The sequence below is a fragment of the Desulfoconvexum algidum genome (assembly GCF_055382125.1).
Genome location: NZ_AP042394.1, coordinates 6,634,967 through 6,692,637, shown reverse-complemented (window position 1 = coordinate 6,692,637; position 57,671 = coordinate 6,634,967). Strand labels below are relative to the sequence as shown.

The 57,671-nt window shown below is 46.1% G+C and carries 52 protein-coding genes and 1 tRNA gene (2 of these 53 running past the window's edge); 26 read left to right on the top strand and 27 right to left on the bottom strand.

All coding sequences use genetic code 11. The annotated features are described in order from the left end of the window. From ACZ45G_RS30160 to ACZ45G_RS30150, 3 genes are all read left to right on the top strand, one after another. Nucleotides 1-432: the 3' portion of a hypothetical protein gene (locus ACZ45G_RS30160; protein WP_464174337.1), read on the top strand. Its footprint begins 117 nt before the window's first position; 432 of the gene's 549 nt are visible here — the last part of the coding sequence; its start codon lies off the left edge, out of view; it ends in the stop codon at nucleotides 430-432. An 85-nt stretch (nucleotides 433-517) separates the two neighbouring features. After that, a complete protein-coding gene (gene pncB / locus ACZ45G_RS30155) occupies nucleotides 518-1,690 on the top strand; it encodes a nicotinate phosphoribosyltransferase (RefSeq protein ID WP_464174336.1) in 1,173 nt (390 codons plus the stop codon). Nucleotides 1,691-1,883: 193 nt separating this feature from the next. After that, entirely contained in the window at nucleotides 1,884-2,945 is a 1,062-nt protein-coding gene (locus ACZ45G_RS30150) for a sigma-54 interaction domain-containing protein (protein WP_464174334.1), read from the top strand. 460 nt (nucleotides 2,946-3,405) lie between these two features. On the opposite strand, the gene ACZ45G_RS30145 is transcribed toward ACZ45G_RS30150, so the two are convergent. Genes ACZ45G_RS30145 through ACZ45G_RS30135 form a run of 3 tightly spaced genes read right to left on the bottom strand, consistent with a single transcriptional unit; the run spans nucleotide 3,406 to nucleotide 7,615 of the window. Then, entirely contained in the window at nucleotides 3,406-4,515 is a 1,110-nt protein-coding gene (locus tag ACZ45G_RS30145) for a MinD/ParA family protein (RefSeq protein WP_464174333.1), read from the bottom strand. Between the two features lie 2 nt (nucleotides 4,516-4,517). Next, complete coding sequence (locus ACZ45G_RS30140; RefSeq protein ID WP_464174332.1) at nucleotides 4,518-5,486, bottom strand: GspE/PulE/PilB domain-containing protein; 969 nt, start codon at nucleotides 5,484-5,486, stop codon at nucleotides 4,518-4,520. Next, complete coding sequence (locus ACZ45G_RS30135; protein ID WP_464174331.1) at nucleotides 5,483-7,615, bottom strand: HDOD domain-containing protein; 2,133 nt, start codon at nucleotides 7,613-7,615, stop codon at nucleotides 5,483-5,485. Before ACZ45G_RS30135 ends, ACZ45G_RS30140 begins: the two co-directional genes overlap by 4 nt. A 216-nt stretch (nucleotides 7,616-7,831) precedes the next feature. Between ACZ45G_RS30135 and ACZ45G_RS30130 the strand changes: the two genes are divergently transcribed. Both ACZ45G_RS30130 and ACZ45G_RS30125 read left to right on the top strand, forming a co-directional pair. Further along, nucleotides 7,832-8,335, top strand: a complete 504-nt coding sequence (locus tag ACZ45G_RS30130) for a ferritin family protein (RefSeq protein WP_464174330.1) — start codon at nucleotides 7,832-7,834, stop codon at nucleotides 8,333-8,335. Nucleotides 8,336-8,459: 124 nt separating this feature from the next. Continuing rightward, entirely contained in the window at nucleotides 8,460-10,052 is a 1,593-nt protein-coding gene (locus ACZ45G_RS30125) for a protein adenylyltransferase SelO (RefSeq protein ID WP_464174328.1), read from the top strand. A 20-nt stretch (nucleotides 10,053-10,072) separates the two neighbouring features. Here the strand turns inward: ACZ45G_RS30125 and ACZ45G_RS30120 are convergent, their stop codons facing one another. Further along, nucleotides 10,073-11,755, bottom strand: a complete 1,683-nt coding sequence (locus ACZ45G_RS30120; RefSeq protein ID WP_464174327.1) for a hypothetical protein — start codon at nucleotides 11,753-11,755, stop codon at nucleotides 10,073-10,075. A gap of 178 nt (nucleotides 11,756-11,933) precedes the next feature. Here ACZ45G_RS30120 and ACZ45G_RS30115 point away from each other — a divergent pair, with 178 nt between their 5' ends. Next, the gene (locus ACZ45G_RS30115) at nucleotides 11,934-12,158 is read left to right on the top strand and encodes a hypothetical protein (protein WP_464174326.1); all 225 of its coding nucleotides are present in this window, start codon (nucleotides 11,934-11,936) and stop codon (nucleotides 12,156-12,158) included. Nucleotides 12,159-12,170: 12 nt separating this feature from the next. Beyond that, the gene (locus ACZ45G_RS30110; RefSeq protein WP_464174325.1) at nucleotides 12,171-12,653 is read left to right on the top strand and encodes a cupin domain-containing protein; all 483 of its coding nucleotides are present in this window, start codon (nucleotides 12,171-12,173) and stop codon (nucleotides 12,651-12,653) included. Here the strand turns inward: ACZ45G_RS30110 and ACZ45G_RS30105 are convergent, their stop codons facing one another. The 8 genes from ACZ45G_RS30105 to ACZ45G_RS30070 form a co-directional block, all read right to left on the bottom strand. Beyond that, nucleotides 12,654-13,628 carry an NAD(P)H-dependent oxidoreductase gene (locus tag ACZ45G_RS30105; RefSeq protein ID WP_464174324.1) on the bottom strand — a complete coding sequence of 325 codons (975 nt, stop codon included), beginning with the start codon at nucleotides 13,626-13,628 and terminating at the stop codon, nucleotides 12,654-12,656. Nucleotides 13,629-13,721: 93 nt separating this feature from the next. Beyond that, nucleotides 13,722-14,726, bottom strand: a complete 1,005-nt coding sequence (locus tag ACZ45G_RS30100) for a zinc dependent phospholipase C family protein (RefSeq protein WP_464174323.1) — start codon at nucleotides 14,724-14,726, stop codon at nucleotides 13,722-13,724. 4 nt (nucleotides 14,727-14,730) lie between these two features. Continuing rightward, the gene (locus ACZ45G_RS30095) at nucleotides 14,731-15,579 is read right to left on the bottom strand and encodes a metallophosphoesterase family protein (protein ID WP_464174322.1); all 849 of its coding nucleotides are present in this window, start codon (nucleotides 15,577-15,579) and stop codon (nucleotides 14,731-14,733) included. Beyond that, nucleotides 15,572-16,045 (bottom strand): methylated-DNA--[protein]-cysteine S-methyltransferase, encoded by a 474-nt coding sequence (locus ACZ45G_RS30090; RefSeq protein ID WP_464174321.1) that lies wholly within the window; start codon nucleotides 16,043-16,045, stop codon nucleotides 15,572-15,574. The genes ACZ45G_RS30095 and ACZ45G_RS30090 overlap by 8 nt, the downstream gene beginning before the upstream one ends. A 150-nt stretch (nucleotides 16,046-16,195) precedes the next feature. Further along, nucleotides 16,196-17,785 carry an ABC transporter substrate-binding protein gene (locus ACZ45G_RS30085; protein WP_464174320.1) on the bottom strand — a complete coding sequence of 530 codons (1,590 nt, stop codon included), beginning with the start codon at nucleotides 17,783-17,785 and terminating at the stop codon, nucleotides 16,196-16,198. Between the two features lie 72 nt (nucleotides 17,786-17,857). Then, nucleotides 17,858-19,480 carry an ABC transporter ATP-binding protein gene (locus ACZ45G_RS30080; protein ID WP_464174319.1) on the bottom strand — a complete coding sequence of 541 codons (1,623 nt, stop codon included), beginning with the start codon at nucleotides 19,478-19,480 and terminating at the stop codon, nucleotides 17,858-17,860. A 13-nt stretch (nucleotides 19,481-19,493) separates the two neighbouring features. Then, nucleotides 19,494-20,306, bottom strand: coding sequence for an ABC transporter permease (locus tag ACZ45G_RS30075; RefSeq protein ID WP_464174317.1), 813 nt, complete (start codon nucleotides 20,304-20,306; stop codon nucleotides 19,494-19,496). A 13-nt stretch (nucleotides 20,307-20,319) separates the two neighbouring features. After that, complete coding sequence (locus tag ACZ45G_RS30070) at nucleotides 20,320-21,318, bottom strand: ABC transporter permease (RefSeq protein WP_464174316.1); 999 nt, start codon at nucleotides 21,316-21,318, stop codon at nucleotides 20,320-20,322. A gap of 694 nt (nucleotides 21,319-22,012) precedes the next feature. On the opposite strand from ACZ45G_RS30070, the gene ACZ45G_RS30065 reads away from it, so the two are divergent. Continuing rightward, nucleotides 22,013-23,296, top strand: a complete 1,284-nt coding sequence (locus ACZ45G_RS30065) for an L-cysteine desulfidase family protein (protein WP_464174315.1) — start codon at nucleotides 22,013-22,015, stop codon at nucleotides 23,294-23,296. Nucleotides 23,297-23,309: 13 nt separating this feature from the next. On the opposite strand, the gene ACZ45G_RS30060 is transcribed toward ACZ45G_RS30065, so the two are convergent. Beyond that, complete coding sequence (locus ACZ45G_RS30060) at nucleotides 23,310-24,014, bottom strand: anaerobic ribonucleoside-triphosphate reductase activating protein (RefSeq protein ID WP_464174314.1); 705 nt, start codon at nucleotides 24,012-24,014, stop codon at nucleotides 23,310-23,312. A gap of 11 nt (nucleotides 24,015-24,025) precedes the next feature. Then, complete coding sequence (locus ACZ45G_RS30055) at nucleotides 24,026-26,125, bottom strand: ribonucleoside triphosphate reductase (RefSeq protein WP_464174313.1); 2,100 nt, start codon at nucleotides 26,123-26,125, stop codon at nucleotides 24,026-24,028. 173 nt (nucleotides 26,126-26,298) lie between these two features. Here ACZ45G_RS30055 and ACZ45G_RS30050 point away from each other — a divergent pair, with 173 nt between their 5' ends. Next, entirely contained in the window at nucleotides 26,299-26,547 is a 249-nt protein-coding gene (locus ACZ45G_RS30050) for a hypothetical protein (RefSeq protein ID WP_464174312.1), read from the top strand. A 44-nt stretch (nucleotides 26,548-26,591) separates the two neighbouring features. Here ACZ45G_RS30050 and ACZ45G_RS30045 read toward each other — a convergent pair whose 3' ends face one another. Continuing rightward, the gene (locus tag ACZ45G_RS30045) at nucleotides 26,592-27,167 is read right to left on the bottom strand and encodes an NUDIX hydrolase (RefSeq protein WP_464174311.1); all 576 of its coding nucleotides are present in this window, start codon (nucleotides 27,165-27,167) and stop codon (nucleotides 26,592-26,594) included. A 206-nt stretch (nucleotides 27,168-27,373) separates the two neighbouring features. Beyond that, nucleotides 27,374-28,234 carry a hypothetical protein gene (locus tag ACZ45G_RS30040; RefSeq protein WP_464174309.1) on the bottom strand — a complete coding sequence of 287 codons (861 nt, stop codon included), beginning with the start codon at nucleotides 28,232-28,234 and terminating at the stop codon, nucleotides 27,374-27,376. A 208-nt stretch (nucleotides 28,235-28,442) separates the two neighbouring features. Here ACZ45G_RS30040 and htpG point away from each other — a divergent pair, with 208 nt between their 5' ends. The 8 genes from htpG (at nucleotide 28,443) to ACZ45G_RS30000 (ending at nucleotide 35,581) form a co-directional block, all read left to right on the top strand. Beyond that, complete coding sequence (gene htpG / locus ACZ45G_RS30035; RefSeq protein ID WP_464174308.1) at nucleotides 28,443-30,365, top strand: molecular chaperone HtpG; 1,923 nt, start codon at nucleotides 28,443-28,445, stop codon at nucleotides 30,363-30,365. Continuing rightward, nucleotides 30,362-31,747, top strand: coding sequence for a 30S ribosomal protein S12 methylthiotransferase RimO (gene rimO / locus ACZ45G_RS30030; protein ID WP_464174307.1), 1,386 nt, complete (start codon nucleotides 30,362-30,364; stop codon nucleotides 31,745-31,747). Before htpG ends, rimO begins: the two co-directional genes overlap by 4 nt. Then, a complete protein-coding gene (locus ACZ45G_RS30025) occupies nucleotides 31,744-32,724 on the top strand; it encodes a polyprenyl synthetase family protein (RefSeq protein WP_464174306.1) in 981 nt (326 codons plus the stop codon). Before rimO ends, ACZ45G_RS30025 begins: the two co-directional genes overlap by 4 nt. A gap of 2 nt (nucleotides 32,725-32,726) precedes the next feature. Next, nucleotides 32,727-33,968, top strand: a complete 1,242-nt coding sequence (locus tag ACZ45G_RS30020; protein WP_464174305.1) for a hypothetical protein — start codon at nucleotides 32,727-32,729, stop codon at nucleotides 33,966-33,968. 56 nt (nucleotides 33,969-34,024) lie between these two features. Next, nucleotides 34,025-34,100, top strand: a tRNA-Val gene (locus ACZ45G_RS30015). Between the two features lie 338 nt (nucleotides 34,101-34,438). Next, nucleotides 34,439-34,840 (top strand): ACT domain-containing protein, encoded by a 402-nt coding sequence (locus ACZ45G_RS30010; protein WP_464174304.1) that lies wholly within the window; start codon nucleotides 34,439-34,441, stop codon nucleotides 34,838-34,840. Nucleotides 34,841-34,844: 4 nt separating this feature from the next. After that, nucleotides 34,845-35,108: a CBU_0592 family membrane protein gene (locus ACZ45G_RS30005; RefSeq protein WP_464174303.1), complete on the top strand. Its 264-nt coding sequence runs from the start codon at nucleotides 34,845-34,847 to the stop codon at nucleotides 35,106-35,108. A gap of 47 nt (nucleotides 35,109-35,155) precedes the next feature. Then, nucleotides 35,156-35,581: a hypothetical protein gene (locus tag ACZ45G_RS30000; RefSeq protein WP_464180065.1), complete on the top strand. Its 426-nt coding sequence runs from the start codon at nucleotides 35,156-35,158 to the stop codon at nucleotides 35,579-35,581. A 214-nt stretch (nucleotides 35,582-35,795) separates the two neighbouring features. Here ACZ45G_RS30000 and trhA read toward each other — a convergent pair whose 3' ends face one another. Further along, nucleotides 35,796-36,452 (bottom strand): PAQR family membrane homeostasis protein TrhA, encoded by a 657-nt coding sequence (gene trhA, locus ACZ45G_RS29995; protein ID WP_464174302.1) that lies wholly within the window; start codon nucleotides 36,450-36,452, stop codon nucleotides 35,796-35,798. Nucleotides 36,453-37,040: 588 nt separating this feature from the next. Here trhA and ACZ45G_RS29990 point away from each other — a divergent pair. After that, complete coding sequence (locus ACZ45G_RS29990; protein WP_464174301.1) at nucleotides 37,041-38,123, top strand: sigma 54-interacting transcriptional regulator; 1,083 nt, start codon at nucleotides 37,041-37,043, stop codon at nucleotides 38,121-38,123. A gap of 33 nt (nucleotides 38,124-38,156) precedes the next feature. Here ACZ45G_RS29990 and ACZ45G_RS29985 read toward each other — a convergent pair whose 3' ends face one another. The 5 genes from ACZ45G_RS29985 to ACZ45G_RS29965 all read right to left on the bottom strand — a co-directional run bounded on the left by ACZ45G_RS29985 (nucleotide 38,157) and on the right by ACZ45G_RS29965 (nucleotide 44,563). Continuing rightward, a complete protein-coding gene (locus ACZ45G_RS29985) occupies nucleotides 38,157-38,921 on the bottom strand; it encodes an IclR family transcriptional regulator (RefSeq protein ID WP_464174300.1) in 765 nt (254 codons plus the stop codon). Nucleotides 38,922-39,067: 146 nt separating this feature from the next. Then, complete coding sequence (locus ACZ45G_RS29980; protein WP_464174299.1) at nucleotides 39,068-40,321, bottom strand: MFS transporter; 1,254 nt, start codon at nucleotides 40,319-40,321, stop codon at nucleotides 39,068-39,070. A gap of 25 nt (nucleotides 40,322-40,346) precedes the next feature. Then, entirely contained in the window at nucleotides 40,347-42,209 is a 1,863-nt protein-coding gene (locus tag ACZ45G_RS29975) for an ATP-dependent helicase (RefSeq protein WP_464174297.1), read from the bottom strand. A gap of 150 nt (nucleotides 42,210-42,359) precedes the next feature. Next, nucleotides 42,360-43,724 (bottom strand): phosphomannomutase/phosphoglucomutase, encoded by a 1,365-nt coding sequence (locus tag ACZ45G_RS29970; RefSeq protein ID WP_464174296.1) that lies wholly within the window; start codon nucleotides 43,722-43,724, stop codon nucleotides 42,360-42,362. A gap of 11 nt (nucleotides 43,725-43,735) precedes the next feature. Beyond that, the gene (locus tag ACZ45G_RS29965) at nucleotides 43,736-44,563 is read right to left on the bottom strand and encodes an undecaprenyl-diphosphate phosphatase (protein WP_464174295.1); all 828 of its coding nucleotides are present in this window, start codon (nucleotides 44,561-44,563) and stop codon (nucleotides 43,736-43,738) included. A 146-nt stretch (nucleotides 44,564-44,709) separates the two neighbouring features. Here ACZ45G_RS29965 and ACZ45G_RS29960 point away from each other — a divergent pair, with 146 nt between their 5' ends. From ACZ45G_RS29960 to ACZ45G_RS29930, 7 genes are all read left to right on the top strand, one after another. Beyond that, nucleotides 44,710-47,154, top strand: a complete 2,445-nt coding sequence (locus tag ACZ45G_RS29960; RefSeq protein ID WP_464174293.1) for a PAS domain S-box protein — start codon at nucleotides 44,710-44,712, stop codon at nucleotides 47,152-47,154. Between the two features lie 138 nt (nucleotides 47,155-47,292). Then, complete coding sequence (locus ACZ45G_RS29955; protein WP_464174292.1) at nucleotides 47,293-48,462, top strand: OmpA family protein; 1,170 nt, start codon at nucleotides 47,293-47,295, stop codon at nucleotides 48,460-48,462. Between the two features lie 305 nt (nucleotides 48,463-48,767). Beyond that, nucleotides 48,768-50,645: a thiamine pyrophosphate-dependent enzyme gene (locus ACZ45G_RS29950; protein ID WP_464174291.1), complete on the top strand. Its 1,878-nt coding sequence runs from the start codon at nucleotides 48,768-48,770 to the stop codon at nucleotides 50,643-50,645. Continuing rightward, nucleotides 50,632-51,207, top strand: coding sequence for a 2-oxoacid:acceptor oxidoreductase family protein (locus ACZ45G_RS29945; protein WP_464174290.1), 576 nt, complete (start codon nucleotides 50,632-50,634; stop codon nucleotides 51,205-51,207). The genes ACZ45G_RS29950 and ACZ45G_RS29945 overlap by 14 nt, the downstream gene beginning before the upstream one ends. Beyond that, on the top strand, nucleotides 51,182-51,865 hold the full coding sequence (locus tag ACZ45G_RS29940; RefSeq protein WP_464174289.1) for an MBL fold metallo-hydrolase: 684 nt from the start codon (nucleotides 51,182-51,184) through the stop codon (nucleotides 51,863-51,865). Before ACZ45G_RS29945 ends, ACZ45G_RS29940 begins: the two co-directional genes overlap by 26 nt. Nucleotides 51,866-52,107: 242 nt before the next feature. Then, a complete protein-coding gene (locus tag ACZ45G_RS29935; protein ID WP_464174288.1) occupies nucleotides 52,108-53,037 on the top strand; it encodes a sigma 54-interacting transcriptional regulator in 930 nt (309 codons plus the stop codon). A 405-nt stretch (nucleotides 53,038-53,442) separates the two neighbouring features. Then, nucleotides 53,443-53,682, top strand: coding sequence for a KH domain-containing protein (locus tag ACZ45G_RS29930; RefSeq protein WP_464174287.1), 240 nt, complete (start codon nucleotides 53,443-53,445; stop codon nucleotides 53,680-53,682). Nucleotides 53,683-54,284: 602 nt separating this feature from the next. Here the strand turns inward: ACZ45G_RS29930 and ACZ45G_RS29925 are convergent. Both ACZ45G_RS29925 and ACZ45G_RS29920 read right to left on the bottom strand, forming a co-directional pair. Further along, nucleotides 54,285-55,226: an aldo/keto reductase gene (locus ACZ45G_RS29925; RefSeq protein WP_464174286.1), complete on the bottom strand. Its 942-nt coding sequence runs from the start codon at nucleotides 55,224-55,226 to the stop codon at nucleotides 54,285-54,287. A gap of 175 nt (nucleotides 55,227-55,401) precedes the next feature. After that, complete coding sequence (locus ACZ45G_RS29920; protein ID WP_464174285.1) at nucleotides 55,402-55,905, bottom strand: lactoylglutathione lyase family protein; 504 nt, start codon at nucleotides 55,903-55,905, stop codon at nucleotides 55,402-55,404. A gap of 181 nt (nucleotides 55,906-56,086) precedes the next feature. Here ACZ45G_RS29920 and ACZ45G_RS29915 point away from each other — a divergent pair, with 181 nt between their 5' ends. After that, nucleotides 56,087-56,422: a winged helix-turn-helix transcriptional regulator gene (locus tag ACZ45G_RS29915; protein ID WP_464174283.1), complete on the top strand. Its 336-nt coding sequence runs from the start codon at nucleotides 56,087-56,089 to the stop codon at nucleotides 56,420-56,422. An 84-nt stretch (nucleotides 56,423-56,506) separates the two neighbouring features. Here the strand turns inward: ACZ45G_RS29915 and ACZ45G_RS29910 are convergent, their stop codons facing one another. The 3 genes from ACZ45G_RS29910 to ACZ45G_RS29900 form a co-directional block, all read right to left on the bottom strand. Further along, a complete protein-coding gene (locus tag ACZ45G_RS29910) occupies nucleotides 56,507-56,728 on the bottom strand; it encodes a DUF3795 domain-containing protein (RefSeq protein ID WP_464174282.1) in 222 nt (73 codons plus the stop codon). 76 nt (nucleotides 56,729-56,804) lie between these two features. Next, nucleotides 56,805-57,473 carry an orotate phosphoribosyltransferase gene (gene pyrE / locus ACZ45G_RS29905; protein ID WP_464174281.1) on the bottom strand — a complete coding sequence of 223 codons (669 nt, stop codon included), beginning with the start codon at nucleotides 57,471-57,473 and terminating at the stop codon, nucleotides 56,805-56,807. A gap of 89 nt (nucleotides 57,474-57,562) precedes the next feature. After that, a protein-coding gene (locus tag ACZ45G_RS29900; protein ID WP_464174280.1) for a dihydroorotate dehydrogenase electron transfer subunit crosses the window boundary here: on the bottom strand, nucleotides 57,563-57,671 show its end. Its footprint extends 761 nt past the window's final position; 109 of the gene's 870 nt are visible here — the last part of the coding sequence; its start codon lies off the right edge, out of view; its stop codon occupies nucleotides 57,563-57,565.

Sequence of the window (57,671 nt, the reverse complement as noted above, 5' to 3'; positions counted from 1 at the left end):
CACAATCTTGACCGAAACGTCGGGGTCAAAATGCTCAATGATGAAGAGCTGAAAAAAGGGGATATCAGTATGGATATCGTTTCTGCCCGAATGGGCAGATCCTTTTCCCGGGTCAACAAAATCCGGAAGGTGATCCAATCCATTTTTCACATGATCAACAACGGGTATCAGATTTTTGTCATTGGCTGGGTCCTCCCGGATAAAACCGTCAAAGGGGGAACCGGATGGGGAGTAGAACTGGGAAAACTCTTTAACCGGCCGATCTTTGTCTATGAGCAGGATCGAAAGGAATGGTTTTCCTGGATCGACAATTCCTGGCAGCAGGTTACCCCGGTTATTTCCCACAAAACATTTGCCGGTACCGGTACACGAAACCTGACCGACGATGCCAAAAAAGCCATGGAAGATCTGTTTGAAAGATCTTTCAAATAAATAGTATTTATGGGGTACAACTCCGGGCTGCCCGCATCAATTCGGGTAGCCCGGAGTTGTAGCCTTAGGAAATCTGTTTTCATTTATGATCCAAAGCATTCTCGATAATGACCTGTATAAATTCACCATGCAGCAGGCCGTCCATAGACTCTATCCCCGGGCCCAGGCAGAATATAAGTTTACCAACAGGGGGGCCACGGCCTTTCCCCAGGGGTTTGCCCAAAGGGTCAAACAAGAAATTGAAAAGATGGCCGGGCTTTCCTTGTCACAGAGCCAGAAAGCCTATCTTAAAGACACCTGTTCCTTTTTCACACCAACCTATCTGGATTATCTGGAAAGCTATACCTACAATCCGGACGAGGTAATCCTTGGACAAGAAAAAGAAATCTTTTTTTTAACCGTTAAAGGTCCCTGGCACAGAACCATTCTCTGGGAAGTCCCTTTGATGGCCACCATCAGCGAAATTTTTTTTTCCATGACCGCCCCGGCCCCTCCTTTCCTGAAAAATATAAAAAAAAGAAACCAGGATAAGGCCGCTGTTATGGCCGCAAACCAGATCTATTTTGCAGAGTTTGGGACCAGACGGCGATTCTCTTTTGCCACCCACGACAAACTGATCCAAGATATCCTCGGTCAAAAAAACCATACCCTCATTGGCACCAGCAATGTCCATCTTGCCCAAAAATTTAGCATCCCCCCCATTGGCACCCTGGCCCATGAATGGATCATGTTCCACGGGGCTATTGCAGGATATAAAAAGGCCAATGCCACTGCCATGAAAGCCTGGATAAAGGTCTTTAAGGACGAGCTGGGTATTGCCCTGGCAGATACCTATACCACAGAGGTATTTTTATCCTCTTTTGACTCACACCTTGCCGAACATTTTGACGGCGTGCGCCAGGATTCCGGGGACCCCATTGCCTTTATCAAAAAACTGGTCCACCATTATGAAACCCTTCATATTGATCCTGCCACCAAAACCATAATTTTTTCCGACGGCCTTGATATCAAAGGCGCCACAACCATTCACAATGAATGCAGGGGCAAAATCAAAGATGCCTATGGGATCGGCACCCACCTGACAAATGATCTAGGGGTGGCACCTCTGAACATGGTTATCAAGCTGTCCCGATGCCAAATCAATCCGGAAAAGCCCTGGCATCACACCATCAAGCTATCCGATGACAGGGGCAAACATACCGGAAACCAAACAGAGCTGGATTCTTGTATAAAAATATTAAATATTCAAAATAGATAGGGTCGGATAACTTTTAATACCTTCTTCCCATATAATATAGTTTTGTTAGCTGTTTACATTCATTATAAATATTTAGTATAATATGAAAAATTAACGATTACAGAATAGACCTCTTCCCCTCAATGGATGAAACATAAAAACACCGGTTCTATTTTTTTTGGGTTAACCTCGGATAACAAAAAGCAAACAAGCTATGATGACTCCCTTAATCGGTGATAGCAGTTCAACACGAAAAATAACAGAACTCATCAAAAATGTAGCCAATACCTGTTTGAATGTATTGATAACGGGTGAAACCGGTGTTGGCAAAGATGTTGTTGTTCAAAATCTCCATGCCGAATCTAATCGGTGTACAAAAAACTTTGTAAAACTAAATTGTGCTGCATTGCCTGAAACCTTGCTTGAAAGTGAACTTTATGGATATGAAAAAGGGGCTTTCACCGGGGCTGACAAAAAACGAGCCGGTAAATTTCAGACGGCGAATAAGGGTGTTCTCTTCCTTGATGAAATTGGTGATATGCCAATGGCATTACAATCAAAGATACTTCATGTGCTGCAAAACGGTGAATTTTCGCCACTGGGGTCCGATGAGGAGTTCAAAACGGATGTATGGGTAATTGCAGCAACCAATCACAATCTTGAAGAAAGCATTGCCAACAGGACCTTTAGAGAGGACCTTTTCTATCGATTGAATATTATTAATATTCACATTCCCCCTCTCCGAGAGAGAAAAGAAGATATCCCTTCGCTTATTGAATATTATAGCGATCGGTACAAATCAGAATATCCTCAATGCCAATGGCGGCTGCCGGATTCTCAAACTCTTACAAAATTGTGCAATTATCCATGGCCGGGAAATGTCCGCCAGCTTCAAAATTGCATAAAAAAACAAATGATCTTTGACTCATGGGCAACCGTTTTTGAGGACCTTCCCTGTGAGCAGATTGAGACATCCTCGGAAGAGGAAAAAGTCGGTGGAACAAAAGGCCTTGCAAACGACAAGTTCACAGGGGACCACCTCGGTATCATTTCTCAATTTGTCGATATATCAACCAGCTCTGAAAAATTATTTGAGGACATTTCATTAAAAAAGATTAAAAAGCTGGCTTCGGACAAGGTGGAAAAAGAAATTATTACCTTTATTCTGGAAAAAGTGGGTTGGAACAGATCCCATGCGGCAAAAATTCTTAAGATTAGTTACAAGACGCTACTTTATAAAATGAAAGAATTTAAAGTTGACCCTCCTCTTAAATAGTAAGAGACCTTGCCTTGTTTCCCTAGGACCGCAATTTTTATCACGAAAAATATCGCGGGTTAACCCGTTTTTATTGTTAGTCCTTATGGGTTGCATCTATTGTGTAATTACTTTCTTTTTTTTGTGTCTTTTTTGTAGTAATAGTACAATTATTTCCTAGAAAAAAAATACTCTAAATTATTAAAAATACCACCCAGCAACCTTCTTGCGAAGCCGTAAAATAGGTACGTTTTTTGCATTATTATAACCAAGCCAAGAGAAGGGGCCAACCAGGCATGACAGAGGAATTGACAAATAATGGACAATAATGGCAGGCGTTTCGGGGGCGATAGACGGACATTTTCATATACCGAGCATTCTCCGGAAAGAAGATCCGGCAAAGACCGAAGATCTGGCGGTGACAGACGTTGTAAGCCAAGATAGGTGGTGGTCAAAGAGAAGGATCACTCAAGAATCAAAACTAAACCGACTGCTCTTTTATCCAGGATTCAAAGTCAAGGGGAATCAGCTCAGGCGCAGGGGGTGCAGGCTTCCATGATAAGGATGCACTTGCGTTGTTTTTATCTGTTTCTTTTGATTCAAAACGGTTAGCCCGAAGAAGCGCCTTTATTTCGCCCATCCCCTCCAGGAGCAGGGACATTTGATCCTCAAGAGAAGACATTCGCTCCTTTAGATCCACCTGGTTATCCCTGGCCCAAACCTTTGTCTGGTCTTTGTCTGGTATCTGCCCGGCAGGCCTTTTCCTCCCCCTTGTCTTGGAGACTGTCTTATTTTGAGGAGCGAGAAACCCCAGACACCGATCCCAGAACAATTCCATGGGCATAGACTTGCCCAAGGGATCTTTCACCAACTTGAGGGCAATCGATCGAATACACCTTGAGGCATCCGTATCCGGGAAAAGCATGAAAAATGGGATCTGGGAAACCACGGAAATGGGGACATTATGATCCTGGGCCACAATTCCCAGGGGAGAAATTTCTATGGGAAGAAACTTGTGAACGGTTTCCTTGAGCCTGGCATAGGCCTTTTTAGCGGCACTAGCTGTTTTGACATGGTTGATCACCACCTTTATCCGGGGAAGCCCAGGGTGTTTTGACAACACCTTTAACAGGGAATAGGCATCGGTGAGGGAAGTGGGTTCCGGGGTGGCCACCAGGATCATCTCATGGGATGCCCGGCAAAAGGACAAGACCTGGGAGGAGATACCGGCCGAGGTATCCAAAATAAAATAGTCATAAGCAGATAGTTCCAAAAAAGACCGGATGAGTCTTTGGGCCTCTTTGGACGTCATATCCGCTATTTTTTCAACCCCGGAACTGCCGGGAATGATATCAATTCCCTGGAAATCTTTGATCATAATTTCCCCAAGGGAATACTCCCCGCAGATTACATCCTCAAGCCCGTGCTCGGGAAACAGGCCGGTAAGAATGTTGACATTGGCAAGTCCCAGGTCGGCATCAAAGAGACAGACCCGATGACCCGATGCCGCCAGGGCCAGGGACAGATTCAGGCTGATACTGGTTTTACCCACCCCGCCTTTACCGCTTGCAATGGTGATGATTTTTGCCATAATTATTCTTCCTGATCCTTGGGAAATGCCATAATCCGCAATAGGTTTTTTTCTTTTTTCAATGAGAACTCAATGGATCGGCAGTGATATTTTTGCCGAATTTTTCCATGGAACTCCGCCACAAAGGCCTGAAACATTTTTTTTCTTTCCCCTTGGGCCGCAAACCCGACAAGGCTTCTCATCTGCTCATACCGTTTGTACAGGGCCAAAACCGCATCCTTTTCTTTTACAGGATCGGCTATTGTCACACAAAATTTTAACAACAAGGACAGGTCAACCGGTTTTTCCATTGATGTTTCCAGGACCCAGGCCTCTTCATAGAGCATTTTATAAAACCAGGTAAACCCGGAAAAAGAAATAAACACTGTTTTAAACCGATACTGGGGAAATTGGTTGTTCAGCTCCCGGATAAAGGTAAGATTTTGTGGATCTGCAATACCGCACAAAAGCGTATTTCCCTTAAGAATCAAGGGAATCACCTTGTGTTCCCGGGCCTGGATTTTGTCGATGATAAAAGAAAGCTCTGTTCGGGTATGGTTGTTGAAAACAATATCAGAGATGGATCGAAATGGAATATGAAACAGGTCAAAAACAATCTGCTGCAGCAATTTTTTGGGAATAATACCATCTTCCAATAAAAGGCTCATGAACGGGATATTCAGCTCAAGGGACCGGGCCAGGGTTTTTTCAACCAAAGAGGGGGACACGAGCTTTTTTTGGATCAAAAAATCCTGAATCGTGATGAGCTTACCGTGTTTTTCCAGAACACAATAATTGTCCGTGGGCGTGATCAGATTCAAATCACAAAGGATCATGCCAAACAACCTATTTTTACTCCGCGCCAGTGAGGACCGGCCTTTTTCCTGGATAGCAAGGACCTGTTGGATATCAGCCGGGTTCACCAGCCCTTCATCCACCAGCAGCTCTCCTATTTTTTGACGGTGTTCCTTGGAGGTGTTGGATTTCATCATAATTCCACCGCGCTGTTGGGGGGTGTTATGGGCAGGAAGACAGAAAAACAGGTCCCTCTGCTTTGATTGCTGTCACAGGTAACCCTGCCGTTGAGTTCCTTGACAATGGAATGGACGATGGCAAGCCCCAGGCCTGCGTTTTTCCCATTTTTTGAACTATTATAGGGCTCAAACAATTTTTCCATTATCCCAGGGGCAATACCGGGCCCATTATCCTGGATACGGATTTCAATGCTGCCGGAAAGTTGTTTTTTTTCATCAATGAGAATCTTGGCAGATCCCGGTAAAAGCCGTGTTGTAAGTTCAATTTTTCCGCCGTTTTCCATGGCCTCAGCTGCATTTTTAACCAAATTGATAATCACCTGCTTCAATCCGTTTCTATCGGTTTTAATACGGGGAATGGCAGAATCCATACAAAAACTGGCCTGAATCTGCCGGGGGAGAAGAATCGATTTTTTTAAGATCTCAATAATTCCCGTACAAAGTTGGTTGATATCAATGGCTTCAAATCCACCGATCTTTGGTTTTGAAAAGCTTGACAGCCCTTCGAGTAAGACAGATACCCGACTGATCTCTTCTCCCACAACGGATAATTCATCCTGGGCCGGATGTTTATCCGGCAATTTCAGCCGCAAGGTTTCCAGGTAACTTTTAATGATGGCAATGGGATTATTGATTTCATGGATCACTTTATCGGTGAGGGTGGCATAGGCTTCCATTTTTTTTTCATTCATGTCCCGGGCATATTCCTGGTTAAACCCAATATTCTGAAGACACATTCCTGCTTGTTTGGAAAAAAATTTTAACAGCCCCCTGTTACCATCCAGGTTCCTGGCGAGGTCCGGGTCAACCCCCAGGACCATAACCCCCATTCCCCTCCCCCCACAAGCAATGGGAATACAATAGCCCCCCTTTGTTTCCAGCAGACGGATAATCCGGATATCTGAAATCGCTGAATCCGCATCCCTTGCCGACTGAAACTGGGTCTGGATAGTGCCGGTTTTCAGGGATTTAACCAGCATGCTGGATGGGTTGGACATGGGAAGGGCAATACGGCTGACGATCTTATAATTTTTATCCGCCGGGTTGCAGTCTCCGGTCAGCATCGTTTTTTCCCCATCCAAAAGAAAGAAAAAAACCCGGGGCACATTGAACACAATTTTCAACCCATTTTGGACAATATCCAGTACGGAAGGGATATCCTTTGCATTCAACAAATTTTCAAGGGTACCGTAAACAAGAGACAGGTCTTTTATTTCCAGGGCTATTCCCTGTTCAACCTCCCTGTCCCGGCCTGGCGTAAGTTTTATCCCCAGGCTTTTGGCCATACCCAGAACCTCAACCTCGGCCTCTACTGCGATCTGCCCAACCCTATCTTCAGGGATACCCGTAAGGGGCAAAATCTGTGGGATCTCTTCCATGGGATCCGGGCCTGAAAGGATATTGGCCATATAAACGGTTTTTATATAGGCGACCTCTTCGCGAATTTTGTCAACGGGCTCATTGATAAACAAGACCGCATCCGAGGCCAGGGAATTGAGGTTCCAGTGACTGAAAAGCAAGGAAGATATCTGGGGGGCATCCGCGCCAAAAAGATTCATCTCACCATTGAGCAATTCGGTTTCCGAAAAATCTGTCTGCAACAGTGCCTGATACTCCTTTGGAAAGGCCTGCATTAAAACAAGCCGACCGATGTCATGGAGAAGCCCTGCCAGAAAAAAATCGTCCGGGTCGGAAAAATTATTTTCCTGGGCTATTTTCCTGGCAATTACCCCGCATTTATAGGAATGGTACCAGAACTGAGCCATATCAAATTCAGGCAATTTTTTAGACAAGCTGAAAAAATGCATGGCAGCGGAACTGATGGCAATATTGCGGATGGTCTCCAGCCCCAAATAGACCACGGCTGTTTTGATATTGCTGACTTCTTTGGGCAAATTCACATAGGAGGATCCAATAATCTGGAGCAGTTTTGATGTCAGGGAAGGATCTGCGGAAATAATATGGGCCAGCTCGTCGCTGCTTGATGTGTCATTGCCACAGGCCTTAACAAGCTTGAGCATCACCTGGGGAAGCTGGGGAAGATGATTGGACTGCTTTATTTTTTCAAAAACATTATTTAGCGCCATTGCCCAACACTGCCATAAACGGGGTTAAAAAATCAACCGAATTGGTTCTTTCGCTATTTTATAGTGGTGACTCTCTATAGTTATTTTACGCATATAAATCAACTCTTTTGAAAATTTTAAGAAAAGAATTTACATATTATACTCGAGACTTTGGAGAACTATCTTGCTATAAGAGGGAAACTCAGTAAATAATTATCAACCTTAAGGATACCTGCCATGTTTACCAGAAACGACCTTTTGGATATTGCTGCAAAAATGGAAAAAAACGGGGAAACCGTTTATAGCAAGGCACAAACTCAAATAAAAAACAAAGAATTAAAGGCCTTGCTTCAATGGATGGCCCGGGAGGAAGCCTCCCACCAACGCTGGTTTTTAGGACAAAAAGAGGACGGGGATCAGGACTCAACCGCAAAAGATTTTGCACAGATGCTGCCCGATGTTCTCCAGGAAATGATGGGAGAAAAAAGCCTTTCCCTGGATGAGGTTGATTTTTCAAAGATCACCCATACCAGCCAGATGCTGGAAATCTTTATTGAATTTGAGGCGGATACCATCCTTTTTTACGAATTTCTAGAAACCTTTATTCAGGACGACAAGACCTTGGGCGGTCTGGATAAAATCCTCCAGGAAGAAACCGCCCATGTCAATAGACTCACTGAAATGCTCCAGGCGGTTGAAGCGCAATCCATTCCGGAAGAAACGTTTTCATTGCAGCCCTAGGCCTGTTTTCACACGGCCCGGGCCAAGCCTGTTTGTGGCCTGTCTTTTTATATCCCACCTTTTGTTATGCAAATTAATGGTTATATTTGTTAGGCGAACCTAATAAATATCACAAAGGGGGACTATGACACCCAATAGAACGACACTGGAAAGCCTGACCTTTGACAATAAATTTACACGGGAGCTGCCCTGTGACCCGGAAACCGGAAACACCCGGCACCAGGTGAAACGGGCCTGCTATTCCCGGGTGAACCCAACCCCGGCGAAAGCGCCCAAACTGGTTGCCTTTTCCCGAGAAGCTGCCCGTCTGCTGGATTTGGACGAAAAAGCCTGTCAATCGGACCTGTTTACCCGAATTTTTACCGGGAATACGCTTTTGGAGGGCATGGATCCCTTTGCCATGTGCTACGGGGGCCATCAGTTCGGCAACTGGGCAGGACAGCTGGGAGATGGGCGGGCTATCAACCTGGGAGAAATTGTCAACCAGCGAAACGCTCGATGGATGCTCCAGCTGAAAGGAGCCGGTCCCACCCCCTATTCCAGAACCGCCGACGGCCTGGCGGTCCTCCGTTCGTCTGTCCGGGAGTTTTTATGCAGTGAAGCCATGTTTCACCTTGGCGTACCCACCACCCGGGCGTTGAGCCTGACCCTGACAGGGGAAAAAGTTGAACGGGATATGTTCTATGACGGCCACCCCCGAGGGGAACCAGGGGCGGTGGTCTGCCGGATCGCCCCCTCTTTTACCCGGTTCGGCAATTTTCAAATTTTGGCCGCCCGCCGGGAAAATGACCTTTTAAAGTTGCTCATGGACACCACCATTGAAACGGATTTTCCCCAGGGGCCCTTACCCTCCTATACAACATGGTTCAAGGATGTCTGTGAACGAACCATGACCATGATTACCCACTGGATGCGGGTGGGGTTTGTCCATGGGGTGATGAATACGGATAATATGTCCATCCTGGGCCTGACCATTGATTATGGCCCCTATGGCTGGCTGGAAGACTATTCTCCCGGCTGGACCCCCAACACAACAGATGCAGCCGGAAAGCGCTACGCTTTTAAGAACCAGCCCCAGATTGCCCTGTGGAACCTGGGTCAACTGGCCAATGCTATTCTTCCCGTGGTGGGTCGCCCAGAGCCCCTCCAGGAAGCCCTGGACCATGCCATAACATTCTTCCACAAGGGCCAGGATACCATGATGGCTCAAAAACTGGGGTTTAACCGCTTTGAACCCGGGACCGACAGAGCCCTCACCACAGAACTGCTGGGGATCCTTGAATCAGTGGAAACCGATTACACCCTTTTTTTCAGGGGGCTTTCCCTGTTGGAAATTTCGAAAAATCCTCTGGAAAAACAGATTCCGGCATTTCTGGAAAAAGCCTTTTATGACCCGCATCAAATCACCCAGGACTATGTGAACCGACTCAACACCTGGATGGCGGCCTATGGCAAAAGACTGGCCAGGGACAAAATTTCCCCTGAGAAGAAAAAAGAACAAATGGACCGGGTAAATCCCAAATATATCTTGAGAAACTATCTGGCCCAAACCGCCATCGAAAAGGCGGAAAAGAACGATTTTTCAGGGGTTTGGGAATTACTGGATGTGATGCGCACCCCCTATGAGGAACAACCGGACAGGGAAAGCTTTGCAGCAAAAAGACCGGAATGGGCCCGGCACAAACCGGGCTGTTCCATGCTCTCCTGCAGTTCCTGATCCGATATTAGTACCCGTAATCACGATTCCCTGTGAATTGTAAGCTGGGGAAAGGGGATTTCCCAGTTGTTTTGCGTACAGGCATCCACACACCACCGTTGTATCGCCCGTGAAAGCCTCATATACAAGGGTGCCATATCCCCTTTAAAATCTGCAATTACCACCACATCCAGTGAGGAAGCACCTGCCTGGGCAAATTCAACCCTGAGATTTAAAAGGGAGTCCTCATATCCTTCCCGGCGAATCTGTTCTTGAATATGCGTTTCCAGGATATCTGGAACCCCATGGGTGGACTGGGCCTGGAGGGCATAGGAGATACCAAATAAAATTTTCAGCCTAAAATTAACAGACAAATTCAAGGGCGACTGGGCCAGAAAATCTCCTGTCTGGTAAACTTTCTGGGCACCCCCCCGCTGGACAAGTTCCACCATTTCATGGGACAGACTGGTCACACAGCCCCGGGTTCCATCGGCCAGGATAACCCAGTCATTTCTCCGGCAAGGGAACCAGGGTTCTCGTTTATGAAAGGGCCGGGATGATTTGTCCATTAACGCTTCAATGGGCAACCGAAGGCTGACCCCAAGGCTTGGGTTTTCAAGGGTGGAAAATAAATTGATCTTTTTCACCAGCCAGGGAACCCCCTGGTAAAAAATTCTCTCCCCTTCCCGGACAGCGCCGATGTTGAGAATGAGACGGCTCTGATGCCAAAACCTTGGCAGGGCATTCTTGGCACCCCAGCCAACCCCCATGAGAAAAATAATAGCCAGGGAAAGCAATACCCAATCTTCAAACAAATAAAAAACCAAAATGAGAACAAAAAGGGAGAAAAAAAAGGTCAGCCCCCGGTATAACAGCTCAAAGACCCGGATATGAAACGGCCGGTACCGGGCGTTGTACCCCGGAACAAACCGCATCAAAAACAGATAAGAAACCCGTAGCAACAAGACAACGCCGATGCACGCCACCATGGCGATGAAAAGAAACAGCCCCCGGGTCCTGAAAAAGTTTTTAACAGACGCCTGGGAGCTCTCCAGCAAAGAGCTCTCTTGTCTCTCTATTTCCGCAAGCTGCATTTCAACCAGGTCCAGCTTATTTTTGATCTGGTTTTCCACAGAGTTCCATTCCGGCATCAGCCGTTCAATATCTGCTTTCAACCCGGGATCCTCGGTTTTTGATGCAAGGGCAACAAGATGCTCGTTGGCCTTTTGGGCCACGGGAACCAGCCCCTGGTAAAAGGAAAACTCGTCTTTCAATTTTGTCTTGTGCCTGGCATCCACCGTCAACCTTTTTAATTCCAGTATTCCCGGTTCTGCCAGGGAGAGCAGCTCTCTTTTCCAATCAAATTGCTCTGATTTTTTTTCGGCAAACAACCTGATTTCAACGCCGGTGGCAATCTGTTCAAAATCAACGTTGGCACTGGCCATTGCTTTGTCCAGTTTTTTCAACTCCGCCAGAAGATTGGTTTTTTGTGTTTCTGAAGTGCTCTTTGCCAGCAGCGCTTTTTTTTCAGTGATTCGGCTGTTCAAGTTTTTTTTCAACTCAAGAATGGAACTCAGCATTTTTATGGCCGCATCTTGACCCGCTGGCTCAACTATTATGGCCGATGTCTCTATGTTGGCTGTTTTTTCTTGGGCACCGGAAACCCCCAAGGCTCCAAATATAAAAACCATACTCAAAACAATTATCAGGTTTCGGGTCTTCAATGAAATTTTCTCCACTTATAAAATAATTTAACAAGATTTTTAACCATATCATTAAATAAAGGGGGATAACAATCCCATGCAAATATTTTCATTGTGCTTGCCTTGACATGTAACCCGGTTCTCTATATTTACCATACTTTATCGATTAACACGCACAGACACAGACTGGGGCAGACACTTGGAATTATTGGCAAAGGGAAGTCTTGTTCGAAATAAAATAATTTTACAGGCCGGGGATGTTCTGGCCGGCATAACAGCGCTGGTTCCAGTGCTTTCCAGGGCCATTGTGATTGCCCTGACGGAAAGACGGGGAAACCAGACTTGTTTTGGCATCCACTTCGACACCCTTGATCGTTTTTCTAAAACAGTGCTGACCACCCTGGTACCCTCTTTAAAAATATAAGGAACTTTTCCCATGAAACTAAAAGTAAAAAAAACCGCCATAAAAAGAATGTTCGCCCTTATGCTTTGCCTGATGCTGACAATATCCGGCACAAGTGCCCTGGCCAGTGATATAAAAACCGATGCGAAAACCGATCCAACAGCCCAGGAAAAGATTACGGCAAAAATCCTGACAAAATCCACCCATAGCTGGGATGGCAATCTTTTGGCCGCCTACCCCCCGGGCCAACCCCAGGTAACGATCTTGAGAATCCAAATCCCCGCCGGAGCCACACTGCCCCTGCATACCCATCCGGTAATCAATGCCGGTGTATTGATTACCGGTGAACTCACTGTAATGACAAAAACAGGAAAAATATTGCAGTTAAAAGCCGGAGATCCCATCGTTGAAGTGGTTAACACCTGGCATTATGGAAAAAACCAAGGATCAGAACCGGCGGATATCATTGTTTTCTATGCCGGAACCAAGGACGCCCCCATTACCCTGAAAGAATAATCATAGGCTGGGGAATCCTGTTTTCACCTGCCACTCAATCTCATCCCTGAGGGTTCGAAGTTCTTCCAGGGAAGCAGTCGCAGGTTTTACAATATCCCAGGTTTCAATCCCTGCATGGGGCAGGTCCGGTGTAGCTTCTTTGGGCCCTATAAATATTACTCGATGGGGAGGCCTGGCCAGGCCTGCCAATACACCGTCCAGGGATTGGGGGACCCGGTACTTTAGATCCAGGTGTTTTTCTGCCATGGCCCTCACCATGTCCGGGTCCACTGCTGCTGCCGCATCTACTCCCGCCGTCAATACAAGACTTCTGCCCTTTACGGTGTCTTTTAAAAAGGCGGCTGCCATCTGACTTAGGCAGGCATCCTTGTTTGAAATAAACAAGATGCTTTTTTTGGCGATCAAAGGCGCCAGCAGATGTTTTACCGCATCCTGAATCTCCTCTGCCAACTCGGGACGGGGTAAAATATCTCCGGCATCCTCCACATTTCGATAGGTCAAGGAACCGGCATAATCGGCAGATATGGCATCAAAAAAATATTTGGTCGTCAGTTCCACCCCTTCAAAGAGTCGTTTTCCACCCGATGCCGCCACGGACAGCAAAAATCCCTGACGGGAATATCCATCGGGATCCACAAGCCTGAGTTTGTATTTCCGGCCCCAGAACATCTGGCACCGGTCAATGAACACCTTTGCCTGGGCCGTTACATTATAGAAAAAAACCGGGGATGCCAGCACCACCACATCCGCCTTTTTTACCAGGGCATACCCCTTTCCCTCCATTTCATCCCGAATGGGACAGACCCCTTTTTTTTCACAGACAAGCAACTCGCGGCAGGGACCGATATCCAATTTTTCCGGATGAATCACCTGGGTTATGGCCCCATGGGATTCACATGCCTTTAAAAACAAGGTTAACAGATGATCACAATTCCCATTTTTCCGCGGACTTCCCTGTATGCCCAATACAAACATGATTCTCTCCTTTTATGGATTTTTGGTAATCTGCCGCAGGGATCATACATCACCCAAAAATAAATTTCTTATCGGCCCTGCCTGTGTTCGCAATCATTGAGATCTCCTCTCTTTATTAAAGAAACCATGGCAACCAGACCCCCCATATAAATCAGAGGTAAGGTCATATTTTCCCCGCCAGAAAAAAAACCGATCCCGGGCAAAGCCCGGCCGGATATCGGGCAGGTCCGGATTTTCCATCACGCCAATGGCACAGCCCCCCCGGATCAGCTCTGTGGAGATAAGTTCGAGCAGCTTTTTTCCCGCCTCTCCGGTTTTCACCCGCATTTCCTGAATCCTGGCACAAAACGCTTCGCCAGTGCAAGGATCCCTGTATCTTAAGGGGTGGCTGAAAAAACAAAGGTTCACAGGCCTGTTCCTAGGATAAATCAGCCCAACAACCTTGTCCGGTATCCAGGATGTTTTTCTGTTTAAAAAGGCAAAAACGTTGTATGCCAAACCGGACCGGAACAGATACTGAAGTGTCATGAGGGAATAAAGGGCCACCCCCAGGTAGCATCGTTCCGGCCGGGTCCTGGCCTGGAACAATTCGGCCATGAATTGCCGGCACTGACCGGCTGAAACTTCCAGATTTTTGATCACCCGGACAAGGGAAACCTCGGAACGGCCCAAGGACAGATGCAAAAAATACAGATCCATGGCAGTTTCAAATTCACGGTGCCGGGTGGTTGCCCCAGGGTGCACCCCGTCCATGCCGGCAAAATAATAGACCAGGGGATGAAACAGGGTGTCGGCCAGAATATGGCAGATCACACCGGCGGCAAAGGCCAGGACAGCTGGGTTTTGGTCCGGATAGTTATCCAAAAAGGTAAGAACAGGCAAAAGGGCTCTCCCATCGGTCCCGTGAAAAGGTGCACTTAACCCTTGAATCACCTTTGTTTTCGGCCCCACCAAATAATAAAAAGGGATGTCCGGTGTAATCGCCCCCAGCAAAAAAAGATTGGGAAAAGACCGGATGGGCTCAAAAAACAGGGAACCTTCAGGCAAATTGTTTGCCACGGTTGAAGCCAGAGTCCAATGGGTAATTTCCTTGGGCATCACCTTACTCCAAATACTGGGTGGTATATCCTATTTTGCCGTCTTGGTACTCATATATCCGAAAACAGGCCTGACGGCCCCATTTTTTTGCCACCGGCGGGGATACGTACAAGGGCACTTCCCCCAGCCAATGGAATTCATCCCGATGAAAATGTCCGGTAATGACGGCCTTGACATTATACTGGTTGATCAATGCCACCCAGTTTTCTTTCGTTTTTTTGGCCCAGCCGCCATGGAAGCGGTTGTTATAAAAATCGTCCACACTGGGTCCATGGTGAAAAAGGATCACCGGCTTCCCATTGGCGGCCTCCAGCTGAGCTTTGATGGCCCCAAGGGGATCATAGCCCTCCATGGCAATAGATTTGCGCAAGGGATCGGTATAGGCGAATAAAAAAATGACCCCATGGTATTCAACCCGGGATATCAGGCTGCCAAACGAGTGTTCATAATCGGCGCGGCTCGTTTGGGTGGACGCCCCCAGGTTGATATCATTGTTGCCCGGAAGAAAATGAACCGCGGGCTTGAGCCCCTTGAAAATAGAGGCGGCATCGGCAAGCGCTTCTGCCCCCGATTTTCTCCGGTCAATGATGTCCCCGGTATGCACCACGCAGGCAATTTCCATGGGCAGCCGGTTGACAGCGGCCACCACTTGCTCTGTCCGGGCCCTGTTCCCCGAAACGCCCAGATGGGTATCGGTGATCTGTACAAAATAAAACCCATTGTCTTGTCCAAAGGACACCCCGATCAAAACCAGCCAGAACAAAACAACCATCAATACCCGCCGAGATCTTACAGCCATCAATACCCGCCGAGATCTTACAGCCAGCCTTTCCTTTTGCAACGCTTTAACCATTTTTTTGCTCCAGACAAAGCAATTGTTTTTTCACATCAATTCCACCGCCGAACCCGGTGAGACTCCCGTCTTTACCGATGACCCGGTGACAGGGAACAATAATGGAAATGGGATTTTTCCCGTTGGCCATGCCCACTGCCCGAAAAGCATTTGGGTTACCGATTCTGGCTGCCAGTTCGCCATAGGAGATGGTCCGGCCGTAGGGAATATTTTGCAATTCCTGCCAGACCTTTTGTTGAAAAGGGGTTCCTGCCTTTAAGTCAAGGTCCAGATGAAATTGTCTCAGAGATCCGTCAAAATAGGCATCCAGCTGGTTCAGGACTTTTAAAAAAAAAGCCGTCCCCTTTGTCCAATCCGGTTCCGGTTCCCGTCGGGTTTTGCCCAGGGGAAAATTCAAAGTTTCAAGCCGGTCACGGCCAGTTAACAGCAGTTGGCCAACCGGGGATTCGTAATAACAATAGTGCATGGACGCTCCTTTTTTGGGCAGCCGGATCGCCTATCTTCCAGCAAAAAAATACAGACACACAGATAACATCCTTTTCTCATATCAAAAAAAAAGAAAGGCTGCAATCATCACACCAGAGCATGGTGGCTGCAGCCTGTTACAGCGGTTCAACTATTTAAACCACCAGCGTTCAGCCGTTCGCATGCCATCCAAGGCCATGTGACCTGATATGGGGCCATGGGCCAATTTATCCGAGCTGCCTTCAACCATCTGGTTGTACATGGGAACAATGGTGCCGCTGTCATCTTTGCAAATTTCCTGCATATCATGGTACATCTGTCGACGTTTATTTGTATCCAGTTCTGCCCGTGCGTCAACCAATATTTTGTTAAACCGCTCATTTTCCCAGTGGGTATCATTCCAGGGAGCCCCTTTTGCATAGGCAACCGAAAACATCATATCCTCTACAGGACGCCCCCCCCAATAGCACATGCACCATTCTTTTTTCATCCAGACATTGCTCCAGTAACCGTCATCGGGTTCCCGGACAACATTGATGTTGATGCCAGCTTTTTTTGCCTGCTCTTTTATGAGAATGGCTGCATCCACAGCGCCGGCAAAGGCAGCATCTGCGGCGTGCAGGTTAAAGACGTGGTCGAGCATGCCGGCTTTTTTCATGTGAAATTTTGCCTTGTCCGGATCATGTTTTCTCTGCTCCAGATCTCGTGCATAATACTGATTTACAGGCGCAATGGGATGGTCATTGCCAAGGGCGCCATAACCACGCAGGATCTGTCGTAACAATTCTTCACGGTCAACGGCAAGCTTTAATGCCATGCGAACATTATTATCATTATAGGGTTTTTTATCCACGAGCATGGGGATGGTGTAATGGGCAGTTCCGGTTGTGGCAGTGACATTAATTCCGGACATCCGTTTCATCAAATGGACTGTTTTGAGCTCAACCCGATCCATGTAATTTATCTGGCCTGTCTTTAAGGCATTTGTCCGGGCACTGGTATCAACGATGGACAGGGTCTCAACCTCATCAAAATGGGCACGGCCCTCTTTCCAGTAATTGGGATTGCGGGTTGTAAAAGACCGCACACCCGGTTCCCAGTTCTCAAGAACATAACCACCCGTCCCAATCCCTTTTTCCCATTCCTGACCACTGGTTCCTGCAGGACAAATACTCAGGTGATAGTCTCCCAGGAGAAACGGAAAATCTGCACTGCCGCCGGAAAGTTTAAAAACAACCTCATTCTTGCCGTCTGCTTTTATGGTTTCAATGGATTTCAAAATCCCTTTGGCACCGGATTGGGATTTTTCACCTAGATGGTGGTTGATGGAAAAAAGTACATCTTCCGATGTTAGGGTTTTGCCATTGTGGAACTCAACACCTTTGCGTAATTTAAAAGTCCACACCTTTGCATCAGCAGATGACCCCCAGGATTCGGCCAGTTCAGGAATGGGTTTGAAATTGTGGTCAATTTCCACAAGGTTGTTTCGAATCTGCCAGTTAAGGTTCTGATTCATATTGGAGGTAAGGGTTGCCGGGTTCATGGAATCTGTGGTTGATCCTCCGGTAGCCCCCAGAATCAGACGGCCTCCTTTTTTGGGGACAGCCGCCCGGGCTTTGCCCGGGAAAAGAAAAGGAGAGACGGCAACAGAAAGCCCAAGGGCAGAGGCCCCTGTGATGAACTTGCGTCTAGTGATTTTGTTTTGATTCAACATGTTGGTCAGATGAGTTAATGATGTCATGTTTTTCTCCTTATGTGTTATAAAGTTTCCTGCAGATTCTAAAAATCATCCTGTTCATTATTAAAAAATTGATTAAAAATAGGTTTCGGCCCGTTCGTCCAGAAGATTATCCAGCCAGTCCGGGTCCATCTCAGGCACGGAAGCCAGCAGTTTATCCGTGTATTCATGGTGGGGCGGTGTCAGGATTTCTTCTTTTTCTCCCTGCTCAATGATTCTGCCTTCCAGCATGATCACAATCTTATCTGAAATGGCCTTCACGGTTGCCAGGTCATGGGTGATGAACAGATAGGAAAGATTCATCTCATTTTGAAGGTCCTGTAGCAGCGTAAGAATTCCTTCTGCAACGATCTGATCCAGAGCAGATGTGACCTCGTCACAGATAATGAGATCCGGTTTCGCAGCCAGCGCCCTTGCGATGCAGATCCTCTGTTTTTCCCCGCCTGAAAGCTCCGTGGTGAGTCGGTCTATATAATTATCCGGATCCAGTTCAATCCGGGTAAGAAGGTCTCGGACTCTATCTTCAGCCTCCTGACCTTTAATTCCAAAATAGAAGTCCAGGGGTCTGCCGATAACGGTTCTGACGGTCTGTTTGGGATTCAATGCTGTGTCCGGGCTTTGATAAATCATCTGCAACCGTCTTAAACTGTTTTTATCCCTGTTTTTCAGCTCCAGAGGCAAGTCCTGCCCCAAAAAAGAAATACTGCCTTTTGTTGCGGGCAGCAGACCGGTGATGACGCGGGCAAGCGTGCTTTTACCGCTTCCCGATTCCCCAACCAACGCAACCGTCCTGCCCCGCCTTATGGTCAGATTAATATCCTCAAGTACATTCTCCTCACCGGTATAGGTAGCCTCCACATCTTGAACGTTGAGAATAACATCCATTTTGTCCGTAATCTCTTTATCCTCCCTGAGTGTCCGCACAGAGAGCAGTTCACGGGTATAGCGTTCCTTTGGTTTTTTTATCAGTTTTCGTGTCTCACCTTCTTCCACAAGTTTTCCATCTTTAAGCACCATGATGCGATGGGCTACCTGGGCCACCACAGCAAGATCATGGCTAATATATAAAGCGGCTTTATTCATTTTTTCAGTGATCTCTTTTACCGCTGCCAGCACCTCAATCTGGGTGGTGACATCAAGGGCTGTGGTCGGCTCGTCAAACACGATAATATCGGGCTTGCAGGACATGGCCATGGCCACCATGGCCCGTTGCAACTGCCCCCCGGAAAGTTCATGGGGATACCGAAATCCTATCTCTTCAGGATTTGGCAGAAAAAGCCGTTCATAAAGCGCTATGGCCTCTTTTTCGGCTTCATCATACGCCATTATTCCATTCTGAACAGGTGCTTCTGCGTACTGCTTGATCACACGATGAAAAGGGTTGAACGAGGCAGCCGCGCTCTGGGCGACATAGGCAATCTTGGAACCGCGAACCCTCCTTAATTCCTCATCAGAGGCACCCATGAGCTCATTGCCGTCAAGAAGGATAGATCCCGAGGCAAGTCGGCAGCCCTGCCTGGTGAATCCCATGGCAGCAAGGCCTATGGTGGATTTGCCAGCCCCGGATTCTCCGATAAGGCCAAGGACTTCGCCTCGTTTCAAATGAAGGCTGATATCCGAAACAATTGTGTTCCATTCGTTTTCATAAAAGCCTTCAATATAAAGATTTTTTATTTCAAGTAAATTTGGTTCTTCCATGGTGATCCTCCTGCTATTCTAATCCACTTGACAAGTGGAGAAACCAGTCAACAATTAAATTTACACCCACCGTTAAAAACGCGATGGCAGCTGCGGGAATCAACGGAATATAGATTCCAAAGGTAATGGCTCCGGCATTTTCCCTGACCATGCCTCCCCAGTCGGCAAGTGGGGGCTGCAGCCCCAACCCCAGAAAACTTAAGGACGCAATAAAAAGAAATACAAAACAGAACCGAAGTCCGAACTCCGCCACAAGAGGCGGCATTGCATTGGGCAAAATTTCGTGTCGCATCACCCACCAGGATCCTTCTCCTCGCAGTTTGGCCACCTCCACAAACTCCATGACTTCAATATCCATTGCCACAGCTCTGGATAATCGATACACCCGGGTTGAATCCAATATTGCAATGGTAATGATCAGGATGGGGGTGGATGATCCCAACACTGAAAGAATCATCAACGCAAAAATCAGGGTGGGAAATGCCATGATGATATCAATGATTCTGCTTAAAATCTGATCTATCCATCCGCCTTTGGCTGCTGCTAAAAATCCCAGGGTAGTGCCCACCATAAACGAGAGCAGGGTGGTTATAAATGCAATTGCCAGGGTATTTCTGGCGCCATAAACCATACGGGTTAAAAGATCGCGTCCCAGGTGATCCGTCCCTAACCAGAAAGTGTCTGAAAAAGCTTCCCACACATCTCCCACAATAGCGGTTTCAGCATAGGGGGCAATAACAGGTGCAAGGATTGCCGTGCCTATATTAATCAATACGATAACCATACCGATTCTGGCACTTAAGGGAGATTGTTTTAATAAATTCAAGGTGTAACTCCTTTTAGGACAGTTGCGATTGTCTCAGCTTCGGGTTTACCAGCATGGATAAAACATCTGCCATAAGGTTCAGAAAAATATAAGCGGCGGCAAATATAAGGCCTGAAGCCTGAACCACCGGGATATCGCGTTTGGCGACGGAATCCACCAGAAGCTGCCCAAGGCCGGGATAAACAAACACCACCTCGACAATGACGACCCCTACCACAAGATAGGCTAAATTCAAGGCAATAACATTAATCACAGGAGACAAGGAGTTTGGAAATGCGTGCATGGTAATGATGCGCAGTCGTTTTATACCCTTTACCTCTGCCATTTCAATATAGGCACTGGCAAGAACATTGATGATGGCAGCTCTGGTCTGGCGCATCATATGGGCTGTTACAACACAGGTCAGGGTCAGTGCGGGAAGCATGATGGCATAGAACTTCGCCCACAGACTCATGCTGGCGTTGATACTAGCCATACTCGGAAACAGGTTCAACTGAACTGAAAAAAGGGTGATGAGAATATAGGCAATAAAAAATTCGGGAAACGAGATAAACGAAAGGGTGATTGTTGAGATTAATTTATCAAAGAATGTATTGCGATAAAACGCGGCCAGCATACCAAGAAATACGGCAAGGGGTACTGCAATAACAGCGGTTGTCATGGCTAAAAAGAGGGTATTGGCAAATCGCCAGCTGATAAGCCCTGCAACAGCTCTTCCATTGGCCAGGGAAGTTCCGAAATCCCCATGAACAAAATCGGAAAGCCATACCCCATATCGGATATAGGGGGGCAGGTCCAGTTTCAACGCTTTTCTAAACGCTTCAACCGTATCGGGAGTCGCGGATTGCCCAAGTATAGTTTCGGCAACATCCCCCGGCAAGAGTTCAACGCCGATAAAAATAATAAGTGAGATAACAAACAATGTTATTAAACTGGCGCCAATGCGTTTCAAGATCAGCCATAAAACCTGTTTCATATTTAATTTTTCTTCCCTTGTCTGATGGGTTGACACGGCCTGTTCCTGACAGGCAGAGATTTGACAGAAACGATTGAACAAAGCTTCCAGCAGATAAATTCCGGAGGCTCATCTTTCTTTTGAAAACAAAAAGCTACGGCTTAAAGGATCTTAGCCTTGTTTCCATGGCTCTTCTGTCAGCACCATGAATAGATATAATTTATTTAAAACGAAAAAAGGATTTGCAGCAGCTATGTATCTGGAACTGCAACAAGAGGAGGGGGGGATACACTGTTATGAGTTGAAAAACTATGCCCAGTCTTCAAAAATTTAATCGTACTTTTCATTGGTTCTCCCATTTATAATGTTTAGAGAATGCCTGGAATCTGATGTTCTTCCAGGGAAAAAACCGTCACCGGTCAGAAATAAAAAAACGCCCCTCTCTCCTATTTCTCATTAAACGTTGACACTGTGCTTTCCACACGCTTGTTTTCATAAATGTTATGGTAGCCAATCAAGCCCGACTTGTCAAACCCTATACAGATTAAGTAACAACTCCCGATTCCTCCCTCTTCACAGGGAACACCTCCGATAAAAAAGAGGACTTGAAATCAAGCTGGATTTGCACAGCATTCTCCATCAAGGTAGTTGCATCGGATATGTTTTCAAATAGTTATACCCATTAATTGCCTTTTCTTTTATTGATAAACACGCTATAATTTTAACCTTATAATTTTGAGGAGAACACATCATGGACAAGACAGACAAACGATATACCGCCTACCTTGATATCCTGGGAGAAGAGCTTGTTCCAGCAATGGGCTGCACAGAGCCCATTGCCATTGCCTATGCGGCAGCCAAGGCAAGACAAACCCTGGGCCAACTGCCGGACAAGGTGGAGATCCAGGCCAGCGACAATATTATCAAAAATGTAAAAAGCGTTGTGGTTCCCAACACCGGCAACCTCAAAGGAATAAAAGCATCTGCGGTTGCCGGGATCGTGGCCGGGGATGCGGATAAAGTACTTGAGGTAATCTCCTGTGTGGATGATCAGGGACGAAAAGAGATTCATGCCTTTCTTGAAAACAATGAGGTGACCGTCTGCAAATCACCCAGCGATTTGACCTTTGATCTGGTGGTGACTGTTTTTAGCGGCGCATCAAAGGCCTCTGTCCAGATTTCCCACTACCACACCAATATTGTTTTGATCACAAAGAATGATAAAATCCTTTATCAGAATCAGCAATGTGAGGAGATCAAACCCACAAATCTTACCGATCGGTCCATGATGAATGTAAAAGATATTCTTGAGTTTGCCGAATCCGTGGTAATTTCCGACGTAAAAGATCTGCTGGATCAGCAAATTGAATACAATACCCGAATTGCAGCCGAAGGCCTTGACGGCGATTGGGGGGCAAACATCGGTTCTGTTCTCCTTGATATCTGGGGGGATGACATAAAGGTCCGGGCAAAAGCCATGGCCGCAGCAGGGGCAGATGCCAGGATGGGCGGGTGCAGCCTTCCCGTTGTCATCGTTTCAGGCAGCGGAAACCAGGGGCTGACCGCTTCCCTTCCCGTAATTGAGTACGCAAAGGATTTGGGGGTGGAAAAAAAGACCTTGTACAGAGCCCTGGTGGTTTCCAATCTTGTGACCATCCATCAGAAAACAGGAATTGGACGACTGTCAGCCTATTGCGGGGCTGTCAGCGCCGGGGTTGGTGCAGGAGCAGGCATCACCTGGCTCCATGGCGGCCGGTTTAAGGAAATCGCTCACACCATTGTAAATGCCCTTGCAACGGTTTCCGGGATCATCTGTGACGGAGCCAAACCCTCGTGTGCAGCGAAAATTGCGGCGGCAGTTGAGGCGGGGCTGTTAGGGTTTTATATGTACCAAAAAGGGCAACAGTTTTACGGCGGTGATGGGATCGTAACAAAAGGGGTTGAAAACACCATCACCAACATCGGCAGACTCGGCCGTGAGGGAATGCGTGAAACAGATCGAGAAATCATCCGAATCATGGTAGGAGAGGATTAACCGATGTTATAGATCACCGCATGGCCATTGTTTTAACACTTCCTTCCACAATCGTTTTCAGGGCCTGCATCTCCTCGGGAGAAAAAAAATGGTGATCTTCTTTTAAAAAATCAGGATCCAGTACCTGGACATTCCGGGAGCACTTTTGTAAAACATAGCGTTGAGCCCCTTTGATCAGCACAGCAATATCGGCCATGATGTCTCGCGTGATAAAAGGCCGGGCACAGGTGGTCCGAAATTCGTAGGCCGGGACCCGTTCCATGATCAAGTCAATGCTGTCATGAATTTTTTCCACATCAAAATCACCTTTGACCAACAACGGATAATGGGCCAGATTGGTCTTGATATCCATGGCCAGGTAGTCGATCAACTGTTTGTCCAGCAGGGTCTCAAGAACATGGGGCCTGGTGCCGTTGCTGTCCAGCTTGATCTTGTATCCCATCTTGCTAACCTGTTGACAAAATTCAATCAGATCCGGCTGCAGGGTGGGTTCGCCGCCGGTGATGACCACCCCCGAAAGCTGGCCCTTGCGTCGTTCAAGGAATGAAAAAATTGTGTCCGGGTCACAAAGACTGCCGCCCCCCTCTAGGGGGCCAGCAGCAAGATCCGGGTTGTGGCAATAGGGGCAGATAAAATTACAGCCCGAGGTAAAAACCACACATGCAATGGTCCCTGGGAAATCAATCAGGGAATTTTTCTGAAATCCGCCAATACGCATGGATGTCCTTTTTATGCCACGTTGTAAGTGTTATAGGTTTTTCTCATGGCAAACTCAGTCTGTTTTCCGTTGTTCCATTGTCCCACCGGGCGAAGATACCCCACCACCCGTGAATATATCTCTGTTTCTGAATCACAGATGGCGCAGCGTTCATGCTCTCCTGAAATATACCCATGGGAAGGACAGACACTAAAGGTCGGGGTCAGGGTAAAATAGGGCAGCCTGAAGCTTGAGGATACTTTGTTGACCATTTGCTTGACAACTTCTATGTCGGTCACTTCTTCACCCAAGAACAGATGCTGAACCGTACCGCCGGTGTACTTGGTCTGGAGGTTATCCTGAAGTTCCAGGGCCTCAAATAAATCATCGGTATAATTAACCGGCAAATGGGTGGAATTGGTATAAAAGGGATCCTTGCCCTGTTGGTATTCTTCTTCATTTGCGCACAGGATGTTCTTAAATTTTTTCTTATCCATGCTGGCAAACCGATAGGTAGTGCCTTCAGCCGGCGTTGCTTCCAGGTTGAACATTTCGTCGGTTTTTTCCTGTAAGGCTTCTATCCGCATTCGGATATGATCCATAACCTTGATGGCAAACGCCTGTCCCTTTTGAGTGGCAATGCCTTCTCCAAAAAAGTTGACACAGGCCTCGTTCATGCCGAGAATACCGATGGTGGAAAAATGATTGCGCCAGTAAACCCCGGTGCTTTCCTTGATTTTCCTTAGGTAGAATTTGGAATAGGGATAGAGATCGCCGTTGGTGAATTTTTCCAGGATCTTGCGTTTAATGCTCAAGGAATCGGCTGAAATCTGGATGAGCTTATCCAAACGAGCCAGAAAATCTGCTTCATCCGTGGCCTGGTAACCGATTCTGGGAAGATTCAAGGTAACAACCCCAATGGAACCCGTTAAAGGATTGGCACCAAAAAGTCCCCCTCCCCTTTTGCGAAGTTCCCGATTGTCCAGTCTCAGGCGGCAGCACATGGACCTTGCATCTTCAGGGTCCATATCGGAATTAACAAAATTGGAGAAATAGGGGATCCCGTATTTGCCCGTCATCTTCCAGATATTGTCCAGGTTGGGGTTGGCCCAGTCAAAATCTTTTGTGATATTATAGGTGGGGATGGGAAAGGTAAAGACTCTTCCCTTAGCATCCCCTTCCATCATCACATCTGCAAAGGCGGCATTGAGCATGTCCATCTCTTCCTGGTAGTATGCATAGGTCTTTTCTTGGTAAACACCCCCGATCATGACCGGGGAATCTTTGAGGGTAGCGGGAACAATCAGGTCCATGGTGATATTGGTAAAAGGCGTCTGAAATCCTACCCGGGTGGGAATATTGATATTGAATATAAATTCCTGGAGTGCCTGCTTGACCTCTTTATAATTGAGTTGGTCTTCCTGGATAAAGGGTGCCAGCAACGTATCAAAATTGGACATGGCCTGGGCACCGGCAGCTTCTCCCTGGAGGGTGTAGAAAAAATTGACAACCTGGCCCAGGGCGCTTCTGAAATGCTTTGGCGGAGAGGATTCCACCTTGCCGGCCACCCCTTTAAAGCCTTCAGCCAACAGGTCCTGAAGATCCCAGCCCACGCAGTAAACCGACAACAGGCTTAGATCATGGATGTGGAGATCCCCAGCATAATGGGCATCCCTGACTTCCGGGGGATACACCCTGTTAAGCCAGTATTCTGCAGTAATGTCCGAAGAAATATGATTATTAAGTCCCTGGAGGGAATAGCTCATATTGCTGTTCTCTTTGACCTTCCAATCCATCCGGCTGATATAGGCTTCCATGAGGCCCACATTTTCATCAATGGCTATTTTGCGGATCTGATTGTGTTGTTCCCTATAGATGATATATGCCTTAGCCGTCTTGTAAAACGGGGAATCCAACAGGACTCTTTCAACAATGTCCTGGATTTCTTCCACCTCGGGAATGGCCCCCAGCTGTAAATCTCTTGCAAGGGTGAGCACCTTTAATGTCATTTTCTTGGCGTCCCTGCCATTAAATTCACCACTTGCTTCACCTGATTTTATCAAAGCACTTGTAATCTTTGAAGAATCGAATTGGGCTACCCGTCCGTCACGTTTTGTAATCTGCTCAAACATCTATCTACCCCTTGAAATCTGATTGAAATTAGCGTATCTTCTCGACTAATGCTGGGAAGTTATTTTCTATTGGTTTTTATTGCTGATTGGTAGAATTATGCCATATATAGTTGTTTGTCAAGGACAAAAAAACCACATCTTGTGGTCTTAATACAAAACGAATATGGGTGCAAATGCAACTTGACCAAAATCCATTTTTCCGAAAAGCCATAACCTCCTGGTATGATTCAAGCGTTGCCTGCTGGACCCTGATCGTCATGATGATCCTTGTTTTTGTCATTGCCCTGGCAGGGATGATGGTGGCTTCAGGGGAGCCTGATTTTGCAGAACATCTCTGGTTCCCCGGGCTTTTGGCCTTTTTATCCGGATTTTTGGTGCTCAAAATATTTATTCGGCTTAGGATACGCTCAAAAAACGACTGATGCCACACGTTTGATACAATGAGCCCCTCCCCGATAAAACCGCCTTATTTGTTCTTTGGGATGATAACCTCTATCAAGTGATGGAGAATCTTGGCGGTGACCCCCCAGATCAACACATCCTCATAGGGATAGGTTAGCTCCATGATATCGGGCCTGCGCCCAGCATACCCCTTTTCCCTGTGCACACGGGTCAGATAGGCCAAGGAAATTGGAATCACCCGGGAAATTTCTGCTGGGTCAAAGGTAATCTTACCCTTTTGATTCCAGACACCGGTGAAGGCTTCAATATCCTTATTATTAATGGTCTGAAAATGACCCAGGGAACCCATTACCTTTACATCCTGGGAACAAATTCCCATCTCTTCTTCAAGTTCTCTCAGGGCAGTCGCCTGGGTGGAGGTATCTTGTTCATCTACATGACCACCCGGAAAAGCCATTTGATTACGCCAGGGGTATCCTTCCACATCTGCTTTTTGGATAAAAATCAGTTCTACCCCCTCGTTAAATGCAAACAGGGCCATCACGCTGGTGGGTTGAAAAAAATCGGGATCCGGGGGGTCGGGATGGACTGCCCGATGAATTGCGGTGTGAATTTTTTGAATACACTCTTTCTGGTCCATATTTCTCACCTGTCAAATTAAACAAAGGCAAAAGATACAGGGAATAACAGCCCTTGTCAAACCGGGGGGAATCTTCTGTAAAAATCTTTGGTTGAAATATTCTACGTATTCGGCCTTTGATGCAACGAAGTAGATGGGTCAAAAGACAAGCAATTTCGTTCAACCTATAAGCTTTGCGGTCCTAAGGATGTGTTTGGAATGGGTTTTTATAGATTTGTGTAAAATTCACGTTCAATGATTTTGACTCGTTCTCTCCTTTTGGGAGATAGAAAAAGTCGGTAAAGGGGATCCTCCATGTGGATCTCCTGTCGAAGGATATCCCTTTCAAGGATGGACAAAACCTCGATGGATACATCACAGGAGGGGTATCCTTTGTCATCGACAAGGATGGTATCATTGAGTTTAATTTCAACAATATTATTGATGTCCACCAGTTTCAAATCCCCTCCAGGCGTTAAAATCAGGTTGCCGATGCCAGCAAGGTCGGGGATATATCCGGTGAGGGTGATCATTTCCCGAATCTTTTTGACAAAGGATTCAATATTCTTCCTTGCTTTGTCAACCAGGGCGGATTGATCCAAGCCATCTTGGGGGGACCCGAATAAATCCATTAAATAATTATCACCAAACAATCGCCAAGGGTCCAGTATCTGACCGTCCACATATTCCTGGAGACCGCACAGAACGATCTGGCTTTCTCCCGTGCCGGTATAATCGGCCATAAATTCTTCAGAAAGGGCAATGAGGTCCGGTCCCAAAAATTTTAACAGGGTATTATATTTTTTAATTTCCTTAAAAACGGCCTCTTTATTTTTAAATCGGTTTCGTAATATTCGAAACATTTTCAAAGGTCGGGCCCGGGGAAACATCCGGATGCCGTCAATGATTTCCCCATGGGTCTCCCTTTGAACATCCCTGGCCTCAAGGACTTCAAAAATATGGGACCGCAGGCCGGACCTATAATATTTCCGGAACTCCAGGGTTGTTGGCTCTTTAATAAAATTGAGTTTTTTTACCTCACTTCCGGACAGATAGGCCTGGTCTCTTATGTCAATTTGCTGATTCATTGTTGATCTCTTATATTAAATTGCCAGGTGATCATGGGGGATTCTAACAAAGACCTGCTGGTCGGTAAAGGGTACTTTCTTTTATGTTTACCCATTGGGGTTTGAATTTCACCTGGTCTGCCTTGACAATTTTGTTTTTGCCACAATTATTATTGAAAACTAATTTGAAGGTAAATAGGTATTAAACATAATCGAAACAGGAGTAAACATGGCAGCAAAGAAGACACGTAAATTTAAAACAGAAGTGCAGCAGTTGCTGCATTTGATCATTCATTCCTTGTATTCCAACAAGGAAATTTTTCTTCGGGAACTGATATCCAATGCTTCCGATGCCATTGACAAGGCAAGGTTCAAAGAACAGACAGAACCGGCTCTCTTTGCCGATGATACAGATTATCATATCCGGCTGGCCACAGATTCCGAAGCCAAAACTATTACCATTTCCGACAACGGCATCGGCATGACCTTTGACGAGGTCAATGACAATATCGGTACCATTGCCCAGTCTGGAACCGCAGCCTTCATGGAAGCCCTGGAAAAATCAAAAAAAGAAACCACCCTCTCCCCTGAACTGATCGGCCAGTTTGGCGTGGGCTTTTATTCTGCCTTTATTGTGGCGGACAAGGTCCGACTGGATACCAAGGCCCCGGGCGAAGAGAAAGGTGTTCGCTGGGAGTCCGACGGCAAGGGAGATTATACGGTCCAGGAAATTGAACGAGAAAACCGGGGTACCAGCATTACCCTCTATCTGAAAGATCCCGAAGATGGGGACCAGAATTTCACAGAAGATTATACCCTCCAGCACATTGTTAAAAAACATTCCGATTTTGTGACCTATCCGGTTATCATGAACCTGGAAAAAAGTGAACCCATCCCGGAAAATGAGATTGTCAAAGATTCCGAGGGAAAACCCATTGGAGAAACCTATAGAAAGGTCAGAAAAGATGAGACCCTCAACTCCATGAAAGCCATCTGGGCCAAGGCCAAGGATGAGGTTACCCCTGAAGAGCATGAAGAATTTTACAAGCACATCAGCCATAACTGGGACAAACCCATGGAGATCATCCACAAACGGTTTGAAGGGGTGACTGAGTATGATGTGCTCATATATTTGCCGGAAAAAGCCCCCATGGATATGTTCCGGCCGGAAAGAAAAAACGGGATGCAGCTGTATTGCAAACGGGTTTTTATCATGGACGACTGCAAGGAACTTCTGCCTGAATACCTGGGATTTGTCCAGGGGGTTGTGGATGCACCGGATTTAAACCTCAACGTAAGCCGTGAAATCCTCCAGGAAGACCGGCTGGTGAGAAATATCAAAAAGAATCTGGTCAAACAAATTTTCTCTTTGCTGGAAGGCATGGACAAGGAACGCTATGAAGAATTCTACGGGGAGTTCGGTCAGTCCCTGAAAGCCGGTATCCCAACCGATTATGAAAACAAGGAACGCCTGGCCGCACTGCTCCGTTACAAAACGACCAAATCCGGGGATAAGCTGGTGAGCCTGGACGAATACATCGAAAACATGAAGGAAGACCAGAAAGAGATTTATTTTCTCACCGGTGAAAGCCTGACATCTCTGATGAACTCACCCCTGCTCGAATCCCTGAAAGCCAAGGACTTTGAAGTGATCCTCATGGTGGATCCCATTGATGAGTGGGTGACCCAGTCTTTGCCCGAATACAAGGAAAAAAAGTTAAAGAGTGCAGAAAAAGGGGATCTGGATCTGGACAAGGTCGACGATGAGAAGAAAAACGAATACTCCGCTCTTCTTGCCTTTCTCAAGGGAAAACTGGAAGCCCGGGTCAAGGATGTGGTTGTTTCCAACCGCCTCAAGGATTCTGTCTCCTGCCTGTCCGGAGATGATTACGGCATGAGCGCTTATATGGAAAAAATATTGAAAGCCTCGGGCCAGAGTACCCCGGACCAGAAACGGGTAATGGAGGTCAATGTCAATCATGCGGTTTTGGAAAAGATCAAAACCCTTTTTGAGACAGACACGACCAACCCGGTCTTAACCGACTACTCTGATTTGCTCTATGATATTGCCGTCATCAGTGAAGGCGGAAAATTGGACAATCCTGCTCGGTTTTCCGCCCTTTTGGGAGACCTCATGGCCAAGGCCATATGATCGTTTTTCTTGAAACCCTCGGGTGCTCCCGGAACCAGGTGGACAGCGAAATAATGCTGGGAAAGCTTTTGGCTGCGGGACACCTAAGAACCGATGACCCGGCCTTGGCTGAGGTTATCATCGTCAACACCTGTGGTTTTATCTCCACGGCTTCGGATGAGGCCGTGGAGGTGATCCTTGAAATGGCTGGGTTCAAAGAAAATGGGGCCTGCCAACGGCTCATTGCCACGGGCTGTTTGGCACAGCGGTACAAGGATGATGCCGGCCTTCTGGCCAGTTTGCCGGAAGTAGATGCCTTTTTGGGCACGGCGGCCTGTGAACAGATTGTAGATGTGGTGGAAGGAACACAAAGCCCTTTGACCCTTTTTCCCGACCCGAACCAGCGAGGTTTTCAGGATCTGACCGTTGATCGGGAACTGATTTCAACGGGATTTGCCTATATAAAGGTGTCCGAAGGATGCAACCGCCATTGTACCTATTGCATTATTCCCCAATTGCGGGGGACCCAGCGGTCCCGGCCGGTGGAAGATATTTGCACCGAAGCGGCCACTTTTGTGGCAAAGGGGATAAAAGAGATCATCCTTACCGCAGAAAATACCACCGACTACGGCCAGGACCTTGTGGCGGGGTCCATAAACCAGGGCTCTGATGGGATTGACTCAGATTGTATTGACTCTGGCCGGACAGGACTTGATACCGTCCTGTCCTCCCTTTCCAAAACCCTTGCCAAACAAGATGAAACGGTTTGGATCCGCTTTTTATACACCCACCCCAAGACCCTGGGGGCTGACATCATCAAGGTTGTCCAAAGCCATGACAATCTTTGCGCCTACTATGACGTGCCCATCCAGCACGCTGCCACCTCCATGCTCAAACGAATGGGAAGACCTTATACCCAAGAAGAGTTGATCGCTCTGTTCAAACTGATCCGAAAACTGGACCCCGAAGCCAGCCTTCGTACCACCTTGATTGTGGGGTTTCCAGGGGAAACCGAAGAAGAGTTTCAGATTTTGAAAACGTTTATAGAAACGGTTCGGTTTGACCATCTGGGGGTCTTTACCTATTCGGATTCCGATGACCTTAAATCCCACGGTTTCAAAGACCATGTGCCAGAGGATATCGCAGAACAACGCCATGACATACTCATGTCAGCCCAGGCAAAAATTTCAGAACAGGTCAATGAAAAGCATGTGGGGAAAATTTATCCTGTGCTGGTGGAAGAAAACCCGGAACAAGGGGTATATATCGGCCGGACCCAATTCCAGGCACCGGAAGTGGATGGGATGACATTTATTTATTCAAAGGGACTTGAAATCGGGAGCATTGTTCCTGTAAGAATAACAGATGCATATGAATATGATATTGCCGGAGAAATGGCATGACTGATATAAAGACCAAGATTATCGAACAGGTTGCTCCGGATCTTGCTCAGGTGGAAAAAGCCCTGGAAGAGAACCTCGCCCCCAACCTGGATCTGGTACGAAAGATTGCCTCCCATCTGCTGTTCAGCGGGGGCAAACGGTTGCGGCCCCTGCTCATGATTCACTCTGCAAGGATATGCGGGTATGACACCGGGTTTGAAATTTTATTTTCCATTATTTTTGAATACCTCCATGCCGCCACCCTACTCCATGATGATGTGGTGGATGCGGCAGATATGCGCCGGGGGAAACCAGCAGCCCATACCCGTTGGCCTGCCCCCCAGGTGGTGCTCACCGGGGATTTTCTTCTGGCCCGGGCCCTGTCAATTGCCGCGAAAACCCGGGAACCCCGTGTGATTTCTGTGGTTGCCAATATCACCCAGGCCATGTCCCAGGGGGAGATCGACCAATTGGAAAAAAAGGGCCGAGCTGACCTGTCCGAAGGGCAATACCTTGAGATTATTGAGCGAAAAACAGCTGTTTTGATCCAGGGGGCCTGCCAGAGCGGGGCCATTATTTCCAAGGCCTCCCGGGAAAAAGAAGAGGCGTTGGCATCCTATGGGTATCACCTGGGCATGGCTTTTCAAATGGCCGACGATCTTCTGGACTATACAGCCACGGCCCAGGAACTGGGAAAAAACCCCGGTGCAGACATGCGGGAGGGAAAACTCACCCTGCCCCTGATCCACAGTCTTGCCAAAGCCGGTGACACAGACAGGAAATGGATGCAGGAGATTATTGCAAATCCTGTTTTTGACCAGAACCTGTTTGAAGATCTGAAAGAAAAATTATTCACCCTTGGGGGCATTGCCTATACCCAGGAGTGTGCAAAAGACCATGTAACCAAGGCCAAGGCATCACTTGGACTATTCGAAGATTCTAATTCAAAAGACCTTCTACACTTAATTGCAGATTATTCAATTGAAAGAAAGGTATGATCATGGGGACTAAAAGACAAGCAGGTATGTACGTGGCTATCCTTCTCGGGGTGTTGCTCTTTTTTGACACTGCCCTGGCCACAGGATCGACAAGCGTATTAACCGGTGTGACCACGGGCCAGGAAAAAATCAAGGGACAAAATATCCAGAAGGCCAAGCAAAAAGCTGTGGAAAAAGCCCTGGACACAGCCGTTCAGAATGCCGTTGCATCCCTGGTGTCCCGTCAGGTGTTTGCCGGTAACCTGGAGTTTTTATATGGAAGAATCCTTCCCAGGTCTTCGGACTATGTGGCCACCTACCGGGTGATAGGGGGGATGGAACACAAGGGGTATTATCTTGTGGGGGTTGAATCCAAGGTCAACCTGAAATTGATTGAAAAACACCTGACCGATGCCGGAATACTCAATGCCTCTACAGATAAACCTGTGATCCTTTTTTTAATTGCAGAACAGACACCTGATGATCTTCTTCCCAGATATTGGTGGGGAAATAACCCGAAACCCTATACCTCCCTTTCGGAAACCATTATTTTAGAAAAAATGACCCAAAATCGATTCAAGGTAGCCGGTACCGGCCCTGACCGTCCAAACCCTTCCCTTTATAATATTCGTTTCTCCTCCATCTATGATGCCGCTGCTGCCATGGAACTGGGGCGAGTCCTCAAGGCAGATATGGTGGTTCTGGGAAAAGCCAGTGCGGCTGAATCCATCAATCGAATGGGGAATGAAAAAATTTTTGACGGGGTGATTGAATTAAAAATCTATGACCTGGGCTCGGGCAAAGAAGTGATGACTTCTGTCAGCCGGGCAGCGGCCAAAAGTACCATGGACCAAGAGGGTGCCATGGAAGCCATCACCGAAGTGAGCGACCTGGCAGCCCAGGATCTGAACCAAAAAATCGACACCTTTTGGACCCAGAACCTGAGACGGGAAAATTTATTTGATGTGACCATCGCAGGAGAGAACTTTCTGCCCCGGTTCATTGCCTTAAAAAAGCGATTCAAAGAAATCCAGGACATTGCGAATATGCAACCCAAGGAGATTGGTACTGACAAAGCCGTCATGGAGATTGTTTTTAAGGGAACCCCGGAACAATTTGCCGATGCCGTGATGCTCAAAACATTTGTTGGATTTGGGATTGAGGTGGCAGAAGTGACAGACCAGATGATTTTTATCCACTTTATTGAAAAACAAGAGCAATTGCCCCTGAATAATTTAGATATTGAAGAAAAAATAGGGGAATAGGCATTAGTTTTTCTTGACACAAAATGCGGGGTTTGATAGAAACAGCAAGATATTAAAGGCGCGTAACTCAGTTGGTAGAGTGCTACCTCGACACGGTAGAAGTCAGCAGTTCAAGTCTGCTCGTGCCTACCATAAAAGATCAAGGGTTTAGAGAATTTTCTCTAAACCCTTTTTTGATGTTTGTGACCAATTTGTGACCGGTTTTTCTTGACCAAAATTATTCCTTCTGACAGCTTCATTTCCATCAATATTGAATGTTAAGCAGGAATGCCCCTCCCACAAACAAAAAACATAAATAGACATACGTATCGCTTTCAAATTTTGACAATCCTAAAATCTTTTCATGGTATATCCACAACGATTTATTAGCAGATCTAATGTTGTAGAAATATAATTAATTGTATTTAAATCGAATTTCAGTATAACTTCCTAGGGTAATCACACGATAAATTGTTAAATGGAGAACACTCATGACGGGTATTACAGACATTAACGTATTGCTAAAGAAAATGAAGCCAGTGCTGGATAAAATGGATTATGTCTTTTCCACAAAGGAATGTTTTAAAATTAATGAAGATATTATTGCCTTAGATCCAATCGCAACATTTCTTGAATCGGAAGGTATGACAATTGTAGTGAAAAAGATGACCGCTGATAAGCATTGCCTTTCTTATGATGCAATCTTTAACAAGATTACACTTGAAGTGCATTCTAGTTTAGAAGCAGTTGGGTTGACCGCTGCAATATCAACTGCTTTAGCATCAAAAAATATCTCTGCGAATGTAGTCGCTGGTTATTACCACGATCATATTTTTGTTCCAAAAGAGAAAGCGGATTTATCCGTGGAAATTCTGGAAGGTCTTACAAAATAATCACATGAGCTACAATTTTTTTGATTTTATAGGCAATATCGGCGTCTTGCTGATATTAACAACATATTTTGCGTTGCAAATAGGAAAAATAACTCCAAACTCAATACTGTACAGCCTTTTGAATGCAATTGGTGCAGTATTTGTTTTGATCTCACTATATTTCAAATTTAATCTATCCGCTTTTTTTATAGAGTTTTTTTGGCTCCTTATCAGTATATATGGTATTTATAAAAATAGGCTAAAACAGACGAACAAGCAAAGTAAGTAGATACGCAAAAATGCCAAGACCCTTTTAAAGTGATATATTTGATATAAATGGAACTATTTAAAAATCCACCGTCAAGGGGGCAATTTGCATTAAACGGTAAGTGGGAGAACGCTCTGTCGTTTAAACCGCACAATCCACCATCAACAAATGACATCAAAACGTATCTTGCAGATAGAAACGAGTTGGCATTTGAATTGTTTTTTGGTGAGCTGTTTTTTGGAGTGAGGTTTATAGGGACGCCTGCTTTTATTATGGAACTCTCCCAACACTGCTTGGGATGCTTGAACACCTCTTTGGATGCAACTTCTTTCATAAAGGCTGTTGGTCATCATACATTGTGTGGTGAATTATGCCATGAGATTAAACACGTGGAGGTTGGCGCAGTAAACGCTTGGAAATCAATTGGATCATATTTGTTGCCGCCACCAGCCCAAGGGCATAAAGACAACTCAGCTCAAAAGAACAAATGTTGATACGACAGTCCAGGAAAAGGATATTCGGTTCCCAACAGATTCCCGGTTGTATGATCGAGCAGGGGATCGTCTTGTAAAAGCCGCTAAAAAAAGACAAAAACAAGGGTTATGAATGGATAGAAATCGGTTAAACGGGAAAATAGGTGACCGGATAAATTCTATTCAGAGCGCTGCAGGAATGAACTTTAGCAAACTGCTTCGGTGGCTGGGTGATTTATGCTTGGGGCAACACATAAAAATACACTGAGATAAAATGGCAGAAACTACCGTTTAAAACCAACAGATGGAATATGGCATGATTGAATTTTATTTTATCAATGCTGTATAAAATAGCACCCATTGTATAGGAGATACCGCCTGCAAATAGCCAAAGTAACCCTTTCAAAGGTAAATGATTAATTAACGGTTTTATGGCGAAAATAATAATCCAACCCATAAATACATACATGATAGTTGATAGTATATTATATTTGCCAGTAAAGAAAATTTTCAAAATCAATCCGGATATAGCTAATCCCCAAGAAATGCCAAAAAGCACCCAACCGGTTGAACCGTTCAGCGTGACAAGCGTAAACGGTGTATAAGTTCCAGCAATCAGGACATAAATAGATGCATGGTCAATGATGTTCAACCGGGTTCTCAGCGTTGGGCTTTGAGTGCAGTGGTAAAAGGTGGAAGCAGCATATAACAATATCAGGCTGACTCCGAAAACGCTGAAACTGACAAGATGCCATGCATCACCATACTCAATCGCCCGGGCAACCAGAAAAATTAGAGCGACAATACTTAAAACCAAACCGGCACCATGGGAAACAACGTTCATTTTTTCTTCCACCAGGGAATAACGATTCACAATTTTCTGATCCTTCATTTTAACTGCTCCACCATCTCGACCGTATGCTCCCGCTCACCAGCGATTCGTGCCATTATATTCCCCGTTTACATTCGGCTTTCCGACCTATTTGTTGCATCGTCATTATATGATCAATGTTTTCATGAAAACGACCATGCCGGCTCAATGGGTGTCTTGTACGCCGTTTTCCCGCACACTTGAAACATACGCCCTTGTGTAACCCGAATTCAAGATAAATATTTTTAAGGGTGAATTTAAGAAATTCGCTGCAATGGAAAAAACCTGTATTCATAGTTCCGGGGTTATTGGCCCCGAATGGCCACCTGCAAAATTCCCAATTGGAATCAAATTCTAAACAATTCTGCTCTGTAATAGCTGGTGACCGAGAATTGCTGGTCCGAGAGTTAAAAATCTTCCCCTGGTAACAAATAAATGAAAAACTAGGGGTTTCCCTGATTGACAAACCCTGCCAGACTTATTAAAAATCATCATTCGCAAACAAAAACGATCTTGTTACGATCAAAAACAGAAGGCCTCAGCCTAAATGCAATGCGGGTTGCCGTGACGTCTTTTTATTAATCAATAATATTGAAAAGTAATAAAATTATGACAACACCATTAATCGGAATCAGCAAATCCACTATTAAAACAAAAACACTTATCAAGCATGTCGCCCAGACCTGTTTGAATGTATTGGTAACGGGAGAAACAGGTGTCGGCAAAGAAGTCGTTGCTCAAAATCTTTATGTGAATTCCATGAGGGCGTCTAAAAAATTTGTAAAAATTAATTGTGCGGCCCTACCGGAAACCCTTCTTGAAAGCGAACTTTTTGGTTACAAAAAAGGCGCCTTCACCGATGCCTGTAGAACTCGGCCGGGAAAATTTCAAACGGCTGACAAGGGAGTGCTTTTCCTTGATGAAATCGGCGATATGCCAATGCCCTTGCAATCAAAAATACTTCATATCCTTCAAAGTGGAGAATTTTCCCCCCTTGGATCGGACCGGAATCATAAATCCGATGCCTGGGTAATAGCGGCAACAAACCAGAATCTTGAAGAAAAAATAAAAAATAGAACTTTTCGGGAAGACCTTTTTTATCGGTTGAATATTATTAATATTCATATCCCCCCTCTACGCGAGAGGAAGGAAGATATCCCGTCTCTCATTGAATATTTTTACAGATCCAATAAATTAGAGTACCCCCAAAGTCAATGCTCCCGGCCAGATCCACAGACGCTTACCAAACTTTGCGATTACCCATGGCCCGGAAATATCCGCCAGCTTAAAAATAGCATAAAAAAACAAATGGTTTTTAACTCCTGGGAAAAAATTCTTGAAGAATTGCCAAGGGAAGAATGCCCGAAAACCAGTCCTGTTCTCCAGGAAAAAAAACAGATCAACGGCTCAAAACCAGTTGTAAGTAACTCCACAAAATTTGCATCTCAATTTATCGATCTATCTTCAAGTCCCGATCAAATACTTGAAGATTTGTCATTAAAAGAGATCAAAAAGCTTGCTTCGGGAAGAGTGGAAAAAGAAATCATTGCTTTTATTTTAGAGAAAGTCGGTTGGAACCGATCCCTTGCTGCAAAAATTCTGAAAATTAGTTATAAGGCCTTGTTATACAAAATCGACGAATTTAAAGTTGTGCCCCTCCTGGAAGATAAGCAACCACACCGTGCGTGCTAAAAGCCCTGAAAAATAATTTACAATAGCCTTTCTTCAGGGAGTCCCGGCCAGTTTTTTGTTAATTGCCAGGGCAGCTTCCCGGGTCTGGGCCATGATACTAGGAATCTGCTCATCCTCCATGCCGGCAGTAAAGCCGACCACCCAGATGGCCGGTGTATAGGCACCAATGGCTTGGATGGGTGCGGCCACGGCTTTTACGCCTGAAATATATTCTTCATCATCAAAGGCAACCCCTGTTTTCCGAACGGTTTCAAGTTCCTTTAAATAGATATCCGGATCCATAATTGTCTGGGGGGTAAATCGGATGAGACCCTTTTCCAGGATATAAGCCCGGGCATCTGTTTGTGTCATATTTGAAAGGAAAACTTTCCCCACTGCTCCGGCCTGAAGGGGCAGGGAGGTGCCGATGGGGGAGGAGATTTTAAAGTCTTTTCTGGATTCCACAATATCAATGACCGTGACCGAATCCTTGTTCTGGATGCCTAAAAATACCGATTCCCGGCATTGCTCCATGAGATGTTCCATTATCGGCCGGGCGACTTTTTTAAAATCCATTCTTTCATAGGCTGCTTTGCCAAGTTCCATGAGGGTGGTGCCGATGGTGTATCGCTTGGAAGAAGGGTCCCGAATAAGGGCTCCCTGATCTTCCAGGGCTGCCGTAATTCCATGGACTGTACTTTTACTGATATCCAATTTGAAAGAAATTTCGCTGATCCGTAACCCATGGGTGGCCGTTGAAATGGCTTTGAGGATGAGAAATGCCTTTTTTACAATGGGTGCCTGGTATATTTTTTTCATTGTTCTCCATAATGAATTCTAATAATCCCATAACGGATTTTCAAAACCTGTGTGCTTGTAAGTTCTTACACCACATACAATTTAGTATCCTATCTGTGTTCATTATTATGAATTTTAATGAAAATCAATGATTTATAAAAAAATCATTACCCCCTTGAACGGCAATGGTGGTTGTAAAGAAAAAAAAAGGCCAGGGTGCCTGCGGCCATAAAGGCCATGCCGCAGGGAAAGGCAAATTTGAGGCTGAAAAAATCCATGGCAAGCCCTGCGATAAGGGAACCTGTGAGCATTCCCAGGGAGTGGGCAACCGTCATCACGGACATCACAGATCCCATGGCCTTTTTTTCATCCCCCTTGACCACGGCAAGCGCTGTGATCGCCGGCATGGAGATACCGCCGCCAATGCCAAACAGAGTAACGGCAATTAAAAGGTCAGTAAAGGAAGCGGCGAAAAATGGCAACCATATGCCAAGGGTTGAAAATGCCCCCCCCAGGATCACCATGTATTTCTTGTTGAGCCGGTCAGCGGCATATCCCATGGGCAGCTGGAGAACACCTGATACAAAGATACCCAGCATTACCAGCAGGCCGATCCTGGAACCGGAAAGGCCAAAGGCTCTGTCGGCAAAAAGAGGAAGAAAACACCAGATAATCCCGATGCAGGCGGTATAGGCATACCGAAATGATACCAGGGCTCCCAATTCCCAGTCTCGGATCACCTGGACCCAGGGAACGGGTCTCCTGTTTTTTAAACGAATCTTTTCCAGGGAAAGGGGCGGTAAAAAAACAAGGCAGAGCACAAGCCCCAGGGAGGATAAAAGCCCCATGCAGACAAAAGCAGCATCCATGGACCAAAGATCATGGATAACGCCTCCCATCAACGGCCCCAAACTGAGGCTCAAAAACATGGATAGATTAAACAGGCCCATGGAATATCCTTCAGAACCCTCCGGGGTGATTTCTCCCACATAGGCCTGGACCACGGGCATGACCATGGCAGACCCTGCCCCCTGGACAAACCGGATAAGGATCAGCCCTTCCACTGTGTTGGAATAAACAAAGGCAAGAGAGACAAGGACATAGGTGGCAAGCCCGCCCAGAATAAAGGGTTTCCTGCCCTTCTGGTCGGAAAGCCTGCCAAACAGGGGCAATAAAAATGTTCTCGAAAGGGAAAATGAGGCAAAAATCATGGCCACATAGACACCGGTTGCCCCCAGGTCATTGGCATAGATGGGCAATAGGGGCACCACAATTCCCACCCCGGTCACCATGGTAAAAACAATAAAAAACAGGGTCAGAAAAATACCTTTATGGGCCGAAGGGATAAGCCGGTTGCCCTTGCGCAAGATTGTGGCAACCAGATTGGATACCGGCTCTTTTATGGCATAAAACAGATCCATGGGGCTTTAGGATATCACCTTTTTCCTAGGTCAGACATTCTTTTATCTGATCGATGAACCGGCTTTGGGTAGCAAATTCCCCCTTCCTGTAATTGGCATGGGTCAGGTATAAAAAGCGTTCCGCCCGGGTCATGGCCACATACATGAGGCGGCGTTCTTCATAAAGGGCCTGGTTCCCATCGTCAATGGACCGCCAATGGGGGAAAAGGCGCTCTTCACATCCCACAATAAAGACGGTATCAAATTCGAGCCCCTTGGCCGAGTGGATGGTCAAAAGGGCAACCCCCTTTGAATCCTGCTCATCTTCATCCTCTTTATCTTCCCGGATCAGGGCCGCCTCTTCAAGATATTCCAGAAGATCGTCTTTGGACCTTGCCGTGTAGATAAGCTGTTCAATATTCTCTTTTTTGGAGATAAATTCGGTTTTTGTCTTTACCTTTTTTTCCAGATAGTCGTAATATCCGGTCCGGTCGATAACGGTTTCCATGGCCATGGCCGGCGGCATATCGTGGATGGCATCCAAAACTTCCAGGACAAGGGAGAGGTTTTCATGGACTTTTTTTGTCAACACCCGATCCTTGACCATGATTCTTGCCGCATCCTGCAAACTCGTACCTCCTGTGCGCAGAGCAGCCATTTTTTTAACCATGGAGGGGCCGATTCCCCGTTTGGGGGTATTGACCACCCGTTCAAAGGAAAGGTCGTCATTGGGGAAATAAGCCGAGCTCAGGTAGGAGTTGATATCTAAGATTTCCATGCGCTCAAAAAAGCCCTGGGATCCCATGAGGCGATAGGGCACCCGGAAGGCCCTGAAAATTCTTTCAAAGGGCAGGGAACAAAATTTTGTCCGGTAGACCACGGCCATCTTGTCAAAGGGGACGCCAAGCCCCTGGCGATTCATGGCAAGGACCCGTTTGGCAACCCATTCGGCTTCATGGGCATCGGACATAAACTTATAGATTTCGACAACGCCGCCCTTTTTCTTGGAAAAACAGCGTTTTTCCATTTTGTCCGGGTTGTAATCAATCATGTCGTTGGCAGCCTGGACAATCTCATGGGCGGATCGATAATTTTCTTCCAGTTTGAAAATTTTTGCATCCATGTATTTATCAGAGAACCGTAAAAAATGGTTGACATTGCTGCCCCGAAATCCGTAAACCGACTGCCAGTCATCCCCCACGCAAAACAGGTTGCGGTGTTCTCCCAGCAGCAGATTGGTCAGGTCCTCCTGGAGATTGTTGGTGTCCTGGTACTCGTCCACCAAAAGGTAGGTAAAATACTGTTTGTACCAGACACGAACCTGTTCATGATCCCGGAGAAGATCCCGGGTTTTTAACAAAATATTGTCAAAATCCACAGAGTTCATCTCCTTGAGACGCTCTTCGAACTGGGAATAGATATCTGTCAGCCGGATATTAAAAAAGCCTGGATTCAACTCAAAATAGCCCTGGGGGTCTCCGGAATTCTTTGCCCGGGAAATAGACGACAAAATCCTGTTGGCATATTTTTTTTCAATATTGTTCCTCACGCAGAGCTCTTTGACAAGCTTGTCCTGCTGGTAAACGCTAAAGATCTGAACAGGGGGGGTATATCCCATGAGTTCACAATGCTTTTTCAAAATCATGAGACAGGCAGAATGATAGGTACGAACCCATTCAAAGCTTGCCGGGGGCAATCCTGTCATCTCAATCAACCGGGCTTTCATCTCCTGGGCCGCCTTATTGGTAAAGGTAATGGCCAATATCCGTTTGGGATCGTGGCCCGTGGCTGCCAGATGGGAAAATTTGGCCGTCAGGGTCCGGGTCTTGCCGGAACCAGCGCCTGCGACCACCAGGGCCGGGGAACCGGTATGATCGACAGCATCTTGCTGTTGTGATGATAACTGCATATAAAAAAATTAACCGGGCAAATGCCCAGGGTCCGGCCCTGGGTGTTCAACCGCTTTAATTTATCTCCTCAATTTAATTTAGGTACCAATTTAGGTACCAATTCAGGTACTAGTTTAGGTGCAAGTTTAGGTGCAAGTTTAGGTGCAAGTTTAGATGCTGGCTTCACCTATTATTGCCTTTAAGGTGGACTCAATCTCCTGCTGGATCTCATCCAATCGTTCCCGGGTAAGGGATTCAAACCGCAACACCAGGGCCGGCTGGGTATTGGATGCCCTGACAAGGCCCCACCCGTCATCGTACACCGCGCGCAATCCATCGATATCAATCACCTCCTGGTTGGGTATTGCCTTGTAATGGGCCACAATCTTGTCCACCACATCAAATTTAATGGCATCGGGACACTCCACCCGAAGTTCCGGGGTGGTAAAGGTCTGGGGAAGGTCCTCTATCAATTCATCCACCCCTTTGCCCGTGGCAACCATGATTTCCAGCAATCGGCAGGTGGCGTAGAGGGCATCATCAAACCCGAAATACCGGTCCTTGAAAAACATGTGGCCGCTCATTTCCCCGGCAAGTTCGGCATTTTCCTCTTTCATTTTTTTCTTGATCAATGAATGACCGGTCCGCCACATAATGGCATTCCCGCCACGCTTTCGAATCTCATCATACATGACCATGGAACATTTTACTTCGGATATAAAGGTGGCCCCGGGCTTTCTTTCAAGGATCTCCCTGGCATAAATCACCATGAGCTGATCCCCGTAAATCACCTGGCCCGTCTTGTCCACCACGCCGATTCTATCGGCATCTCCATCATATCCGACGCCAAGGTCCAGGCCCTGACTTTTTACCAGGGCAATGAGATCCATCAGATTTTTCTTCTGGGTGGGATCTGCCTCATGGTTGGGAAAAGAACCATCCAGGTCACAAAAGAGTTCATGGACCTCACACCCCAGCCCTTTTAACACCGGCACCGCTGTGATGCCACCGGTGCCGTTCCCGGCATCAACACCGATCCTGATTTTTTTATTGAGGGTGATATTTTCCAGCAAATAGGCCTTATAGGGAGTTGTCACATCGGCTTGGGTTTTTTCACCCTCTCCCTTTACATAGGCGCGTTCCTCAATAATTCCCAATATATCCTGGAGTCCCTGGCTGTGGATGGAATCGAGCCCACTCATCAGCTTGAATCCATTATATTCCGGGGGATTATGGCTGGCAGTGACCATGGCCCCGCCGTCCAGTTCCAGATGGTGGATGGAAAAATAAAGCACCGGTGTGGGACAGATCCCGATGTCCACCACATCACAACCAGTGGAAACAATCCCCTGGATAAACAATTGGGAAAACCGATCCGAGGTTTTCCTGCAATCCCTTCCAACGGATATTTTTTTTCTACCCTGTTCCACTAATAAAGAACCATAGGCTCGTCCAATATCAATGACATCCGGTTCGCAGATATCCTCTCCTGCAATTCCCCGAATGTCGTATTCCCTGAAGATCTCGGGATTCATAGACCCTCCCTTTAAAGTATTTTTGATAAGAGCACCAGCAGACCCGCCAGCCAGCAATAGGGGGCAAACAAATGGAACTTGCCCCTGTGAACCAATTTTAATAATAGTTTCAAGGCAACCAGGCCGACTACAAAAGACGCGATTGTCCCATAAATAATAGCAGGATTAATAACAAATCCAGTTTCCATGGCATCTTTAACTCCCAAAACCTGGGCCCCGGCAATGGCGGGGACAGACAGGAGAAAAGAAAATTTGGCAGCCGTGTGCCGGTCCAACCCGGCAAACATGCCGGCGGCAATGGTGCTGCCGGACCGGGAAATCCCTGGAATTACGGCAAATCCCTGGACAATCCCGATGAGAAGCGCCCGCTTGGTGTCAAATTTAACCCCTGCTGTTTCATTGTGATAATATCGTCGAGAGACCCACAGGATGGTACCGGTGAGAATCAGCATGCACCCCACCAGGGTAGCAGAGGAAAACAAAACCTGCTCAAAATTTTTTAAGCCAAGGCCGATCACTGCAGTGGGCACAGACCCCACGAGGATGAATGCCGAAAGTTTCAGGTTCTCATCTGTCTCGATCAGGTGGGCAAACGGTTTACCACCGGCGACTTTTGCCAAAAACCCGAAAACGGATACCACCATCAATTTAATATCGGGAAAATAGACTACCAGCACAGCTGCCAGGGTTCCCATGTGAACGCTGATATCAAATATCAATAAAAATTCGGTAATGTTAAAATAAATCTGACCCAGCACCAGATGACCGGAGCTGCTTACCGGCAGGAACTCTGTCAACCCCTGAACAATCCCCAATATAATTCCCTGATATATTTCCATATTCTACTAATTTTCTTTATTTTTTTAAGGTCCGCATAAAACGCAACATAAAACCCAATTCAGTCAAGCAATCGTATATAATTCTTGTACTTAAATTGCAAGATTTTAAAAAAAAGACTTGAACTTGAAGGGGTTTCCCTCTAAACATGTTTTTTATGGGGAAAGATAAAATAGAAACAAAGGGGAAAAAATCAAACCCGGTCAACTCAAGTGAAAAATCAGATAAAGTTGCCCAACTATTTCATTTGCTTGAAACAGATCCCCAAAAAAACATCGATCTTATTTTAAACCAGACCCGATCGATTATTAAGGGTTTTTTCTCCCTCTATCTTCGGGGGGATAATAAACAGGGAAAGCCTGTGATTCGGGCATGCGCCAATCTCCCCCGGGATCTTGAAAACACCCTTTCTCCTGGCGGCCATCTTTTCAAAGATCCCTTATTCACAGAGTCCTTGTTCACCAGCCATGGAACAACTTCCAGGACCTATTGTATTTTACCCCGGGCAAAAGTGATGTCTGATCCTTTAGGCAAGAAGTTCGGTTTAAAGGCATGCCTGGGCACCCCGGTTTTTTCTAAAAAAAAGGTCTTGGGAACCCTCTGGCTTACCGATACCCAAACCCGGTCTTTCTGCTCCGAGGATATTCATTGTATTCAAATCCTGGCAGCGGCGATAGCCCTTGAAGAAGAACGAATGGCCCAGGGGAACCTATTGTTGGCAAAAAAAAACCGGTTCAAGGGATTTTATGATGCCACCTTTGAAACGATTTTCCTGTCCAAAAGAGGCATCTGCCTGGATCAAAACAAGACAGCCTTTCACATGTTCGGATATTCCATGGAAGAAGCCCTTGGAAAACCCGGAACCGACTGGATTTTACCCCAAGACCATGAAAAAGTTGAAAACAACATGTTGTCCGGCACTACCAGCCCCTATGAGGTAACCGCTCTTAGAAAAGACGGTACCACTTTTCCGGCTCAAATTCAGGCAAGCATGATCGACTATGGGGGAGAAAAGCTCAGGGTAACAGCACTTCGAGATATCAGTGAGTTAAAACAGGTCCAAGAATCTCTGCTGGAAGAAAAAGAAAGGTACAGGATTCTCATCGACAATGTCAATGATGCCATTTATATTGCCCAGGAGGGATATATAAAATTTGCCAACCCCAAAACCATTGAGTTGTCCGGCCACTCCCTAGAGGATCTTCCAAAGATTCCTTTTCTGGAACTGGTTCACCCCGATGACAGGGAGAACATCCATCGCAACTATAAAAAACGGCTCAACGGAGAAAACACCCCTTCCCCCTATGCTTTCCGGGTGGTAACCAAACAGCAGAACACTCTCTGGGTGCAATTAAGCGCCGTCCGGATCATCTGGGAGGGAAAACCAGCTATTCTCAGCTGCATAAGGGATATTTCCAGAATCAAGGAACTGGAGGAAAAACTCAAGCAGTCCGAAAAGATGGAATTAATCGGGACCCTGGCCGGCGGAGTTGCCCACGACCTGAACAATATCCTTTCCGGACTTGTTTCCTACCCGGAGTTATTATTGATGCAGCTTGATAAGGACAGCCCCCTGGTTGAACCCATCTCTTTTATTCATGATACCGGCATTAAAGCTGCTGAAATTGTTCAGGATCTATTAACCCTTACCCGGCGGGGAATCCATCAGGCAAGTGTATTAAGTCTCAATCAGGTGATCCATGATTATTATAACAGCTCTGCCCACCATCGCCTTGAAAAGAATTTTCCAGACATCTATTTTAAAATCAACCTGGAGCCCTATCTTCTGAATCTGATTGGGTCTGAATCCCATATTTCAAAAGTGGTGATGAATCTTGTCATGAACGCTGCCGAAGCTGTCCAGGCAAACGGACAGGTCTCCATTGAAACCTTTAACCGCTATGTGGAACTCTCAATGGACAAGGGGAATGAAATCCCTGAAGGAGAATATGTGGTGCTGCGGGTGAGTGATACCGGAGAGGGAATCGGTCCGGCGGATATCAAAAGAATTTTTGAACCCTTTTATACCAAAAAAAAAATGGGAAGAAGCGGATCTGGATTGGGTCTTTCCGTTGTCTGGAATGCGGTCAAGGATCTCCAGGGGTATATTGACGTCTCCAGCGAACGAGAAAAAGGCACCTCCTTTGAACTCTATTTTAAAGCAACACGGGACAACCTGGAAAACATCGCCGATGATTTCCAGGTCGAGTCCTTTAAGGGAGACGCTGAAACAATTCTGGTGATCGACGACGTCAAAGGACAAAGAAAAATCGCCCAAGGATGCCTTAAGCTGCTGGGATACACCCCCTTTGCCGTCAGCAGCGGGGAAAAGGCAATCTCTTTTTTAAAAAAACATCCAATGGATTTACTCATTCTAGACATGAAAATGGAACCGGGAATGGATGGCCTTGAAACTTACCGAGAAGTGCTTAAAATCAACCCGAAACAAAAGGCAGTCATTGCCAGCGGGTTTTCTGAAACCAAACGGGTTATAGAGGCAAAACAGCTGGGCGTCGGCCAATATATCAAAAAACCCTATACACTTCAAAAATTTGCCTTTGCTATAAAAAAAGAACTGACCAAAAAGAACTAACAAAAGAAGTGTTGATTTCACCCCGATTCTCCTGTAATAATGAGTACTATATTTAATCTTAGCTTTTTTCAGGGCTTCAGGTGTTATTCTTTCTTAGCGAATAACCTCAAAATATGTTTAATTCTAAAAGGAGAAAAAATGAATAAAAAAAATTTAGTAAACAGTTTGCTGTCTGTAATTGCATTCCTTTTTTTATTTGGATGCGCCACAAAAGAACCCATGAAGGTTCCCTCATTTTCACCCACAACCTTTGATACAACAAAGTACGATTCAAAGGTGGATAATTTTGTTGTTGTATTTGATGCCTCCAGCTCCATGAGACATAAGTACAAGGGCACCCCCAAATTTGACATTGCAAAAACCATTGGGAATCAAATGAACCTGACCCTCCCTGAATTGGGCCAGACCGCCGGTGTAAGAAGTTTCGGCCATGACCCCGCGGTTTCCAAACAGTATACAGAACTCCTCTACGGCATGGAGAAATATTCCACTGCCAATGCATCCGGCGCGCTTGCCGCCATCACAAAACCTGGCGGATTCAGCCCTCTGGGAACTGCTCTGGAAGCTGTGGCCAATGACCTTGAAGGCCTTCCAGGTGTACACAACGCCGTAATAATTGTCAGTGACGGACTGGACATGGACCAAAAACTGCCCCGGATTCAGGATCTGAAAGACAAATACGGGTCTTCCATCTGCTTTTATCCCATCCAGGTGGGAGCGGAACCTGAAGGAACAGCCTTTCTCCAGGAAGTCGCCAGAATCGGAGACTGTGGATTTTTCTCAACCGCCGACGATCTTATGAAAGGTGACGGCATGGCCGCCTTTGTGGAAAAAGTATTTCTCACGAAAAAGGCAATGGTAGCGACACCGGCACCCATGAAAGCAGAAAGAAAAGACAGTGACGGTGATGGTGTATATGATGACGAAGACCAGTGTCCTGGAACCCCTGTTGGTGCGAAGGTAAATGCAGTGGGTTGCTGGACCCTTGACAGTGTCCTGTTTGATTTTGACAAAGCCGAGATTAAACCCGAAGGATATCCCCTGCTGGATGCAATCGTTGTTATCCTGGAAAAAAATCCGGCCATGAGTGTCGAACTTGCGGGTCATACAGACAATGTGGGAACCGAAGCCTATAACATGGATCTGTCCATGAGAAGGTCCAATTCAGTTGCCGCATATCTGGTGGAAAAGGGAATCTTGAGGAACAGACTTGCCACGACTGGTTTTGGGTTCAAAACTCCTGTGGCCCTCAATGGAACAAAATTTGGACGTTCCCTGAACCGACGTGTTGAGTTAAATCCCTATTAATTGCCCCTTAATTGATAAAGGACAGTCCGGGAAGGGTGACCCCCTTTTCCCGGACAACCTTTCAGGGTACAAGATCTGAACTAAAAAAAATAAAAAGCCCGTCAAAGTATTCTCTTTGACGGGCTTTCTCTTTAAAAGCGTCTCCAGTCCGAGGGGAAAAGTTCATTTTCCGCCTTGCAAATAGAGACTTGACACTGTCTGTCAATCTGGATCATAATAAACAACTCAATGCAATTGTTCTGAAAATTGTGTTCACCTATGAATTACCGTTTAAGAATTAATGACCCCACCGGGAGGACAGGTTAATGAAAAAATTGGGTGAGTTACTTGTCCAGGAAGATTCCTTTGAAGAAATCCTAATGGGGAATCAGGCTCTTGTCAGGGCAATGGTGGAGTCCAAAACACTTGTGGTGACGTCCTACCCAGGATCACCCACCCCTGAAATCGCATCTGCGATTCAAGATATCCCCCAGGATATGCAGCCCTTTTATTTTGAATTTTCAGTGAATGAAAAAGTGGCCACGGAAGTGGCCTTTGGTGCGGCCATCAATGGAAACCTGTCCTGTGTCTTTTATAAAAGCGTGGGACTGAATGTGGCGCTTGACTCTTTTGTACAGCTGGGGTTGTTCAATATCATTGGCGGCATGGTGGTGGTGGTTGGGGATGACCCCGGTGCCAACTCTTCCCAGAATGAGCAGGACAATCGAAATATTTATCGCATGGCCAGGGTGACGGTACTTGAACCTGCCTCCCCCCAGGAAGCCTATGAATATTATAAACATGCGGCCCAGCTGGCCGCGGCCCATAAAACGGTTGTGGTACTGCGGCTGACCACCCATGTCTGCCATGCCCGACAAAAAATCAAATTTGCCGGATACCAGAAAGGAAAGGAATATAAAACAGATTTTAACAAGGAAAACGGTCCCTATATTCCCTTGACCGTGCTGGCCCTGGAAATGAAACGTATCGCCATGGAAAGAACAGACCGGATCTTGCCTTTTATTCGAAAAGCTAAGTTGAACCAGGAGATCAAAAGTGCCGACAGTCATGGTAGGGGCATCATTACCGCGGGGCTGACCTGGCTGGCTGTTCTGGATGTACTGGAACTATCCACATACCGGCCAAATCTTTTGAAACTGGGTGTGACCAATCCCCTTGAGCCAGAAGGCATCCTCTCTTTTTTACGGTCCAACGACCAGGTTTTGATCCTAGAGGAGCTGGATGATATCCTTGAAAACCAGATCAAGGCCATGGCCTATGACCAGGGTCTTACCACCACCATCATTGGAAAAACATCTGACAAGGATTTTATGGGTGAGTTCACTCCGGACAAGACCCTTGAAAAAATCCTGGCCACATGGCCTGAGATGATGCCCGTGGGAATAAAAGAGCAGGGGCAAAAAGAAAAATTACCGGTGGTAGCCGTGCCGGAACGACCCGCCCAGATGTGTCCCGGCTGTGGCCATAGAAGTGCCTTCTTTGCCATTAAAGAGGCTCTGGGGAATGATGATATTACCGTGGCCGACATTGGCTGCCATACCCTGGGGTATATGCCGCCCTATGAGCTCGGAGAGGTGCTCATGTGCATGGGGGCTTCTCCGGGTATTGCTGCAGGGCTTGCTCTGAACAATGACAAGAAAAAGGTGGTGGCTTTTCTGGGGGATTCTACTTTTTTCCATGCCGGTCTGCCCGGATTGATCAATACTATTTTCAATCATCACAATATCACCCTGATCATCATGGAAAACGGTACCACGGCCATGACCGGCCACCAGGACCATGCCGGTGGCGCGATTAAAATTGAAACCCTGCTAAAAGGCCTTGGTATTGAACCGGTGCTTGCCTGTGATACCTACAGCCAGGAAAAGCTGACCGGTCTTGTAAAACAAGCCCTTAAAATCGATGGGCTCAGTGTGGTCATTGCCAGGCACCCCTGCATGCTCAAATTCACACGAAGCCAGCGAAAAAAACCAGGATATATCCAAAACCATATTGAAATTGACCCTGCAATTTGTACCCAGGCCCATGTGTGCGTTGAAGCATTTGGCTGCCCCAGCTTTGTCCGGAATCTGGATGGCAGTGTGGGGGTTAATACAGACCTTTGCATAGGGGATGGTTCCTGCAGGCCCTCCTGCCCGGAGCACGCTATTGGGTTACAAAGGAAGAAAGATGAACGAATATAATATTTATATCACCGGTGTCGGCGGCCAGGGGATCGGCCTGCTCAGTCAGACGCTGCTCAGGGGTGCGGACCATGCCGGGTTGAAGGTAATGGCAGTAGATACCCATGGCCTGGCCCAGCGGGGGGGCGTGGTGGTCTCCCGAATCCGCTGCGGCAGTAGCGTTTTCTCTCCTTTAACCCTGTCACACCACTGTGATCTGGTCCTGGGCATGGAAATCCACGAAGCCCTTCGCGGATTGAGAACTGCCCTGAAAAAAGGGGGGACCCTTGTTTATCTGGACCTCGCCTGGCAACCCCTTTCGGTTCGGCTGGGCCAATGCCCGGAGGTGACAGCCCGGGATTTGTCACTTGCCTGTAACCAATCAGATGCCCGATGCCTGGAAGTTGAAACCAGTGGGCTTTTAGATGCACGGATGCAGAACATGGCCATTGTGGGAACCGTGGCAAAACACGACCTGATCCCCGGGGTTTCCAAGGGCGATTATACAAAGGCCATGGAAGATCTGCTCACCGGCGATATCCTTGCCCGGAACCTGGATGTTTTTAATCGCTATGCCCGATAAGGTTGAGATCTTTAGACGGATGTCCGGCCCCTATAATCTGGATACCTATTTTCTGGTCTGCCGGCAGACAGGGGAATCTGTGATCATTGATCCCGGCGATGATGTCCTGACAGTGATAGACTTCATTGAAAAAAAAAAGATCACCCCCACAAAACTTCTCCATACCCATGGCCACGCCGATCAGTTCTTTTCCACAGCGATTTTTAAACAAACCCACAATATCCCCAGTTGTCTCCATGCCCAGGATAACCTTTTTTTTAAAGATCCCGAGGTCAGGGAAGAAACCCACAGGCTGGTGGGATTGCCCCCACCCTATCCTGCGGATATTGAACTCGTTCACAAAGATAAGGTTTCCTTTGGCAGGCAGAGCCTGTCTGTCATCCATACCCCGGGCCACACCCCGGGATCGGTCTGCTTTTTATGGGAAAACCATTTGTTTACCGGAGATGCTCTTTTTGCCGGGGAGGCAGGACGGACAGATCTTCCCGGGGGAAACCTTAGTCAACTCATCTCCTCCATCAGGGACCGGATCATGGTGCTGGACAAAACGACCATTATCCACCCCGGCCACCACCATGCCGGCAGCAGCACCCAATCCACCCTGGAAAAAGAGATACGAGACAATATCTATATCACGGATTTTATTTTGGATACGTGATCAAAAAAAGTCAATAACCATTTTTACCATTATGCCTGGCTCCTGTGTCATCAACATTAATATGGTTGGAGAATTCTTCTCATATAGTTTAATTTTGATATCTATTTACATTCGTTATAAATGTTTGGTATCCTGAAAATCCTCAAGCTTTGCAGAATAGAATTCTTCAGCGCTCAATAGATCGAATATATAAAATCTGATTGTATATTTTGTTTAACCAGAATAATGAAAGCGATAAATTTATGACGACTCCCTTAATAGGTGCCAGTAACGCAATACTAAAAATAACAGAATTGATTAATAATGTAGCTAATACTGGTTTGAATGTATTAATAACGGGGGAAACGGGTGTCGGAAAGGAAGTCATTGCGCAAAATCTTTATGCAAATTCCAACAGGGCTACAAAAAAATTTGTAACCATGAATTGCGCTGCATTGCCTGAAACCCTGCTTGAAAGCGAACTGTTTGGATATAAGAAAGGCGCTTTCACTGGAGCTGATAAAAACCGGCTTGGTAAATTTAAAACGGCTGACAAGGGGGTTCTTTTCCTTGATGAAATCGGTGATATGCCAATACTATTGCAATCAAAAATACTCCATGTGCTTCAAAGCGGTGAATTTTCCCCCCTTGGATCAGATCAGGAGCATAAATCCGATGTCTGGGTGATTGCAGCGACAAACCAGAATCTCGAAGAGAAAATCAAAAATAAAACCTTTCGGGAAGACCTTTTTTATCGGTTGAATATTATCAATATTCACATTCTTCCTCTGCGGAAGAGGAAAGAGGATATCCCGTCTCTAATTGAATATTTCTACAGATCAAATCAATTGAATTACCCTCAAAGTCAATGCAGTATGCCTGATTCAGAGACCCTTACCCTGCTTTGCGATTACCCGTGGCCTGGGAATGTTCGCCAGCTTAAAAATTGTATAAAAATGCAGTTGGTTTACAATTCATGGGGAAAGATTCTTGAAGAACTGCCAAGGGAGTGCCAGGAAACAAACATTACTATCCAAAAAGGAGGGCAAAGCAAAGGCGCAAAGCCTGTTGCAAAAGATTCTACAAGAATCATGTCGCAATTTATTGATATTTCTACAAGTTCTGACAAGCTGTTTGAGGATATTTCATTGAAAAAGATTAAAAAACTTGCTTCTGGCAGAGTAGAAAAATAATTTTTACCTCATGCCATTAAATTGGTCAAAAACAGCAGGATATACGGGTTAGGGGCCATATGAATCTACCAAGGTCTGGTATTGACTCCAGAAGCAATATAAATCGCAGACAACTGAACATTGATCATGGAACGTCAGAAAGGCAAAAATGTGAAAGACGGATTTCAGGAGAGCGTCGGGATTGTTGGGTGAGTTCCTCGAAATGGAGTTCAGTTGATATCCAGATCAAAAAACCGATATTTCTGGTCAATATTGGAAAAGTAAGTAATTGGTTTTATAGCCCGAAATGTAATCTCTGGGCTGTAGTCCATTTGTTTTTATTTTAAAGGAGCCTTATTTGTCTTTTTGTTGAACTGATTGTTTTTTTTTCTTCTAAAATCGTACTGATAAAATGGAGAACAGGTTATGAAAGAGTTGATTAAGCGCATTGCTCAAGCTCTGGTTGATAATCCGGATCAAGTTGTTGTTGAGGAAATCACGACTCAACAGACTCTTGTGCTGGAATTGAGGGTCGCAAAAGAAGACATTGGTAAAGTCATTGGTAAAAAAGGCAGGACTGCCCAGGCCATGCGAACTATTTTATCGTGTGCATCTGCAAAAGTAAAAAAAAGGTCCATCCTGGAAATAGTTGAGCCCATAGCTTAATAATGAATGGAAAAGAGCGGGGGGGGGGCCCGATTGATTCATTTGGCCATGATGTTTCCCAGATGAATTTTACATCAAAGACTGCAAATTTTATTTATACCAGATATGGTATTGTGGAGAATTTTTAAAAAAGTGAGTCTTACACGTTATTGTCTTTAGCGGCCTAAAAGACAGGATTTATAATCTTCGTCGACAAATCCCTTATTAAAAATTCCGTAAAAATAAAAAATGCTGGACGGATGCTTTTGAATACAAGTCGCCACCATAGGATGATTATGGGTACACTTCACCATCGCCCTCGGACCCGAGTAGAATGGTGAAGTGCACTACTTCATTAACTCAATACGGTATATGTCATATTGCCCTTTAGGTGTTCCTCTTCGAGCACGAACGCATAGCCGGTGATGATGGTTCCCACCGAGCCAGATTTAGATACATCTGTTCAAGCCGATCCGTCAGATGGCCTTTTGTATCTGCCATATTTCGCCATGTGACTGACCGCCAGAGACGGTTTTTTAGCATTAGGGGGCCACATACGGTTTTGTCAAAAATTGTTTTCACGATCACTTTTTTTAGCAATTCTATTAATTAAGATATTGCGATTATTTATCCCACAAATTTTTCATTGTGTATGAAGAACCTTCCACGGCCCAAAATTTCCCATCCACATACTGATAGCCCGCATCCAGATCGTTTATGGCCTGCAGATCTTCAGCATCCAGAACCAGGTTCATGGCGTCAAAATTTTGCTTCAAACGCCCTGGATTGACAGACTTGGGGATAACAACCGTGTCGCGCTGTAAGGCCCAGCTGATAAGCACCTGTCCAACGCCAGCGTTATGTTTTTTCGCCACGGATTCAATAACGGGATGCAGCAGCAAACTGGGTTCATTGTCATTCTTTAATGCTGCGGGACGGTCACCGGAACCAAGGGGAGCGTATGCTGTCAGCGCGATGTTATTTTGAGCACAGAACGTTTTCATGCTCCGCTGCTGAAAATACGGATGCATCTCGATCTGGTTCATGGCCGGGGCAATGGCCGTGCCGTCGATAATGGTCTGCAGCTTTGCGGTGCTGAAGTTACTCACCCCGATATTACGAACCAACCCCTTGCGCACACATACTTCCAGGGCCGCCCATGTTTCTAAAATAGGAATTGCATCCCAGGGCAGAAATTCTGACCCGTTGGCAGGCGAGACAACATCTGCCCTGAAGTGGACGGGCCAATGGATCAGATAAAGATCAAGATACGCAAGCTGCAGATCATCCAATGTTTTTTCAAGGGCCGGGAGCACGTTTTCAGGGGCATGCGCATTATTCCAGAGCTTGGATGTAACCCACAGATCTTTGCGCGGCACATCCAGTTCAGCAAATGCAGTGCCTATTTCAGCCTCATTTCCATAAATATGGGCACAATCAATATGCCGGTAACCAAGGGCAACCGCTTCCCTGACTGCGGAAGATGCTTCACCGGGGGCGGATTTCCAGGTTCCAAGACCGAATGCGGGGATGCTGTCACCGCTTGCCAACGTAATTCTTTTCATTGTAACTCCTGTGTAATCGGACAGGGTTGAAAACCCACTGTCCACAATTTTATATAAGGTTTTCCATTCCGGATTTCTCCTTTATGGACTTCAAGAATATAGCTATTTTTTTAACTGACGCAACAATTCAGCCAAGTCTGTCCCCCCCCCCCTATATATAAATTTGTAGATTAGATTAAACCTTATCTTGGTAAGCACCAGCAGAATATGTCAGTTCATAGCTATGAGAGTAAATCTCGATGAGATTTCCAAAGGGATCTTCACAATAGACCATGCGATAGGGTTTTTCTCCAGGATAATATTCACGCACCGGCATCCGTTGTTTGCCGCCATGTTCAACAATTTTAGCAGCCAGACCTTCAACATCGGGATCCTGAACGCTGAAATGAAAAATACCTGTCTTCCAGTACTCAAAATTATTTTCCCGTTGTTCTGCGTTTTTGAATTCAAAAATTTCAACACCGGTCCTGTCACTTGTGGACATGTGGGCAATACGAAAACTGCCCCAGCCTTCGCCAAAAACGTCGGTGCACATTACGCCAATGGCGGAATCATCTGCAGCAATTTCTGTTGGCGGCATTATGACATACCACCCCAATACGTTTGTATAAAATTCTACAGCCTTGTCAAGATCTGTTACGGACAGTCCAATGTGTGAAAAACTTCTTGGGTAAGTCATTTTTGTGCTCCTATATAAAATGGTATAATATTTGGTGATGTTGCCGTTTACAATGTGTAAGATAAAGCTTTCAAAATGAAGGCGCAAGAAGGCACTTTTTTGTTCGACACGAACCATTTAGTTCGGATTGTTGATAATCGGGCAGATTAATCAGATATTTTTTTTTGAAGAAGGATAAAAAATGATTGAATGGAACGGCAAGGAATATCGTTGCCCAGTTGAAGTGACAATGGATGTTCTCAGTGGAAAATGGAAAACTCTCATGCTTTGGCATTTGCACGATGGAACCAAAAGATACAATGAACTTGAGCGGATCGTACCCGGGGTAAGCCAGAAGATGCTGACCCAGCAACTCAAGGAATTAGAAAGGGATGGGTTATTGATCAGAACTGTTTACCCGGAGATACCACCCCGAGTAGAATATTCTTTAACTGAGCTTGGCCAAAGCGCATTCCCCATCCTTGAAATGATGCACTCTTGGGGCATAAATAAGTTAGGTTTGTCCGAATTAGATTGAATCGGACATTACAGTTGGTATCATATGGATGTTTTTTTAATATTGCATGTCATTTTTAAATTAATTCGGTTTTTAATTTGGCGTTCAATGCATGAACAGATCCTGGGACAAACACCCCTGGCAGTGGATATCCGTGGTTGACAGACCTTCACTGTTGGGAAGGGTGCCCTTGCCGGAAACCCCTCCCTTGTAAAGCCTCACAAGGCTTTCTTTAAATTTTTCATTGTAATCACGAGCAGCTATGTGAATCGCACAGACCCCGCAGTACAGCCCGCAAGGTGAAATAAAATCCGGATTAGCTTCCATCTATCTCCTCCTTTTTATAGATTCAAAACCTTTTGACAGTCGATCCGGAAGGCGGGAAAATAATGAGCAGGCCCGGCTAATCGGATCCGTATTCTTTACGATAGGCATTAATTTTTTCCAGCATGGCATCGTCTAAAATCACCTGGCCATCCATAACCTTGTTATGAAGATAGGCTGTGATATCGGAAATGGTGACAATGGAAAAAATGGGGATGTTCAGAACCTTTTCCACTTCCTTTAGGGCGTTTTCGTCGGTTTTCCCCTTTTCCTGGCGGTTGACGCTGATGACAATCCCGGTGACCCTGGGGGTGTTGCAGGCCTTGAGGATTTCTAAGGATTCCCGGATGGCCTTGCCGGAAGTGATAACATCATCCACCAGGACAAGCCGGGTAGCTGATGTCAAGGGCATGCCCACCACTGCACTTTTGTCTGCATAGGTTTTGGCCTCTTTCCGGTTGAAGACATACCCTTTGTCAAGGCCCATGTCGGACAGGGCGGCTGCCGCTGTGATGCACAAAGGAATTCCCTTGTAGGCCGGGCCGTATATCCCGTCAAAATTGTCTCCAAAATGTTCCTGGATGGCACGGGCATAATAGGTGCCAAGGGTTTTGATTTTACTGCCGGTGTCAAACATCCCGGTATTGATGAAGTAGGGAGCGATCCGCCCGCTTTTTAATTCAAACTCACCAAATTTTAAGGCCTTGCATCGGACTAAAAATTCAATGAACTCTTCCTGGTATGTCATGGGGTTATCCTTGTTTCTGTCATTTAATATGGGGGTAAAATTTAAGTATTGATCCGTTTTCAACGATTGTCTGGATTATCTTCTCTATATCAGGATTGGCAGCGCCAGGAAAAATACTGGTCCATGGAAACAGGTTTTCCGGATTTTAACAAGGCTTTTCGGTTAAAGTCATCCATGGTGCGAAGCTTTGATGACTCA

Coding starts and splice junctions, on each gene's coding strand:
- pncB (WP_464174336.1), top strand. CDS start 518: ATGATCCAAAGCATTCTCGATAATGACCTGTATAAATTCACCATGCAG.
- ACZ45G_RS30150 (WP_464174334.1), top strand. CDS start 1,884: ATGATGACTCCCTTAATCGGTGATAGCAGTTCAACACGAAAAATAACA.
- ACZ45G_RS30145 (WP_464174333.1), bottom strand. CDS start 4,515: ATGGCAAAAATCATCACCATTGCAAGCGGTAAAGGCGGGGTGGGTAAA.
- ACZ45G_RS30140 (WP_464174332.1), bottom strand. CDS start 5,486: ATGATGAAATCCAACACCTCCAAGGAACACCGTCAAAAAATAGGAGAG.
- ACZ45G_RS30135 (WP_464174331.1), bottom strand. CDS start 7,615: ATGGCGCTAAATAATGTTTTTGAAAAAATAAAGCAGTCCAATCATCTT.
- ACZ45G_RS30130 (WP_464174330.1), top strand. CDS start 7,832: ATGTTTACCAGAAACGACCTTTTGGATATTGCTGCAAAAATGGAAAAA.
- ACZ45G_RS30125 (WP_464174328.1), top strand. CDS start 8,460: ATGACACCCAATAGAACGACACTGGAAAGCCTGACCTTTGACAATAAA.
- ACZ45G_RS30110 (WP_464174325.1), top strand. CDS start 12,171: ATGAAACTAAAAGTAAAAAAAACCGCCATAAAAAGAATGTTCGCCCTT.
- ACZ45G_RS30105 (WP_464174324.1), bottom strand. CDS start 13,628: ATGTTTGTATTGGGCATACAGGGAAGTCCGCGGAAAAATGGGAATTGT.
- ACZ45G_RS30100 (WP_464174323.1), bottom strand. CDS start 14,726: ATGCCCAAGGAAATTACCCATTGGACTCTGGCTTCAACCGTGGCAAAC.
- ACZ45G_RS30095 (WP_464174322.1), bottom strand. CDS start 15,579: ATGGTTAAAGCGTTGCAAAAGGAAAGGCTGGCTGTAAGATCTCGGCGG.
- ACZ45G_RS30090 (WP_464174321.1), bottom strand. CDS start 16,045: ATGCACTATTGTTATTACGAATCCCCGGTTGGCCAACTGCTGTTAACT.
- ACZ45G_RS30085 (WP_464174320.1), bottom strand. CDS start 17,785: ATGACATCATTAACTCATCTGACCAACATGTTGAATCAAAACAAAATC.
- ACZ45G_RS30080 (WP_464174319.1), bottom strand. CDS start 19,480: ATGGAAGAACCAAATTTACTTGAAATAAAAAATCTTTATATTGAAGGC.
- ACZ45G_RS30065 (WP_464174315.1), top strand. CDS start 22,013: ATGGACAAGACAGACAAACGATATACCGCCTACCTTGATATCCTGGGA.
- ACZ45G_RS30060 (WP_464174314.1), bottom strand. CDS start 24,014: ATGCGTATTGGCGGATTTCAGAAAAATTCCCTGATTGATTTCCCAGGG.
- ACZ45G_RS30055 (WP_464174313.1), bottom strand. CDS start 26,125: ATGTTTGAGCAGATTACAAAACGTGACGGACGGGTAGCCCAATTCGAT.
- ACZ45G_RS30050 (WP_464174312.1), top strand. CDS start 26,299: ATGCAACTTGACCAAAATCCATTTTTCCGAAAAGCCATAACCTCCTGG.
- ACZ45G_RS30045 (WP_464174311.1), bottom strand. CDS start 27,167: ATGGACCAGAAAGAGTGTATTCAAAAAATTCACACCGCAATTCATCGG.
- ACZ45G_RS30040 (WP_464174309.1), bottom strand. CDS start 28,234: ATGAATCAGCAAATTGACATAAGAGACCAGGCCTATCTGTCCGGAAGT.
- htpG (WP_464174308.1), top strand. CDS start 28,443: ATGGCAGCAAAGAAGACACGTAAATTTAAAACAGAAGTGCAGCAGTTG.
- rimO (WP_464174307.1), top strand. CDS start 30,362: ATGATCGTTTTTCTTGAAACCCTCGGGTGCTCCCGGAACCAGGTGGAC.
- ACZ45G_RS30025 (WP_464174306.1), top strand. CDS start 31,744: ATGACTGATATAAAGACCAAGATTATCGAACAGGTTGCTCCGGATCTT.
- ACZ45G_RS30020 (WP_464174305.1), top strand. CDS start 32,727: ATGGGGACTAAAAGACAAGCAGGTATGTACGTGGCTATCCTTCTCGGG.
- ACZ45G_RS30010 (WP_464174304.1), top strand. CDS start 34,439: ATGACGGGTATTACAGACATTAACGTATTGCTAAAGAAAATGAAGCCA.
- ACZ45G_RS30005 (WP_464174303.1), top strand. CDS start 34,845: ATGAGCTACAATTTTTTTGATTTTATAGGCAATATCGGCGTCTTGCTG.
- ACZ45G_RS30000 (WP_464180065.1), top strand. CDS start 35,156: ATGGAACTATTTAAAAATCCACCGTCAAGGGGGCAATTTGCATTAAAC.
- trhA (WP_464174302.1), bottom strand. CDS start 36,452: ATGAAGGATCAGAAAATTGTGAATCGTTATTCCCTGGTGGAAGAAAAA.
- ACZ45G_RS29990 (WP_464174301.1), top strand. CDS start 37,041: ATGACAACACCATTAATCGGAATCAGCAAATCCACTATTAAAACAAAA.
- ACZ45G_RS29985 (WP_464174300.1), bottom strand. CDS start 38,921: ATGAAAAAAATATACCAGGCACCCATTGTAAAAAAGGCATTTCTCATC.
- ACZ45G_RS29980 (WP_464174299.1), bottom strand. CDS start 40,321: ATGGATCTGTTTTATGCCATAAAAGAGCCGGTATCCAATCTGGTTGCC.
- ACZ45G_RS29975 (WP_464174297.1), bottom strand. CDS start 42,209: ATGCAGTTATCATCACAACAGCAAGATGCTGTCGATCATACCGGTTCC.
- ACZ45G_RS29970 (WP_464174296.1), bottom strand. CDS start 43,724: ATGAATCCCGAGATCTTCAGGGAATACGACATTCGGGGAATTGCAGGA.
- ACZ45G_RS29965 (WP_464174295.1), bottom strand. CDS start 44,563: ATGGAAATATATCAGGGAATTATATTGGGGATTGTTCAGGGGTTGACA.
- ACZ45G_RS29960 (WP_464174293.1), top strand. CDS start 44,710: ATGTTTTTTATGGGGAAAGATAAAATAGAAACAAAGGGGAAAAAATCA.
- ACZ45G_RS29955 (WP_464174292.1), top strand. CDS start 47,293: ATGAATAAAAAAAATTTAGTAAACAGTTTGCTGTCTGTAATTGCATTC.
- ACZ45G_RS29950 (WP_464174291.1), top strand. CDS start 48,768: ATGAAAAAATTGGGTGAGTTACTTGTCCAGGAAGATTCCTTTGAAGAA.
- ACZ45G_RS29945 (WP_464174290.1), top strand. CDS start 50,632: ATGAACGAATATAATATTTATATCACCGGTGTCGGCGGCCAGGGGATC.
- ACZ45G_RS29940 (WP_464174289.1), top strand. CDS start 51,182: ATGTTTTTAATCGCTATGCCCGATAAGGTTGAGATCTTTAGACGGATG.
- ACZ45G_RS29935 (WP_464174288.1), top strand. CDS start 52,108: ATGACGACTCCCTTAATAGGTGCCAGTAACGCAATACTAAAAATAACA.
- ACZ45G_RS29930 (WP_464174287.1), top strand. CDS start 53,443: ATGAAAGAGTTGATTAAGCGCATTGCTCAAGCTCTGGTTGATAATCCG.
- ACZ45G_RS29925 (WP_464174286.1), bottom strand. CDS start 55,226: ATGAAAAGAATTACGTTGGCAAGCGGTGACAGCATCCCCGCATTCGGT.
- ACZ45G_RS29920 (WP_464174285.1), bottom strand. CDS start 55,905: ATGACTTACCCAAGAAGTTTTTCACACATTGGACTGTCCGTAACAGAT.
- ACZ45G_RS29915 (WP_464174283.1), top strand. CDS start 56,087: ATGATTGAATGGAACGGCAAGGAATATCGTTGCCCAGTTGAAGTGACA.
- ACZ45G_RS29910 (WP_464174282.1), bottom strand. CDS start 56,728: ATGGAAGCTAATCCGGATTTTATTTCACCTTGCGGGCTGTACTGCGGG.
- pyrE (WP_464174281.1), bottom strand. CDS start 57,473: ATGACATACCAGGAAGAGTTCATTGAATTTTTAGTCCGATGCAAGGCC.